Raw genomic sequence first — 53216 nt, 5'->3', positions numbered from 1 at the left:
CGGCAGGCCAGACCGGAGTCCGGCATCGGCGAGCCTTCCTCCAACAGGCGGCGGCGTTTTAACAACGCGTCCCGCCTTGCACAACCGGCCAGTGGGCCTGCCGGCAAATTTTCCCGGATCGCGGCGCGCTCAGCGGCGCAGCCAGGCGGCGAGTTCGGCCACCGAACGGCGGGCAGCCCGGTTGAGCGCGGTGTCGTCGACGCCGGACCAGGGATCGCCGGACGAGCCCGGCGCCGATTCCTGGCCGAGGATCCGGTGCAGCCTGTTGCCGCCGGCGTCGACGATGTCGAACACATAGAATAGCGTCGTCTGGGACTGGTCGCCGGACGCGGAGAGATAGCCGTTGATGCGATAGGTCGCCGGAGCTCCGACCCGGCGCACCAGGCGCAGGTTCTGCTCGCGCGCCTCGGTGCCGATCTGCCGCGACAGGGCATCGGCGATGTTGCCGGGAGCGCCGGTGAAGGGTTCGAAGGCGAATGTCGCCTGATCGGCCGGAACGCTGGGCACCGGCCGGCTCGCCGCAGGAGCGCTCGCGCCGGAGATGGAGGCCGATGGCGTCGGATCGCCGGCGCAGGCGGCCAGCAGCAGCGCAAGCGCCGGAACGACGGCTCGCAGAGCGGATTTTCTGGTGAGGTGAAACGCGCTCATCTGGCCTTGCTGGTCCCCGTGTCGGTCGTCGGTACTTGCCCGGTGGCCATGGACGGCAGCCGCCTGCCGCCGATCATGGCTTCCGTTCGGTTTCTTCGTTTAGCCCGCCTTGACCGGCAGGTCGAGGGGGAGCTTGGAAAGACACTCCGCCGGCCCGTCCCCGGTCAGGTAGGTCTGGCCGAGCGACATGGCCGCGCCGCTGTCCGAATCCATCAGAATCATATGGGTGAAGACGACCATGCCCGGCGCGATGCGGGCTGGATTGCCGCGATAGGCCATCGGCCAGTCCATCCAGCTCGGCGCGAAGCGGGCGCCCAGCGAATAGCCGCAGGCATTGAGCCGGTGGGCACCTTCCCCGCGCGCGTCGATCTCGCGGGCATGGGCCTCGAAGACCTCGCCGAAGGTGCGGCCCGGCACGAGGCATTCCTCGACCGCGGCAAGCGCGGCGCGGGCGGCTTCATAGAGGGCGACATGGCGGCCGGTCGGCTCGCCGACGATCACCGTGCGCATGGCGGCGACATGGTAGCGGCGGAAGACGCCGGCCCATTCCAGCGTCAACTGGTCATTGCGATCCAGCACCCGGCGGCCGCTCTGGTAGCGGCACAGCAGGGCTTCGGGACCGGAGCCGATGATGAACTCGTTGCCCGGATAGTCGCCGTCGCCAGCAAAGACCGCGCCCTGCATGGCGGCGAGGATCTCGCCCTCGCGCGCGCCTTCCCGGATCAGCGGCAGGGCGGCCTCGTAGGCCGCATCCGTCAGTCTGGCGGCGCGGCGGACATAGGCGATCTCGGCCGGCGACTTGACCGCGCGCAGGTGTTGGACGGTCATCGATGCGTCTTCGAGGCGCGCGACATCGGACATCAGCGTCGCGATGTCGATGGCGATGCGCCCGGTCATGCCGTGGGTGTCGTATTCGACGCCGATGCGGGCGCCGCCGAGGCCGAGTTCGGCGATGAGGTCGCGCAGTTGCAGCACGGGCGAGGCGCCGTCGCGGTCCTCCCACACGCGGATGTCGTCGACGATCGAGGTGAGCTGCGCCTGGCGAAGGTCGGCGGAGCGGGTCAGCAGGACGATCCGCCCGTCACAGGTCACCACCATCGACTGGAAGAAGCAGAAGCCGAACGTGTCGTAGCCGGTGAGCCAGTACATGCTCTCCTGGGCGAAGAGCAGCAGGGCGTCGTGGCCGGTCTCGGCCATGCGGGCGCGAAGGGCATCGAGGCGGGAGGCATATTCCTCCCGCGTGAAGGCGAGCGACATGATCAGCTTTCCGAAAGGGTGATTGCGGAGACGAGGCGGCCGTAGTCGGGCTCGCCGCGATGGGTGGCGCGGCGGTAGGAGAAGAACAGATCCTCCTCCGCATAGGTGCAGCGGTCGAGACTGGCGGCGGTGGCAACGCCGGCGGCCTCGAGCCGGGCAAGAATGTAGGCCGGCAGGTCGAACAGCGCATGGCCGGCCTTGTCGGAGGGCGAGAAGAAGCGCTCGTTCGCCCCGTCGGCATCGAGGAAGCGGGCGCGGAACTCCTCGCCGACCTCGTAATTCGCGCCGGAGATGGTCGGGCCGAGCACGGCGATCACCCTTTCGTTGCGGGCGCCGAGCCGCTGCATGGCGGCAAGCGTCGCCTCCAGCACGCCGGTGAGGGCGCCGCGCCAGCCGGCATGGGCCGCGCCGACGACGCGGGCCTGCGGATCGGCGAAAAGCACCGGGCCGCAATCGGCGGTGGAGATAGCGAGCGCAAGGCCCGGGCGGTCGGTCACCAGCGCGTCGCCGCGCGGCTGGGCGCCCGGCTCCCAGGGAGCGTCGACCACGATCGCATCCGGCGAATGGTGCTGGTAGGGCGACAGCAGCGCGCCGGGGGCAACCCCGAGCAGGCTGGCGACGCGGGCGCGGTTTTCCGTGACGGCGGCGCGTTCATCCTTCGAGCCGAGGCCGATGTTGAGCGAGGCATAGAGGCCGCCGGAGACGCCGCCCTGCCGGGTGAAGAAACCGTGCGAGAGACCGGGAAGGGCGGAAAGATCCGGGGAGGTGAGCATGGGCCTGTCGGACTGTTGCGTGGCGGGCGGGATGTTCGCCGGGATGGTGGTTTGAAGCGGGGCGGCTGTCAAACGCCATCGAAAAGCGGCAGGACGACGTCCGGCCCGGCGACGGCCAGCACCTTGAAGAGCTCGCCCATTTCCTGCGGCGCGGCGAGCCGCTCGACCTCGCCGCGGATCCGCTCCTGCTCCTGCGGCGAACGGCCGGCGCCGACCTGGCCGGCGCGCTCCAGCAGGCCGAGGCCGAGCAGGAAGTCGCCTTGCGTCGTCAGGGCGCGCGGGCGCAGTCCGCCTGCGCGGGCAGCGCGGGCCAGCGCCTCGAAGTTGACATGGGCGGTGAGATCGGCGCGGCCGGGTTCGGCGAGCACCTCGACAGGGCGATGGGCGCGCAGGGCCTGCAGCGTGTCGCCGGGCGCGGTGCGGGCGTAGCCGTAGTCGATGGCGAGCAGGACGCCGCCCTGCCGGGCGATGCGGGCGCCAAGCTCCTCCATCAGCGCATTGGCAAGCGGCTGGGTTTCCAGGATCGTGCCCTCGGCGGCGCCCGCAAGGCCGGCCGGCAGCTCTGCCGCATCGAGGCTGCCGGTGCCGGCGACAAAGCGCAGCGCGCCCTGTTCGTCGAGCCCGACGGCCCGCTCGCGCCAGCCTTGCGCGGTCTTGACGTATTGCCGGATCGGCAGGGCGTCGAAGAACTCGTTGGCGACAACGACCAGCGGCGCGTCTTCCGGAAGATCGGCGATGCGGTCGTGCCACAGCGCGGTCGCCGAGGCATCGCCCAGGGTGGCGCGCTGGATCTCGCGCAGCCGCCGGCTGGTCTCCACGAGATGCAGCGAGGCCGCCTCGCGGAACGCGGGGCGCAGGGCAGCGACGCGCAGCATGTCGGCCATCAAGGTGCCGCGGCCGGGGCCGAGCTCGACCAGATGAAAGGGGCGTGGGCTGCCGAGCGCCGCATGCGCCGCGACGACCCAGGCGCCGACCAGTTCGCCGAAGAACTGGCTGACTTCCGGCGCGGTGATGAAGTCGCCATCCGCCCCGAAGGGCTCGGCCCGCATGTAATAGCCGTGCTCGGGGTCGGCGAGGCACAGGCCCATGAAGTCGAAGACCGACAGGGGGCCACCCGTCTCGATCAGAGCGCGAATGCGCGCGCCGAGCGGCCCCGTGCCGGAAGGGGAGGCACTGCTCCGGCTCACGCCGCGCGATCCGCCGGCGGGTTGCGCAGGGCGCGGGCGATCGCCCACAGGCCGGCGGCGATCATCGGCAGCGACAGCAGGATGCCCATGGTCAGGCCCGGCCCGAGATAGCCGATATGCGCGTCCGGCACGCGGAAGAACTCGACGAAGGAGCGGGACAGGCCATAGCCGAGCGCAAAGACGCCGGCGACAAGGCCCGGCCGCCGGAAGCCGCCGCGCAGCAGCACGATGCGCGCGACGACGAGCAGCAGCAGCCCTTCGAGCGCTGCCTCATAGAGCTGGCTCGGGTGGCGGGGCTCCGGCCCGCCATCGGGAAAGACGAAGGCCCAGGGCACATCCGTCACCCGGCCCCACAGCTCGCTGTTGATGAAGTTGGCGATGCGCCCGAAGAACAGGCCGATGGGCGCGACAGCGCCGGCAAGGTCGAACAGGGTCCACAGCGGAATGCCGCGCCGCCAGGCGAAGAGAACCATGGCGAGAACGACGCCAAGGAAGCCGCCATGGAAGGACATGCCGCCCGACCACACCTGCAGGATGTCCAGCGGGTTCTGCAGGTAATAGGCCGGTGCGTAGAACAGCACATAGCCGAGCCGCCCGCCGAGGATCGTGCCGATGGTCGCATAGACGACGAAATCGTCGATGTCGGTCAGGGAGGGGCGCGGCGTGCGGCCCCACAGGTCGTCGCGGGCGACCAGTGCGCGCATGTAGCGCCAGCCGAGCAGCAGGCCGGCGATATAGGCGAGCGCGTACCAGCGGATCGCGAAAGGACCGATCTCGATCAGCACGGGATCGATGGCGGGAAAGGGCAGGGCAAGGATCGGCATGGGGGCTCCGGCTCGCCGGCGGACCGGCAGGACATGCGGCGCGACGTTGCCGGTCCCGGCCGCCTGCGTCAAGGCTGCGGCGATTTCTCCTCACCAGTGTGGCGAATGTGAAATGCGCTCCGGGTTGCTGCCGGAACAGACGCATCTCAGATTCGAAAACCACACTGGAAACATACGCTTGCCGGTCATCTGCTTTGAACCTGACGTTCCTTCGGTGCCTGCTGCAAGATGTGGCGAACTTCAGGTTCGAATGACTGGGGTGTTTCGCCGCGCATAAAAGCGCACTACCTAGGAGAAAGTGATATGCGGCCCGGTGGGCCGGCAGCAGGGAAGGACTGGCCATGACACAGGGACCGAACCGGGTTCTCGACGATTTCGCCAAGCTGATGACGGATATGGCCGGTGTCGCCCAGGGCGCGCGCCGCGAGGTGGAGACGGCATTCCGCGCCCAGGCGGAACGGTTTCTCGCCGACATGGACCTGGTCAAGCGCGAGGACCACGACGTCGTCAAGGACATGGCGGCGCGGGCGCTCGACCGGCTCGACGAGCTGGAGGCTCGTATCGCCGCGCTGGAGACGTCGGCGGCAAAGCCGCGCTCGGCCAAGGCCAAGGCGGCGGACGACTGACATTTCGCGAATCAGGTCACACTGTCACCCTGCGTCCGTTGCGGGGCGAGCCGGCGGCCGGGCGAGCGGTCGCCGTCCACAGCTTCAAAAGCGTAAAGGAAAAGTGAACATATCCTTGAATTAAGTTCTCCCTATATACTGAAGTCAGGCGGAGATTCGCGGGGCGGCGATGCAGAGGGGCATGAAACGCCATCGCGGCTGGCGGACTTTCGCTTGCGGCAGGGCAAGCATCCTGCGGACCGACATGGTGGCCAGGCGCCGCGGCAGCGCCGCGCATGGCCCGCAAGCCGAGAGGAACCCCCATGAGCCTCATCGACATCGACTTCGAACGGCCCGCCAACCCCGTCGACACGATCGAGCACATCGCCGCCATCAACGACTGGTCCTTCGAGCGCTCCTGCGACGAGGAGATCACGATTTCGGTCGCCGGCCACTGGTGCGACTATCACGTCTCCTTCTCCTGGATGGAGGATCTGGAGGCTCTGCATCTGGCCTGCGCCTTCGATCTCAAGGTGCCGGAACCGCGCCGCACCGAGGTCGTGCGCCTGCTCGCGCTGGTCAATGAACAGTTGTGGATGGGGCATTTCGACCTGTGGAACCGCGAGGGCGTGGTGATCTTCCGCCAGTCGCTGCTGCTGGCCGGCGGCGCGGAAGCGACCTCGAAGCAGATCGAGGGACTGCTCACCAACGCGCTCGACTCCTGCGAGCGCTACTACCAGGCCTTCCAGTTCGTGGTCTGGGCCGGTAAAAGCGCGTCCGAGGCGATCGACACCGCCTTGTTCGAAACCGCGGGGGAGGCATGAGTTTTTCCAAGGAGCGCCCGCTCGTCCTTGTCGGTGCCGGCAAGATGGGCGGAGCGATGCTGGCCGGCTGGCTTGCCGCCGGGACCGATGCCGGAAGCATTCTGGTGATCGATCCGAAGCCGTCGGCGGAGCTTCTCGAGATGGTCTCCGCCTCCGGCATCCGCCATGCGGAGGCCGTCACCGACGGGCTGAAGGCCGGCGTGCTGCTGGTGGCGCTGAAGCCGCAGGTGATGGCCGATGTGCTGCCCGGTCTGGCGCCGGCGGTGGATGCGCACACGCTGGTGATCTCGGTCGCCGCCGGCACGCCGGTCGCGGCCTTCCGCAAGGCCTTCGGCGACGTCGCTATCGTGCGGGTGATGCCGAACACGCCGTCCCAGGTCGGCCGCGGCATGAGCGTCGCCTATGCCAATGACAGGGCGGACAGAGCGCAGCGGGCGACTGTCGACCGGCTGCTGACGGCGATTGGTGTCTCCGACTGGATCGAGCACGAAGAGCAGATCGACGCGGTGACCGCCGTCAGCGGCTCGGGCCCCGCCTATGTCTTCTATCTTGTGGAGGCGTTGGCGGCGGCCGGCGTCAAGGCCGGGCTGCCTGAGGATCTGGCCATGCGCATCGCGCGCCAGACCGTGTGCGGTGCCGGCGAATTGCTCTATCGCTCCGATCTGCCGGCGGCGGAGCTGCGACAGAACGTCACATCTCCGAACGGAACGACCGCGGCCGCGCTTGCCGTGCTGATGGAGCCGGACAGCGGCCTGCAGCCGGTGATGGACAAGGCGGTGGCGGCGGCGCGCAAGCGGTCGCAGGAGCTTGCCGGCTGACGGGGCGACGGGCGCGATGCGGCACTGCCGCGCATTGCCTGCATTGATGCTCGAAAATCCGGTGCCGGGTCCCTACATCCGTTGGATGTGTTCGCGATCGGCCATCGCAGGGGTGGCGCAGCGCGGTCCCGCGTGATCCGGAGGAGCCCATGGCTACGGCAAAGACCAGGCAGAAGATCGTTTCCAGCTTCCTGTCCCTGCTGGGAGAGAGGGGGTGGCACGGCTTCGAGATGGCGGATGTCGCGCGCGAGGCGGGCGTCAAGCTGTCGGTGCTGCGCGCGGAGTTTCCCGGCAAGACGGCCTGCCTGAGGGCATTCCTGTCCGACATCGACCAGACGGTTCTCGATTCCATCGATCCGGACATGGCGGGCGAGCCGGCGCGCGAGCGCCTGTTCGACGTGCTGATGACCCGCCTCGATGCGCTGTCTCCGCACAGGGATGCGATCCGCGCCCTGCGCAAGGCGGTGCGATGCGATCCGCAGTTCGCGCTGAAGCTGAACAGGGAGGCGGTGACCTCGCAGCGCTGGATGCTGACGGCGGCCGGCATCCCGGCCTCCGGTCCGCGGGCGGCGGTGATGTCGCAGGCGCTGGTCGTCGCCTTCGGCCGCGTCGTCGACGTGTGGCTGGACGACGAGGATCCAGGTCTTGCACGCACCATGTCGGCGCTCGCCCGCCAGCTCGACGAGGGCGAGGTGTGGATGGGCCGGCTCGACCGGGTCGGCAGGTTCCTGAAGCCGCTGCTGTCGCGGGCGCACACGCGGGGTTCGCGGCAGGACACGCCGCCGCCGGGCGCCGACGGGCCGCAAGACGCGGCGGCTCCTTCGGGGGCTTCCCCGAGCGCTGCCTGACGACTAGAGTGGCGGGAGCGCCGCACCGCCGCGCCGGCCGAAAGGCTCGCGCGGGTTTTCACACTCCCGCCTTTTGTCGTTCAGGACATCACCCATCATGACGCAAGACCACGCGGCCGCTTCGCCGGTCCTTTCCTTTGACGATTTCCTCAAGGTCGATATCCGCGTCGGCCGCATTGTCGAGGCAGCGCCGTTTCCGCAGGCGCGCAAGCCGGCGATCAAGCTGGTGATCGATTTCGGAGCCGAGATCGGGCTCAAGAAGTCCAGCGCCCAGATCACCCGCCATTACACGCCGGAAGGCCTGATCGGCCGGCAGGTGCTGGCGGTGGTGAATTTCCCGCCGCGCCAGATCGGCCCGATGATGTCGGAAGTCCTGACGCTCGGGGTGCCCGATGCCGATGGCGAGGTCGTTCTGCTGGCGCCCGAGCAGGAGGTGCCGCTCGGCGGCCGGCTGTTCTAGGGTCAGGACCCATTAATATGGCCGCAATGGTCGTCCTGACGTGCGCGGATACGCGAAGCAGGGCCGCAGGAAGACATAAAGTCTTTCAAGGCCTTGCGACAAAGTAGCCCGTGCAGGTCGGGACGATCCGCAGGACGTCCGATAGACCGGCGACCTGCCGCGTCGAAGCCCTTGACCGGGGGGCGACCCCGCTTCTGCGGGCTTCTCCTTGCAGGTCTTGGTCTATCGAACGCCATTGTCGTCATATGAATGGGTCCTGACCCTAGGTCGGCTCCAGACACCTCGTGGTCCAGGCGTCCGCCGCCGGCTCCATGTCGAGGATGCGGGCGGGAACCCTCGCCCGGCGGAACACATAGACGGTTGCCGGCGGCAGGTTGGCCCAGATCCTGCGCGTGCGCGTGAAGGTGAGCTGGAGCTTCCCGCATATCCCGCGACGGACGGGAGAGGCAGGGCCGTAGGTGAACTGGATGAAGGTGCCGTCCGGCGCCAGCCGCGCGAACGCAGCATCCAGGATTGCCTCCTGCTCGCCAGCGGTCATCGACAGCAGCGGCAGGCCGGAGACGACCGCGTCGAAGGGACCTCCGGCAACCCCTGCCAGTTCCTGGGCCGGCAGACGGTGCAGCACGGCTCGCGGAAAGCGGTGGGCAAGCAGGTCCGCGAAACGGGGATTGATCTCGAACAGCGTCAGGTCCTGCTCGGCGATGCCGTGGTCGACCAGGCATCGCGTGAAGACACCCGTTCCCGGGCCGAGCTCGGCAATCCGTTTCGCCCGGTGCGGCACCTGCTCGACCATCGCTTTCGCAAGGGCGCGGGAGGATGGGGCAAGGGCGGCGACCTGCCGCGGTTTGCGCAGAAACTGAAGCAAGAAGCCGTCTCGACTCATCTGGTGCTCCCGCAGAATGGGGGTGTCCGGCGCGGTATCGGCCGGTCCGTCAGCGGTTCCGAAGGAGCCGATAGGCGAAGGCGGGAGAGATCCGGTGAACGATCCTCAGCAGCCGGGCCTTCTCGATCCAGATCTCCTCCCGACCTGCCTCCACTCCACGCAGCAGGTCGGCGGCCGCGCGTGCGGGCGGGTATTTTCGGGCGGCGGAGGCACGTGACAGGCCGGTATCGACCAGCGTCATCACGACATCGCTGACGAGGATCCGGCGGTTTGCTGCATGGCACTGGTCCCGCAAGGCACGCGTGAAGCTGCGCAGACCGGCCTTGGTGGCACAATAGACCGGGGCGTCTTTCTTGGGCGCAACGGCAAGGCCCGAGGTGACGTTGACGATGGCCGCAGACGGGTGGCGTGCCAGCAGGGGCAGGAGGGCGGTCGCCAGTTGAGCGGGAGCCACAAGGTTGACCGCGGTTTCGCGGGCGATCTCGTCGAGATAGGCGGGCGGAGCGGCGGCAAGCTGCTGATGCAGCATGATCGCGGCATTGTTGATCAGGACGCTGCAATCGGGATGGCGGGTGGCCACCCAATCGGCGAGGGCGCGAACGCCCTCGGTGCGGCCGAGGTCGGCGGCGAAGGCGTCGAGCCTGCCGGGATGCGCCTGGGCCAGATCGTCGAGCGGTGTGATGTCGCGCGCGGTTGCAAGGACGCAGGCACCTCGGGCGAGCAACTGGCGCACCAGCTCCAGTCCGATGCCGCGGGAGCCGCCGGTCACGAGAACGGTGCGGGAGGCAAGGTTGAAGGGGTTTCTCATCTGCGTGGTCCGGGTGAGGGGAAATCGCTTCGCGTGTCGCCCCAATTATGCGAATAATTGCTCACATTCACACTCGCATTGGGCGCCATGACCGAGCCGGAACTCAGACCGCGCAAAACTCCGCTTCAGACGCGCAGCAAAGCGACATGCGCGGCCGTTCTTGAGGCCGCTGCTCGCATTCTGGAGGCCGAGGGAAGCCACGCCCTGACCACCAACCGGGTTGCGGAGCGGGCGGGCGTCTCGGTGGGCTCGCTCTACCAGTATTTCCCCGGCAAGGAGGCGATCCTCGCCGAACTGATCCGCGGCCTGCGACGCGATATGGTTCTGACCATGCGCCGGGCGGCGGATCTCGGACGTGAGGAAAGTCTGGCTTCGACGGTGGAACTCATGGTGGCGGCCGCTCTCGAGCACCATCTCACCCGCCCTGAACTTGCCCGGGCACTGGAACGTGTCGAGGCGGAGCTTCCGGTCGATGCAGAAACCCGAGAGCTCAAGGGAGAGTTGCGGAACATTGTAGCGGATGTGCTGGCCGGGCACGGGATCGCCGATGCGGAATCCGTGGCCTTCGACCTCGTCGCGCTGTGCCACGGATTGTCGAGCGCGGCAATCGAGGCGGGGGAGAAGGACATCAACGGGCTGACACTGCGTCTGAAGCGCGCGGTGCTGGGATATCTGGTAGCGGAGCCCGCCGGGACGGGCCGCTGAGCTAAACCGGGATCCGGACGCGGGCGCGCAGGCCGCCCAGGGTCTCGCTTTCGCCCAGCACGATGTCGCCGCCATGGGCGCGGACGATGTCGCGGGCGATGGCGAGGCCAAGGCCGCTGCCGCCGCTGTCGCGATTGCGTGCGTGGTCGAGCTGGTAGAACGGACGGAAGACGTTCTCCCGTTCCTCGACCGGCACGCCGGGGCCGTCGTCCTCGATGGTGATCGTCAGCCAGCCATCGGCGTTGCGGCCGTCGATGTTCAGCCTGTCGCCGTGCCTGGCGGCATTGGTCACAAGGTTGGTGAGCGCCCGCTTGAAGGCGTTGGGCCGCAGCGTCACCTCGGGCGGACCTTGCAGATGCGAGGACACCGCCGCGCCGAGGATCTCCGCCTCCGCCTCCAGTTCCTCGAACATCAGGCCGATATCGGTGGGCTGCGCCTGTTCGTCGCCCTCGCCGCGGGCGAAGGCGAGATAGTCCTCCAGCATCGTTTTCATCTCGTCGACATCACGCTGCAGGGCGCGCACTTCCTCGCTGGCGGGGAACAGCGCGAGCTGCAGGCGAAAGCGCGTCAGCACCGTGCGCAGGTCGTGGCTGACACCGGCGAGCATCGTGGTGCGCTGCTCGATCTGGCGCTCGATGCGCCGCCGCATCTCGATGAAGGCCTGGGCGGCGCGGCGCACCTCGCGTGCGCCGCTGGGTCGGAAATCCTCGATCGGGCGCCCCTTGCCGAAGCTCTCCGCGGCGGTGGCGAGGCGCTCGACCGGGCGGGTCTGGTTGCGCAGGAACAGCAGCGCGATGACAACGAGGACGAGCGAGGTCGAGACCATCCAGACGATGAAGAAATGCGAGTTGGAGGCATAAGTCTGGCTGCGGCGGGCGATCACGCGCAGCACGCCGTTCTCCAGCTTGATGCGCAGTTCCACGAAGCTGGAGCGGCCGACCGTGTCGATCCAGAAGGGTTTGCCGATCCGCGCGGCGACCTGCTGCGACAGGTAGCGGTCGACGATGTCGAAGAAGGGCTTGGGGCGGGGCGGCGGCAGCGGCTCCGGCGGCAGCAGGGTGATGGCAAGGCCAAGGTCGCTCCGCGCCATCTGGGCGAGGCGCTGGAACTCTTCCTCGCCGGTGCTGCTCTCCGTCAGGCGGACGATCAGCGAGATGTCGCGGACGACGGCGTCCGACAGGCGCTGGGTGACGAGGTTGTAGTGCCGTTCCAGGAACACGAAGGCGAGCACCGCCTGCATCACCACCAGCGGGATGACGATGATCAGCAGGGTGCGGGTGAACAGCCCCTTCGGCATGCGCCGGTAGAGCGCGCGCGCCAGCGCCTGATACGGCGTTGCCACAAGCGCGCCGGCCCGGCGCAGCACGCCGGGAACGGGAAGCTTCGGGAGGCGGGCGAGGGCGCCGCGAAACGCCTGTTTCAATCGCATACGAGCCGGTAGCCGATGCCGCGCACGGTCTGCAGATAGAGCGGGTTGCCGGGATCCGTCTCGATCTTGCGGCGCAACCGGTTGATCTGCACGTCGACCGTGCGCTCGCCAAGGCCGCTGTCGTCGCCGACGATCTCGGTGCGCGGCACGGTCTCGTTGGGCTTTTCGGTGAAGAGGACGAGGATCTCCTTCTCCCGGTCGGTCAGGCGGATGATCTCGTCGCCGCGCCGCAACTCGCGGCGGGCCGGGTCGAAGACATAGGGGCCGAAGCGGATGTCGGTCGGCACGGCGACATCGGTGGCGGAGCGGCGGCGCAGGATCGCGCGGATGCGCAGCAACAGTTCGCGCGGCTCGAACGGCTTCACAAGGTAATCATCGGCACCCGCCTCCAGCCCGGCGATCCGGTCGGCGGCGTCGGACCGGGCGGTCAGCATCAGGATCGGCACGTCGGAGCGGGCATGCAGGTCGGCGGCCAGTTCCAGTCCGCTTTCGCCCGGCATCATCACGTCGACCACGAGGAGGTCGAAGGCCAGCCCGTTCATCCGCCGGCGCGCCTCGGCGGCGGAGGCGGCGACGGTGATGCGGAAGCCGTGCTCGGCAAGGAAGCGCTTGAGCAGGGTGCGGATGCGGGTGTCGTCGTCGACCAGGAGCAGGTGCGGCGCGTCATCCTGCACACCCGCCACCGGCGGCGTGCCGTCTGCCTGGGTCTCGGTGCTGTCCAGCGTCACGGGCCTACCTCGTTGGGATCTGGCTGTCGATCAGCCGGGCGACATCGCCGCGCTGATCCGGATCGATCATATGATACAGGAACTGCCGGGCAATATCGTGGCTCTCCGGCGGCATTGCGGCGAGCGCGCGGCGGATGCGGCGGGCCTGCAGGTCGGTGAGGCGCGCGGCCAGTTCCTCGCCCTTGGCCGTGGCGAAGAGCAGGCGCTCGCGCCGGTCCTGCGGTCCCGGCTCCTGTAGGATATAGCCTTCCTCGACCAACTGTTTCAGCACCCGGGCAAGGCTCTGCTTGGTGATCTTGAGGATCGCCAGCAGGTCGGTGACCCGCAGGCCCGGATTGCGGTTGACGAAATGCAGCACGCGGTGATGGGCCCGGCCGAACCCGAATTCGGCCAGCGCCGCGTCCGGGTCCGCCGTGAAGTCGCGATAGGCGAAGAACAGCAGCTCGATGAGGTCGATCGGGATCGCCATCGCAGGGGCCGGCTGCCCCTCGTCCGAGTCCTGCGAGAAATTTACGTCAGCCATATTGACTTATTTCCGACTGATTGTTACACGTATCCAGTCTGCTGCGAAACGATCGTACGTCATCGCCGTTCAAGCATGGTAGATGTTGTCCATCGGCGCTGCAGACCGTGGCTTTCCGGGCCAGGCGTGCGACTCCGGTGTCGCGCGTGGTCAGGCGCCGAGGGGCCCGTCACCATACAAACAGTTGGCGGGCCGCGCAAAGCCGCGAGGCGGAAGCATATTGCAGTCGTGACGGTGCCGGCGGACCGGCATCTCATTCAAACACAACGCAAACGCAAACGGGACCGAGCCCGTTGCCTGTTTCGGGAGTAGTTCATATGGCGCAGTTGCCCTTTGACCAACGCGAAGGCCACATCTGGTATGATGGCGTGTTCGTGCCCTGGGCCGAAGCCAAGCTCCACGTACTGAGCCACGGCCTGCATTATGCCAGCAGCGTTTTCGAGGGCGAGCGCGCCTATGGCGGCGAGGTGTTCAAGCTGGGCGAGCACACCGAGCGCCTGCACGAGTCGGCCCGGATCCTCGGCTTCGAGATCCCCTACAGCGCCGAGACCATCAACCAGGCGACGCGGGAGCTGCTGGCAAAGGGCAATCTGGTCGATGCCTATGTTCGCCCGGTGGCCTGGCGCGGCAGCGAGATGATGGGCGTGTCGGCCCAGTCCAACACCATCCACCTGGCGATCGCCGCCTGGGAATGGCCGAGCTACTTCAAGCCGGAAGAGCGGCTGAAGGGCATTCGTCTCGACATGGCGGCCTATCGCCGTCCGGACCCGATGACCGCGCCCTCGCGCTCCAAGGCGGCCGGCCTCTACATGATCTGCACGATCTCCAAGCACGAGGCCGAGCGCAAAGGCTATGCCGACGCCCTGATGCTGGACTGGCGCGGCCAGGTGGCCGAGGCGACCGGCGCCAATGTCTTCTTCGTGAAGGACGGCAAGATCCACACGCCCAAGCCGGACTGCTTCCTCGACGGCATCACCCGCCGCACGGTCATCGACCTGGCCAAGCGGCGCGGCTTCGAGGTGATCGAGCGGGCGATCTTGCCGGAGGAGATGGCGGGCTTCGAGGCCTGCTTCCTCACCGGCACGGCGGCGGAAGTGACCCCGGTGTCCGAGGTCGGGCCGTATACGTTCACGGTCCATCCGATCACCAAGACCCTGATGGAAGACTATCACCTCGAAGTGCAGCCAAAGGCGGCGGTGAAGGTCGCAGCCGCCGGCTGAGACCGTCAGGTACTCCTCAGCGAGCGACACTGCGAAGGGCGGCCGGCGGGTCGCCCTTTTGCCTTTGAAGGGGGGCTAGACGGCGAACATCCGCCCGCGTTCGGTCCAGGCGACGACGGCAAGGCCCGACAGCGCGAAGCAGGCGAAGCCGAGGGTCAACGGCAGCACCGAGCCGTCGAAGCGGCTGGAGACGAGAAAGCCGAGTGCGGCGCCGCCGCTGGTGGTGACGAAGCCGAGCAGGGCCGAGGCGGCGCCGGCGATGTGGCCGACCGGTTCCATGGCGATGGCGTTGAAGCTCGGGCCGATCAGTCCGAAGGAGAAGATGCCGAGCACCAGCAGAGAGGTGAAGACGAAGACGTTGGAGCCGAGGGTCAGCGCGGCGATCACCTGAATGATGTTGAGCAGGGCATAGGCGACCAGGGCCCAATGCGAGAGCGGGCGCAGGCCGATGCGCTCGACCAGGGAGGCGCTGAGGAAGGACGCGGCGGCGAGCGCCAGACCCATCAGGGCGAAGACCAGCGGAAAGGCCGGGCCGAGGCCGAACAGGTCGACGAAGACCTGCTGAGCCGAGGCGATGAACGAGAACAGCGCCCCGAAAATCAGCGTCGTCGCCAGCATGTAGCCGAAGGTCACCCGCGTGGCGAGCGTGGCGCGATAGGCGCCGAGAACGGTGGAGACCGAAAGCGGCCGGCGCTCCTCCACGGGAAGCGTCTCGCGCAGCCGCAGCGCGCACCAGCCGAGCATGGCGAAGCCGCCGAAAGTCAGCATCAGGAAGATCGCCCGCCAGGGCGCGACAAGGAGGATCACCTGGCCGATGGACGGGGCGATGATCGGCACGCTCATGAACACCATCATGACGAGCGACATGACCCTGCCCATGCGCGCGCCGGAATAGCAGTCGCGCACCGCCGACACCGCCACCACGCGCGGGGCGGCGCAGCCGATGCCCTGCAGCAGGCGGGCGAGCAGCATCTGGTCCATTGAGGCGGCGACGACGCTGAACAGGCCGGCGGCGGCATAGAGCGCCAGTCCGCCAAGCAGGACGGGACGGCGGCCGAAGCGGTCGGACAGCGGGCCGCAGACCAGTTGCGCGCAGCCGAAGCCGATCAGATAGACGATGACGATCTTCTGGCGTTCGTTGGGATCGGTGATGGCAAAGGCCCGGCCGATGTCGCCGAGCGCGGGCAGCATCACGTCGATGGCGAGGGCATTCAGCGCCATCAGCGCCGCGACGATGGCGACGAATTCCTTGAAGCCGAGGCCATGGCGCGGGCCGTCGAGCGTCGCGACGGGCGTTGCTGTGGAGGTCATGAGCGGTCCGGTCGCAGGCCCCGGATCAATGCGGGGCGCGCCTGTTGGGGAGGGGGGCATGTCTGCCACGAATAGGCAAGACATCCTCCCTTATCGGCGGCAGGTCAAGCCTTCCAGCGGTCGGCGTCGCGCGTGTCGCTGTCGCGGGCATCGACCCAGGTGCCGCTGCTGCCGTCCTTCAGGTGCTCCTTCTTCCAGAACGGAGCACGGGTCTTGAGATAGTCCATCAGGAACTCGGCCGCCTCGAAGGCGGCGCGGCGATGGCGGGAGGCGGCGACGACGAGCACGATGTTGCCGCCGGGCTCGATGCGGCCGTGGCGGTGGATCGCCGTCAGCCCGTCGAGCGGCCAGCGGGCGCAGGCCTCACGGGCGATGCGGGTGATCTCCGCCTCGGCCATGCCGGGATAGTGCTCGAGTTCCAGCGCGGCGAGGCGCCCGCCCTCGTCGCGGCACAGGCCGGTGAAGGTGACGACGGCGCCGATGTTCGGATGGCTCTGCCGCAGCCGTTCGATCTCGGCGGCTACGTCGAAATCGCCGCTCTGGATGCGGACGTCCACCGGCGGCGGGGGGGCCTGGAGCGGCTTCGGTGTGCCAGTCATGGCTGCCTCAGCCGCCGGTCATCGGCGGGAAGAAAGCCGCCTCGCACACGCCGGCAAGCGGCGCGTCGTGCTCGGCATGCTCCTGGTCGAGGGCGACGCGGATGATCTCCCGCTCGGCAAAGGCGCTGGCATAGCCCTCGTCGCGGGAGGCGAGCCAGTCGAGCAGATCGGCGACGGTGGCGACGTCGCCCGGCAGATCCACGGTCTCGGCATCGAGACCGATGCGCTCGCGGACCCAGGCGAAATAGCGCAGTTGCATGGCGTGCTCCGTCCTCGCGCCGGCTTGCGGTTCAGTCCCGCACCAGATGGCCGATGCCGGCCCGGAAATAGTCGTAGCCCGTATATAGCGTCAGCAGGGCGGCGATCCACAGGGCGATCAGCCCGAGCAACTGGGTGCCGGGAAGCACGGCCTCGCCGGCCGGGCCGGCCAACAGGAAGGCCATGGCGACAAGCTGGACCGTCGTCTTCCACTTGGCGAGCCTGGTCACCGGCACGCTGACCCGCAGTTCCGCCAGAAATTCGCGCAGGCCCGACACCAGGATCTCCCGGCACAGGATGATCGCGGCAGCGATCATCGACCAGCCGGCGATGTCGCCCCGACCGGCCAGCAGCAGCAGGCACACGGCGACCAGCAGCTTGTCGGCGATGGGGTCGAGCATCTGGCCGAGGCGCGACTGCTGCTGCCAGGCGCGGGCCAGGTAGCCGTCGAAGAAATCCGTGATCGCGGCGACGATGAAGATGCCGAGGGCGATCCAGCGCGGGCCATGGCCGGGAAAATAGAAGCAGATCATGACCGCGGGCACCGCAAGGATGCGGCCGTAGGTCAGGATGTTGGGAAGGCTCCAGACATGGGATTGAGACATGTCGCTTCAGGGTCTCGCACTGCATGAGTGGCAGGGATTGCTCTGGTCCTTGAAGCATGCGGACCCCATCGCGTCAATCGGCCCTCGGTGCCGCAGGGCCTTGCAAGCCTCTCACCGGTGCCGTGAAACTGCGTGCGGGCGGTGCTCGCACGGGTGTGCGGGCGCGGTATATCTGGGTGCGGTCCAGACAGGTGGCGGGGCGTTGGAATGATCGAGCGGCGGAACGAATTCGGGCAGGCGATCGGGCCGGAGGTTGCGGGCTGGACGGCGCGTCCAAGGCCGCCGCGCGCGGCGATGGGAGGCAGGGCCTGCCGTCTTGAGCCTTTTGAGCCGCGCCATGCGCCCGGTCTTTTTCAGGCCTATCGGGAGGATCGGGAGGGGCGCAACTGGACCTATCTCGGCTACCGCCCCAGCGAGACCGAGGACGAGTTCCAGCGCTTTGCCGAGGCGACTTATTCCGGGGAGGATCCGCTGTTCCATGTGGTGGTGGACGCGGCGACCGGCCGCGAACTGGGGGTCGCCAGCTATCTGCGGATCGACCCGGCCAACGGCGTCATCGAGGTCGGGCACATCAACTTCTCGCCCTTGATGCAGGGCAGCGTGCAGTCCACCGAGGCGATGTATCTGATGATGCGGCGGGTGTTCGACGAGCTCGGCTATCGCCGCTACGAGTGGAAATGCGACGCGCTCAACGCGCCGTCGCGGCGCGCCGCCGGGCGTCTCGGCTTCTCCTACGAGGGCACGTTCCGCCAGGCGATGATCTACAAGGGCCGCAACCGCGACACCGCCTGGTTCTCGATCCTCGACAGCGAATGGCCGCGCCTGCGCGCCGCGTTCGAGGCCTGGCTTTCGCCGGAGAATTTCGACCTGAACGGCCGGCAGATCCAGCGGCTGGAAGACTTCCGCTCGCAGGGCCGATAGGCGCTGCGGCCCGGCGAGACGCGTTCAGCCAAACAGGCGGTCGCCCTGCTCGTCGATGATCTGGCGGGCCTTGCGCGCGGCGAACTCCGCCGCCTGTTCCTCGCTCGGCATCAGATCGGCGCGGATGAAGTCGTGAGTCTTGGTCTCGCCGTCCTCGAAGGTGCGGCAGATCGAGCCCGCGACCTGCCACTGGCCGTCACGCGCGGTCGGCGCCGGGGTGATGAGGTGGCCCTTGTATTCCTGCGTCTGGTGGCGCGAGGCCGCCGGGGCCTTGTCGCCACCGCCGAAAAGTCCGCCGAAGAGTTTCCCGAAAACCATTGTCCGTCCTTCCCTCACCGTGCCGCGCATGCGGTGTCATGGCCGTGTCCTGTGCCGCCGTCAGGCGCCGTCCGCCCCCTCGTTCGTCGCGGCGCCGTGGCCGCCTTCATGCGACAGTTGCCGCCGCGACCAGTGCCGCCGGCACAGGGAGACATAGCGGTCCTCGCCGCCGATGACCACCTGCTCGCCCTGTTCGACGATCCGGCCCGAGCCATCCAGCCGCGCGACCATGGTGGCCTTGCGGCCGCACCAGCAGATCGTCTTGACCTCGCGCAGGGTGTCGGCCAGCGCCAGCAGGGCGGCGCTGCCGGGGAACAGGCGCCCCTGGAAGTCGGTGCGAAGGCCGTAGCACATCACCGGGATGCCCATGTCGTCGGCGACGGAGGCGAGCTGCCACACCTGCGCCTCGGTCAGGAACTGCGCCTCGTCGACGAAGACGCAGTCGAGCGGCCCCTCGCTGCGGCGGGGGCGGATATGGGCGGCAAGGTCGGTGGTCGCCTCGAACAGATCCGCCTCGGCCGCAAGCCCGATGCGCGAGGCGATGCGTCCGCGCCCCGCCCGGTCGTCGAGCGCCGCCGTCAGCAACAGGGCGGCCATGCCGCGTTCGCGATAATTGTAGGCCGCCTGCAGCAGGATCGTCGACTTGCCGGCATTCATCGAGGAGTAGCTGAAATAGAGCTTCGCCATGGGTCCGAACAAGGCTGGTGGTGACAGGGAATCGCCCGCTGGGCTTTTCGCATCATGGCGGCTTGCCGCCACCTGCCAGACCGGCAGGAGCGGTTTTGCACAGATTTGGGCGGCGCGGGCGCTATTCGTGGAAGTGGTCGTAGATCGCGCGCGCGACCGATTCCGACACGCCATCCACCGCCATCAGATCGTCGATCCCGGCCTTGGAGACGGCCTTGGCGGTGCCGAAGTGGCGCAGCAGGGCGCGCTTGCGGGCAGGACCGATGCCGGCGATCTCGTCGAGCGGGTTGCGGGTAATGTCCTTCTTGCGCCGCGCCCGGTGCGTGCCGATGGCGAAGCGATGCGCCTCGTCGCGCAGGCGCTGGACGAAATAGAGCACCGGATCGCGCTCCGGCAGCATGAAGGACGGCTTGCCGGGAATGAAGAACTTCTCCCGCCCCGCATCCCGGTCCGGCCCCTTGGCGATGCCGACCAGCGGCACGTCCTCGATGCCGAGCGCGCTCAGCGTCTCGCGTGCCGCGTTGAGCTGTCCCAGGCCGCCGTCGATGAAGACGAGGTCCGGCCAGGCCGGCAGCGCGCCGCTGTCCTCGACCGTCTCCTCGTCCGTCGCCGCCGCCTCGGGAGCGGGCGTTGCCGCCTTGCGCTCGTCGGCATGCTCCTTGAGCAGCCGCGAGAAGCGCCGCGTCAGCACCTCGCGCATCATGCCGTAGTCGTCGCCCGGAACGAGATCCTGCGAGCGGATGTTGAACTTGCGGTACTGGCCCTTGGCGAAGCCCTCGGGGCCGGCGACGATCATGCCGCCGACGGCGTTGGTGCCCATGATGTGGGAGTTGTCATAGACCTCGATGCGGCGCGGCGTTGCGGTGAGGCCGAAGGCCTCGCCGACGCCCTTGAGCAGGCGGGCATGGCTGCTGGTCTCGGCCAGCCGGCGGCCAAGCGCCTCGCGGGCGTTCTTCAGCGCGTGCTCGACCAGTTCCCGTTTCTCGCCGCGCTGCGGCACCGCCACCTCGATCTTGTGGCCGGCGCTCTCCGACAGGGCGGCGGCGAGCAGCGCGCGTTCCTCGATCTCGTGCGACAGCAGCACCAGCCGCGGCACCGGCTTGTCGTCGTAGAACTGGGCGAGGAAGCTCTCCAGCACCTCGGCAACGCCGAGCGATCGGTCGGCGCGCGGGAACAGGGCATGGTTGCCCCAGTTCTGGCCGGTGCGGAAGAAGAACACCTGAATACAGTATTGCCCGCCGTCCTCGTGGATGGCGAAGACGTCCGCCTCCTCCACGTTCTGCGGGTTGATACCCTGGTGCGACTGGATGTGCGAGAGGGCGGAAAGGCGGTCGCGATAGACGGCCGCGCGCTCGAAATCGAGCGTTTCCGCCGCCGCTTCCATCTGCCGGGCGAGATCCTTCTTCACCATCTGGCTGCGGCCGGACAGGAAGGACTTCGCCTCCGCGACCAGGCCCGCATAATCCTCCGGCTCGATCTCGCCGGTGCAGGGGCCGGCGCAGCGCTTGATCTGGTAGAGCAGGCAGGGGCGGCTGCGATTGGCGTAATAGCTGTCGGAGCAGTTGCGGATCAGGAACGCCTTCTGCAGCGCGTTGATCGTCCGGTTGACCGCGCCGGCCGAGGCGAAGGGGCCGAAATAGCTGCCCTTGCGGCGGCGGGCGCCGCGATGCTTGACGAGGGCAGGGGCCTCGTGGTCGCCAGTGACGAGGATGTAGGGGAAGGATTTGTCGTCGCGCAGCAGCACGTTGAAGCGCGGCCGCAGGCGCTTGATCAGGTTGGCCTCGAGCAGCAGCGCCTCGGTTTCCGTGCGCGTCGTCACGAACTCCATCGAGGCGGTCGCCATGATCATCCGCAGGATGCGGTTGGACTGGCCCTGCAGGCGGGGGTAGCTGGTCACCCGCTTCTTCAGCGAGCGCGCCTTGCCGACATAGAGGACCGTGCCCTCCTCGTCGAGCATCCGGTAGACGCCCGGTCCCAGCGGCAGCCGTCGCACGGCATGCGAGATGACGTCGACGCCGCGCGCCTCGGGTCCGAGCGGGGAGGGTTCCGCCTCGAACACGGGCAGGGGCGCGCGCCCGCCGGCGGTCGCGCCAGTGTCTTCCCCAGTGTCTTCCCCAGTGCCTTCGCCCGCGCCGTCACCGTCCTCGGTATCGTCGAGGTCGAACGCCTCTGGCAGGTCGTCGTCCTCGGGTGGGGTGTCGTTCTTGCGTCCGGTCATTCCTCCATGCCTACGACGTCCGGGGTTTCCCAGGCAAGATGTTGACCGCCGTCGAGCGCGATCATCTGGCCGGTGATCGAGGGCGTGTCCCAGAGATAGCGGATCGTTCGGCCGAACTCGTCGAGGCCGGGGCCGCGTCGCAGCAGCACGGCCTCGGCCTGGCGGGCAAAGTCGGACGGCTGCTGGCGGGTGTTGGCGAGCGTCGGGCCGGGGCCGATGCCGTTGACGCGGATGCGCGGGGCGAGCCCTTGCGCCAGCGTCTGCGTCGCTGTCCACAGCGCCGCCTTGGACAGGGTGTAGGAGAAGAACTGCGGCGTCAGCTTCCAGACCCGCTGGTCGATGATGTTGACGACGAGGCCGTTCATGCCGTCCGGCAGGGCGTTGGCCATCTCCTGGGTCAGGAAGATCGGCGCGCGGGTGTGGATCGCCATGTGCTTTTCATAGCGGTCTATCTCCAGGCCGCCGATCTCGTCCTTCTCGAAGATCGAGGCGCTGTTGACCAGCAGGCGGACGGGGCCAAGCTGTGCGCGGGCGGCCGCCATGATCCGCTGCGGCGTTTCCGGCCGGGTCAGGTCGCCGGAGACGATGCAGGCGCTGCCGCCGCGTTCGGCGATGTTCCTCGCCAGCGCTTCTGCCTCCGACAGCGAGCGGTGGGCATGGATCGCCAGGCGGAAGCCGTTGGCCGAAAGGTCCTCGGCGATGGCCCGACCGATTCGCAAGGCCGCGCCCGTCACCAGGGCGACGGGCTGCGCGGGATCTGCCGGTGTCCCTGAGGGGAGCTCTGAGGGTGTCTCTGGGGGTGTCTCTGCGGGGCTCTGGGAGACGGGCATGGCGACTCGCTGGATATCGAACGGAACGAACGTCAGCGCAGCTTACGCGATTTCGGCAAGGTCCGATCAGGCGATCTTGCCGGTCTGGAACACGATGAAAATATAGAGGACATAAAGGGCGCTGAGGAGCAGGCCGGCGGGCCAGCGGATCGTGATCCTGAACGCGGCGAAGGCCAGCACGAGAAGGGCGCAGGCAAACATCACCCACAGGTCGAAGCGCAGCACTTCCTCCGGCACCTGCAGCGGCACGACGATGGAGGTGATGCCGATGATCGCGACCAGATTGAAAACGTTCGAGCCGATCACATTGCCGAGCGCCACCGCAGCGTGGCCGCGAATCGCGGCCATCAGCGAGGTCATCAGTTCCGGCAGCGATGTGCCGAGCGCGACGACGGTGAGGCCGATCACCGCGTCGGACACGCCCCAGCTCCGGGCCAGCGACGAGGCGCCCTCGATGGTGAAATGGGCGCCGAGCGGCAGGCCGATCAGGCCGAGAAGGATGAAGAGAACCGCGAGACCGATATTGTCGGGGACACCTTCCACCTCGTCGAAGGGCAGCTCGCCGTCGGCATCGGCAACCGCTGCGGCGCCGACATTCTGGGCCCGGTGCTTGCGGGTGGCGCGGACGGACTCCCAGAGGAAAAGAGCCAGCAGCAGCAACAGGATCCCGCCGTCGATCCGCGAGATCGGGCTGTAGAAGCACATGCCGATGAAGATGGCGCTGACCGCGACCATGAAGACCGAGTTGCGCACCGCGCCATTCTCGTCGCAGGAGGTCGCGGCGAACAGCGCCGGCAGGCCGAGAACGGCCAGCACATTGGCAACGTTCGAACCGACGACATTGCCGATGGCAATGCCGGACAGACCGTCCAGGGCGGCGCTGAGCGAGATGACGAGTTCCGGCGCGCTGGTGCCGAAGGCGACGATGGTCAGTCCGATCACCAGGGTGGGAATGCCCAACCGTTCCGCAACGCTCACCGACCCCCGAACCAGAACGTCGCCGGCGACGATCAGAACGACGAGACCCCCGACGAGGCTGACATAGTCGATGAGCATGAAGCTGTGACACCCGGTTGAGAGGTGAACTGACGTGCGAGCGTGCTTGGTCGGCAGGGCAGTGCGGCGCCTTGCGGAGCCCGGCTCGACTGCCAACCTGCTGCCTGCCTGAAGCCTGCCCTATATATGTATTCGGCTGCAGATGAAAAGCCCGGCATGCGGGATGCTGCCCTGCGTCCGGGGATAGCCACCCGCCAGCAAACGGTTGCTTCCGGCGGACGTTTCGGGTCTGATACGGGGGCACCGCGTGGGCGGCGGAGACCGTCCGTCATGTCCGCTCCCCTGGTGAAATCTATCGATCCCCCAAGGTAACCAATTGGTTACCACGTCGCCAAAAAATCGACCGCTGCCACGGGATCTCCTCATTTCGTTACGGGCATCGCCACATTTCGCCTCCATAACTTGTTCGTTGGGGGGCCGGACATGTGCTGCGTGCGCGCCTGCATGTCTGATTGATCAACGCGTAACTGGAGTATTCACATGAAGCGTCTAGCTGCTGCCGGTTTTGCTGCGGCCGCCGCCCTTGCGGCGAGTGGCCCGGCATTCGCGGCCGACCTTCCGCAGCCCGTTCAGAGCTACACCTATGCGGACCCGGCTCCGGCCGGACGGTTCGATTGGTCGGGGTTCTACTTCGGTGGGCATCTCGGATGGAACTGGTCCGATTTCCGCACCACCAATGCGGTGACCGGTCGTTTCAACACCCGCGACAACGGTGTGACCGGCGGTGTGCACGCCGGCTACAACTATATGGTTTCGCCGAACTTCCTGGTCGGTGCCGAAGCTGACTTCAGCCTCAGCGCCATCGACAAGTCGCGCACGGTTGCCGGCGTCAACTACAAGACCAGCAGCGACTGGAACAGCACGGTGCGCGCGCGCGCCGGCTGGGCCTTCGACCGCTTCCTGGTCTTCGGTACCGGTGGTCTTGCCATTGCCGATGTGGATGTCCGGGCAAACGGCGCCTCCAAGAGCGTGGCGCGTATCGGCTGGACGCTGGGTGCCGGTGTCGAAGGTGCCGTCACCGAGAACATCACGGCGCGCCTGGAATACCAGTACCAGGACTACGGTACCACGAAGTTCGGGCTCGGCGGCCAGACCTACAGGACCCGTCTGGACAACAACCAGGTCCGGTTCGGCGTCAGCTACAAGTTCTGAGCCGCTTGCGGCACGGACTGCACGACGGGGAGCCACATCGGCTCCCCGTTGTCGTTTCTGCAGGATCCCGCGCCGTTTTACAGTGTTGCGGGCGGGTTGCCTCTCCCCGGCTTGCTTCCTAAGGTCCCGTCGTCACCTCTCCGACTGTTCCCAGCAGACAGGCACCGCGTGTCCTCTTCCTCCGTCAAACCCGCAGGCTTCGCTTTCCTGCCGATGTATGACTGGCCGGAGGTGCGGAGCGAGACCGACCGCTTCTGGTCCCTCCTGCGCGAGGCGCTTCGCGATCACGGCCTCGCCGCCCCGGCGCGGCTGGAGCGTGGGCGCGAGCTCCTACCGGCCTGGCGCGATCCCGCCCTGTTGATCGGCCAGACCTGCGGGCTGCCGCTGGTGCGCCATCTGGCGGAGGCGGTTTGCGTGCTGGGCTCACCCGACTATGGCCTCGACGGCTGTCCGCCCGGCCACTACCGCTCGGTGGTGGTCGTGCCACAGGGCAGCGCGGCGGCAACGCTCGCCGATCTGAAGGGTGCGCGGCTCGCCTACAATCATTCGGGCTCGCAATCGGGAGAGGGCGCGCTGCGCCATCTTCTGGCACCGCTTGCCAAGGGGCGGGCGCTCTTCTCCGGCGTGATCGAGACCGGCTCCCACCGCGCCGCCCTGCAGGCGGTGGCCGGCGGGCAGGCCGACGCCGCCACGCTCGATGCCGTGAGCTTCCGTCTGGCGCAGGCGCATGAGCCGGCGGCGCGCAAGGTGCGGGTGCTGCTGGAGACGCCGCCGACGCCGGGCCTGCCGCTGATCACGGCACGGGCGAATCACGCGTGGGTTCCGGTCCTGCGGCGGGCGGTGGTCGCGGCGATCGAGGCGGCAACCAGCGATCTGCGCGCAGCGCTGTCGCTGCGGGGCTTCGTCGCTTTCGATGTCCAGGACTATGCGGTCATCGCCGAGCGCGACCGGCAGGCGGCCGCGCTCGGATATCCCGTACTGGCGTGAGGGGAGGCCTCACGCGGCGATGCGGGTCTCGGCAAAGGCCGGCACGGCCGCCTCGAAGGCGTCGAGCCAGGCGACCAGCTTCGGGTGATCGGCCCGCCAGGCGCCGCCGAAGCGCAGGTCGAGATAGCCGAGCGCGCAGGCAACGCCGATCTGACCGACATCGGGCGTGGCACCGGCCGCAAGCGCCGCCGGCGGGTTCGCCTCAAGAACGGCGAGTGCGCGGGTCACCTTCTCGCCCTGATAGGCGAGCCAGTCGGCATGGCGGCGTTCTTCGGGGCGGAAACGCGCCTCGTAGACCTGCAGCAGGGCGGCATCCATCAGCCCGTCGGCAAGAGCTGCAAGACACAGCACGTCGAAGCGGGCCTCGCCGGTCGGGATGATGCGGCCGCCACCGGCCAGGTGGTCGAGATAGTCCAGGATCACCCGGCTGTCGAACAGCACCTTGCCATCCTCCCGCACCAAGGCGGGGATCTTGCCGAGCGGGTTCTGGCCGCGAATCGAATCCTGCGGATCGAGCGTGTCGGTCATCTCGACCGTGATGCGGTCCTTGAGGCCGAGGACGGCGGCCGCGATCTTGACCTTGCGGCCGAAGGGCGAGGGCGGGGAGGAGCGGAGCACGAGCACGGGAAACCTCCGGTGTTGCTGTGGCGCGGATCGGATGGTGTGGGACTGAAGCCGCAGGGCGCGCCTTGCGGGGGACGGGGAAGGAGTGCCAGCTTTTTTCAGGATGGCATCTCTCTGGTTAACGCGGTTTTGCGTTGTTTGTCCACGGCTTGAAAAACAACAAGGGTTTCAGCACGTTGTTGAGGCGAATTGTCGGGAGCACGGTAAGGTCTCGTTAAAGGGCCGTTTCTAGCGTGGGGATCACTTGGGGATCACGGAGGCCGCAAGCGGCCTCTCGGCCTTCTCCCTCACGCGCAAGGGGCCCGACATGCGGCTGTCGCTTCACTCTCCGCTCGGAGCGTTTTGCAAGGCGCTGTTTCTGTCGGCCGCGGTCTACGCGGTGTCCGGCCCCTCGCTTGCGCCCTACCGTCCGGACATCCTCGACGTGCCGCTGAGCCGCTATCATCAGGCGGTGAACGAGGTGATCTCGGACAAGACGCCGGCCCTGGCGATGGTCGCGGACCCCTTGCGCGCCTCGCCGCAGCAGGTCAGGCAGAAGCTGGACGAGATGCTGCGCCGATAGTCCGGTTGAGTGGTCGGCCTCAGCGGGGATGATGACGCTGCCAGCGCCCCGGATTTCCAGCGTCGCGGCAGTCTCCGGGTCCCTCGAAACTTTCCAGGCGGAAGGCATGGTCCTGCCACGACCAGGCGGCGCGATAGCCGCAGGTCCGGTCCGACGGGCCGGCATAGTCGGCCCGCAAGGTTCTCGACACATCGTCGAAGCCGACATTGGCCAGCAGGTCCGTGCCGATCCAGCCGAAGCGCGGGTCGTGCAGGGCGAAGAACAGGGTTTCGAGGCCGCCGATCTCGCCGGTGTCGCGCAGGTAGAGGCGATAGGTCACCGTCCGGCCGGACACCGTGCAGGGAAGGGCGTAGAGCACTGCCGTCTGCCCGAGTGCGGCGATGGGGATGTCGACGTTGCGGAAGGCGCTGCTGTCGGTGCTCTCGCAGTCGCTGGTGCGGGCGTGGCGTTCCAGCACCGCATAGGGAATGCCGAGAGCGGCAACCGCTTCGCTGCGCGAGGGAGCGGCGACTTCCGCGAGCGCCGGCGCGGCGACCGGCGGCGATGCGGCAAGCTCCGCCTTGCCGGCCAGCGCCTCCAGTCCTGCCGTCAGCCCGTCCAGCGAGAACACCGCGTCATGCGCCTCGGCCACCGCGTCGAGATAGGAGATGCGCAGGCGCATACCCTTGCGCATGGCCGCCAGGAGCTTGCGCCCGGCCGCGCCATCGGTGACGAAGAGGCGGCGGACATCGTCATGCAGCGCGAACTCGCCGGGGCGCAGCACATGCAGCAACTGGCCGTCGACCTCCCATTGCATGGCGCGGCCGTCATCCGGGCGCGGCCCGCGGGAGGCGAATTCCAGCGCCAGAGCCTGGCCGCTGGCGGCGAGCGCCAGGGTGAAGCGCGGTTCGCCGGTCACCTCCTCGCGGCCCTCGACGAACAGGCGGCAGGCCTCGCGCGTCGCGCAGTCGAGCCGCCAGTCGCCGAAGGCCTCGGCCAATGCGGCGGCGGGCGGCATCCCGGTGGCTAGGCCAAGGGCGAGGACGGCCGCGCGCGCGGCCCGGCCTGGGTGAGGGTGGCAACGGTCAGCGAGCGGGGGGAGGGACATTGATTTGCCTCTGGGTGCAGCCGCGCCGGTCGACCCAGCGACAGGAGCGGAACTGGAGATCACGCGTCAGGCAGACCCGCACCTCGCTCAGCCGTCCTCCTTCGCAGGTGATGGCGATGGCATTGTCGCGCAGGCCCGGATTGGCGAGGCGGAAGGCGGTCTCCACCGCATCGGGCGACACCTGCCCGCCGGCCGTCGTGGCGGTGAAGGCAGCGGGGATCTTCACCCTGGCGAAGGCCTGGCGGGACAGATCGAAATAGGCCTCGGGCTCCAGCCCGCTGCAACTGCCGTGCTTGCGCCACTGGTGACGGACCAGCCCCCGGCTCGGCATGATGTCGAGCATGTGCTCGATGGTCTCGCGCGACAGGTCGCTGCCCTGCGGCAGCCGGCAGAATTCCGGATAGCCGCGCTCATATTGCGGCCACAGCCCATGCAGCACGAAGCGGAAGGGCCGCGCCGCCCGGCATTGCATCGGATCGGCGGAGCGACCGGCGCGGGCGCAGTAGGAGGGCGACCAGGACAGGGCGAGGACATAGTAGTCGAAGCGGCCGGCGTCCCGCGCCTCGACCTGCGCCGCGCCCGTCAGCAGGCAGGCAAGCGCCAGCAGCAGCACCGTGAAAGCCGTGCCCCGGAGGTGGACACGCGCCCGTCGGAGCGGCGCAGGGCCGGGCTGTCGCATCGCGCCTATCCCGCCTTGTCGGGGCCTGCTCAGTTGGGACGAACCGTCCGGCAGCGGGCGTCATAGACCCGCCAGGGATCGAGACCGGCGACGCAGGCCTGCAGGTTCCACGAGACGCCGACGAAGCCGCTATGCTCCATGATCGCGTAGTAGACGCGCCGCTCGTGGCCATCGCTCATCCGCGCCCGGGCCTCGCAGTAGCGGCGGGCATAGGGGCTCGGCTGGTTGACCCTGTAGCCGGTCTCGACGATCCGGTGCATGTCGCGGATCTTGAGGCCGCGGCCATAGTCCGGATCGGCGCGGGCAATGTGGCCCATGACGGCGCCCTGCACCGACATCGCCTCGCATTCGGGCACGCGCGGGTCGCTGTTCCAGGAAAAATAGGGCCGCTCGCCGGCGGTTGCCGGCAGGGCCAGCAGGGCGGCCAGCGCGGCGCCAGACAGGCTGCGCAGAAGCGGGCGGATGATGGCGGTCATGCGGCGGTCTCCTCGGGGCACGTCTGAGCTTGTGGACGATGCGTCAGCGGGCAGCCCCGGTCAAGCGCCCGTCGCACTCGCGGGCCACCGCCATGTCCGGCTATTCGCCGGTCAGGTCGAAGACCTTCCACTCGGCACCGCGCCCCTGTTGCAGGGTTTCGGTCAGCCAGGGCAGCAGGATTTCCAGCTCGCCCTTCAGCACCCACGGCGCGTTGATCATGATCAGCCCGCTGCCGGCCATCGGCTTGTCCGGCGCGGGACGTCCGGCGAGATGCTCGGCGACCGAGATCCGGGTGATGCCGGAGACCGACATCGCGTCGTAGAAGCGCTTGATCAGCTTGCGGTCCTTGATCGGATACCAGGCCATGTAGACACCGGTGCCGAAGCGCCGCCAGGCCTTGTAGAGGCCCGAGGCGAGGCGCTCGAACTCGTCAGGCTCCTCGAAGGCGGGATCGACGACGATCAGCCCGCGCTTCTCCTTCGGCGGCACGAAGCTCTTGATCGCATGCCAGCCGTCGAGCTCGATCACCTTGGTGTGGTGATCGCCGTCAAAGAGCTCGGCAAGCTTGGCGGCATCGAGCGGATGCAGTTCCGTCGCCGTCAGCCGGTCCTGGTCGCGCATCAGCTTGCGGGCGAGCAGCGGCGAGCCAGGATAGAGCGTCAGTCTGCCGCTTCCCCCCTCCGGCCAGCCGTTGACCTCACGCACCACATCGAGCCAGGGCGCGAGCAGATCCGCGACCTTCGGCGGCTGCGGGGTTTCCAGGACCCGGGCGATGCCCTGTTTCCATTCGCCGGTGCGCTGGGCGTCGCCCTTGGTCAGGTCGTAGAGCCCGAGGCCGGCATGGGTGTCGATGACCCGGAACGGTGCATCCTTGGTCTTCAGATAGGTGAGGATGCGGGCGAGCGTCGCGTGCTTGAGCACATCGCCGATATTGCCCGCATGGAAGGCGTGCCGATAGTTCACGCTGAAGCTCCTTCCTGTTCCGCGAGCGTCACCGCCCGGGCCAGATAGACGACCGCCTTGTCGCCATGATCGCTCGCGCCGATCTCGGCGAAGCCGAGCCGCTGGTGGAAGCGCAGCGAGCCGGGATTGGCCGGCCGCGTGTTGACCTCGCAGGCGAGCGGCAGTCCGGCCCGCTCGGGATCGGCCGCCAGTCGCTGGAGCAATGCGCGATAGAGCCGCTCGCCGGTGCCCGAGCCGCGCGCGGCAGGTGCCAGCGCGATCCGGTCGACATAGGAGAACCGTCCGAGGTTCTGCTTCAGCCAGGCGAAGTTGCGGCTGTCATAGTCGGCGGTCTCGTCGAGGCAGACCATCAGGCCGACGAGGCCGTCGGGCCCAGTGGCCACCAGGGTGTGGCGGCTCTGTGCTGCCAGGGCGCGCAACTCGTCCGGGGTCAGGCTGTTGACGGCCGGCAGGCTCGCCTCGTTGGCGGCGAGCGCGGCGTCGGTGTCCGCAGGTGTGAAGGGGCGAATGTCGATCATGTCCGGTCTATGGCTGCTTGCCGCACGGCTTGCAAGTCTTCCCGTTGCGCGAACCTCGGCCGCGAAGTCGGCTGCAGGCACGGCCGGTTCCGGTGACCCTCGGAGGCAGCCGGCGGGGCTATGAGGCTTCGGGGGCGGGAGAAACGAAAGACGGCGGCCATCGCTGGCCGCCGCCATGTCGGTTCGCATGGGTGCCGCAGGCCCGAGCGCGCGGCAGTTCCTTGCGAAGGTTGGCACGTCGGAAGGTCGCTCAGACCTCCTCGCCGCCGCCTTCCTCGATCTTCAGTTCGACAGCCTTGGGCCCCTTGCCGTGCCGGTCCGGCTCGGTCTCGAAGGAGACGCGCTGGCCGCTGTCCAGGCTGGTGAGGCCGGAGCGCTCGACCGCCGAGATGTGCACGAAGACGTCCGCATCGCCATTGTCCGGCATGATGAAGCCGAAGCCCTTGTCGGACTTGAAGAACTTCACGACACCGGTCTGGCGCGGGCCACGCTCGGCCGGAGGGCCGCGCCGGGGACCGCGATCGCCGCCTTCGCGGGGGCCGCCGAAGCCGCCGCCGCGCGGGCCGCGATCGCCACCGCCGCCAAACCGGTCAGCCGGCGCATAAGGCTCTTCCGGCGCAAGGCCCGGCTCCGGGGCAGTCCAACCGGCTTCTCCGAAACTGTCACGCCGTCCGCCGCGTTCGGGCTTGTTGCGTTTGCCATGGTCGAAACCAGCGTCGAACTCGTCCCCGTCCCCACCATAGTCCTTCGAACCGCCGCGCCGCTTTCCCTGCCGACGATTGTCCGAACGCCAGTCTTCCATGTTCACATCACCTTGTAACGGCCTGCCACAGCAGCAGGCTCGCAGATCACCATCTTCCGGCGCAGGGCTGCCTTCTCAGTCCTTGCCACGCCAGGGTCCACATGCGGCTGCCCGCCACATCGCCGCGCCCGATTTCCCCAAGGGAAAACCGTCGCGAGCGTGCAGCGTGACCAATTTCGATGACTTGTGTCTTGCCGAACCGCCCGAACTCATGCTTTCGGCACCCGCGCACCGCTCCAGCCTTACCAACCGCGTGAATATCATACGGTCTCAGGCGCCTTTCGGGCAAGGAAAACCCTTGCAATCCGCGTGTGTGACGGTTTTTTCCGAAGGAGAGAGGCTGCAGCGCGGCATTTGCCCTGCCGGAAATGACAGGACAGGCGGCGCGGGCCGGGCATTTCCGTCGCCGGCGGTTGCCAGACCGGCAGCCGACGGGTTACCTGAGCGCGTGTCAGCGGCCCCGTCAGGGCGAGTGTGCCGCGCCAGCGTAACCCCCAACACGGGAGCCGTCATGTCGGAACCGCAGGGCCAGGAGCCCCCCATCCAGATCATCGTCATCCCGGTTACGGCCTTCCAGCAGAACTGTTCGGTGATCTTCGACCGGGAGACGAAGGCCGGGGCGGTGATCGACCCGGGCGGCGATGTCGAGCGGATCCTCGGCGCGCTGGCCGAGCACGGGGTCAAGGTGGAGAAGATCGTGCTCACCCACGGCCATATCGACCATGTCGGCGGCGCGGCGGACCTTGCCGAGCGGCTGGCGGTGCCGGTGCTGGGGCCGCATGAGGCGGACCGGCCGCTGCTGGAGCGGGTCGAGCAGCAGGCGCGCGAGTTCGGCGTCGGCGAGGCCCGCTCGGTCGAGCCGGACACCTTTCTGTCGGAAGGCGACGACCTGACCATGGCCGGCCGCAGCTTCCAGGTGCTGCATTGTCCGGGCCACGCGCCGGGCCATCTGGTCTATTTCGACCCGGAGCTGCGCTTTGCGATTTCCGGCGACGTGCTGTTTGCCGGCTCCGTCGGGCGCACCGACCTGCCGGGCGGCAATCACGAGACGCTGATCGCCTCGATCCGGGACAAGCTGCTGCCGCTCGGCGACGACGTGACCTTCCTGCCCGGCCACGGTCCGGCGTCGACCATCGGCCACGAGCGGCGCACCAATCCGTATCTGAGGTGAGGCGGTTCCGCGCCCGGTGCTCGGCGGCGGCTAGAGAAGCCCGCGCAGGACCTCGATCCTGTCGTTTACCAGCCAGCCATAGTAGTTCTCGACCGGCCAGGGCTGGGTGCCGGCGGCGCGCCGGCGCCGGTATTCCGCGGCGCGCGACCAGGGGTCGCCGAGATTGTAGAGCGTCGACGTGATGCCCGGGTTCTTCGAGATGTCGACATTGGCGACCGACTTGTAGGCGTCGATGGCATCGCGCAGGATCGCCGCCATATAGTGGAGCGAGCGGCCCGGATCCATCGCCGCGCGGTAGATTTCCTGCTCGTCGCGCGGCGACAGTTTGGCAAGGCCGCTGGTGCTCGCCACCTTGTCGCTCATCATCAGCACGGTCAGGGGCGAGAGCTGCCCGAGCCCGAAGCTCTGGCCGGCGAAGAGCGGCTGGAAGAACGCCTCGTTGAAGGTCTTGTCCGGATAGCGGATGCCGTCCACGCGGTTGCCGCGGAAGGTGGCGTTCCAGACCCGCTGGTAGCAGTTCCACAGGGTGTTGGTGTCCTTGCGCCCGGCATTGCAGCGCTCGAACTGCGGCCGTTCGACGAAATCCTGCACATGCTCGCCGCCGAGCGAGAACTCCATGCGGATCCCGGCATAGCTGAGCGCCTTGACGTAGTAGGATTGGGCGCTGTCCAGGCTGTCGTAATTGTAGGTATGCTCGCCGACGATGGCGCCGAGCATGTGCACCGGATCGATGCCGTAGAGATCGGCGACGCGCTTGATGTCGCGGATCAGCCGGGTGTCGCGGCGCAGCACCCCGATGATCCGGTCGAACTTGGCCTCATAGCCCGATCCGCCGGCGGCGGTGCGCCGGGCGGAGGCGAAGGGGATGCGCGGCTGCGCGGCGGAGCGGTTGCCGGGCGGCACGGTGGTCGCGGCCTGCGCCTGACCCGTCATCGACGGCAGGCCGCGCGGCCCTTCGGGAGCCGGCACGAAGGCCAGCAGCATGGTGGCGAGCGCCGCGTTGACAGCCGCTTTCCGGCTTCGGGCAAGAAGTCTGCTCATGGTCGGCACGGCGGTCCGGCGCTGGGGATTTTGGAAGCCCTGTCCATATACCGGGGGCTTGCTTCGTGGGAAGGCTTGTCTCGCATTTGTCGTCCGGCCGGAGAGAACATTTCGCAAGGTGTTGCCTTCGTCCCACGAAGGGGTGGCTGTGGAGGGCGGAAACGGGGTCATGCAGGGTGCGATGTCCGGTCTGGAGCGGCGGGGGCGGGGTCGGCGAGCGGCGGCGGATCGGGCGGATCCATCGCCGTTGCCGCCGGCCCCATCAGCAGGTGCACAGAGCCGGGCACGCCGAATTCGCGCAAGTACCCCTCGTGGCGATGCAGGCCGCACGTCTCGCGCTGGATCAGCACGTTCCACAGTGCCTCGCCGGCCTCGGCATGGCGGCGGCGCCAGTGCCGGCGCGCCTCGTCGCGGGCTTCGCGCCCGGCTTCGCGGAACCGGCGGGCGGCGCTCTCCAGCCGCTCCAGCGCGCTCGCCAGCGCCCGGTTGAGCCGCACCAGCGAGGCGACACGCTCGGCCGCCGCTTCCTCGCGGAAGGGATCCTGGAGCAGGTCGTCCGCGCGGCGCGGCCGCAGGCTCTGTGGCGGTCGCAGGGTCATCGGGCACCGGCCTGCAGGTATGCCGGCGCTGCGTGGACGACGCCGCCGCCGAGGGCACGGGCGACGCCGGTGGTGGTCGGAAAGCTGATCGGCAGGGCCCGCAGGGTGCGGGCGGCGAGCAGGGCGAAGCACTCGGCCTCCACGGCATCGCCGCGCCAGCCGAGATCCTCCGACATCAGCACCTCGACACGTGCGCGCTCGGCGATCTCGCGGCGCATGACCGGGTTGTGGCGGCCGCCGCCGCACAGCACCAGCCGCTGCGGGCGCTGCGGCAGGCGGGCGAGCGCCCTGTCGACCGCGCCGGCGGTGAAGGCGGTCAGCGTCGCCGCGCCGTCCGCGTCCGACAGGCCGTCGGCCATGGCCGAAGTGAAGTCGTTGCGGTCGAGCGACTTGGGATAGGGGGCGGCGAGATAGGGATGTTCGAGCAGGCGGGCGAGCCGCGCCTCGTCGACCCTGCCGGTGGCGGCGATCCGTCCGTCGCGATCCATGCCGCCGAGGCCCTTGCGGCCGATCCAGTCGTTGAGCGGCGCGTTGGCCGGGCCGGTGTCGAAGGCGTGCGGCACGCCGTCCGCATCGACCCAGGTGATGTTGGCGACGCCGCCGAGATTGAGCACCGCGGTCTCGGGGCCGGCATCCGCGCGCTTCAGCAGGGCGGCGTGGTAGATCGCGGCCAGCGGCGCGCCCTGGCCGCCAGCGGCCATGTCGGCGCTGCGGAAATCGTTGACGACCGTGATGCCGAGCCGGCGGGCCATGTCGGCGCCGTCGCCGAGCTGGCGGGTGCGGCCCTTGCGATCCGGCATCGGCGCGCGGTGCAGCACGGTCTGGCCGTGGAAGCCGATGGCGGCGACCTCCGCCCGCGGCAGGCCGACCTCATCGAGAAACCTGGCGACCGCCTCGCTCTGGGCTTCGGTGACACGGGCCTCGGCCTCGGCGAAGATCGCCGGCTCGTCGCCGGAAAACCCCCAGTCGGCCGCCTGTGCCAGGGTCTCGACCAGCAGGGGCCTGAGGCCGTCCGGATAGGGCGCCAGCGTCCAGGGGCCGAATTCGGCGATGCTCTCGCCGTCGCTGCGCAGCAGCGCCACGTCGATATTGCCGTCCAGCACCGTGCCGGTCATCAGCCCGACGGTCCATTCCTGCCGGATCATCCTGTGGCTCCCGTGGGACAGGGCTGCGGCGGCCGGTCGGTGGCATCCCGCCGGTCGGATCGTGCCTGTGCCGTCATGTCTGTGGTGGTCCCTGCTCGCCTCGTGACTGTAGCATGAGAATGCGTTCGCACGGCGGGTCGCGAAGTGACCTGTGTCACGTTCCGGTGAGGGCCGCTACTGCGCCTGGTCGCGGCACAGGCGGTAGCGTTCGGCCAGCCGGTCGTTGAGCGCGGGATCATCGGGGCGGGCGAGCAGCGCCGCCCAGGTGCCGTCGGCCTGCAGCGCCTCGACGGTGCAGGTGCAGGTGCTGCGGCAGGCGGCTTCCTCGCCGGTGAGGGTGCAGCTCTGGACGCATTGCTCGACAAAGGTCGCGGCGGCGCGGTCGGGCGTCAGTCCGAGACTGGCCGCTGTCCACACCAGGCCGAAAAGGATCGGCTGGTGCAAGAGATAGACGAGCAGCGAGTGACGGCCGGCAAGCGCGGCGAGACGGGCGGGCGCCCCCCGCGCGGTCCAGTGCGACAACCGTGCGAAGACACCGGTGGCAAGCCCCACGCGCGCCGCGACGATGCCTGCGAAGATCGGCGCGATCCACGGCAGCAGCGGCACATAGTCGACCGACAGAGGCGGGGCGGCGACAAGGCCGCTCCACATCAACCAGGCATCGCCGGGAAAGCTCACGCTGACCAGGTGCGGCAGCGCCAGCGCCGCAAGGGCGAGGCCGGTCACCAGCCACAGCGGTGCGCGCAGGGCCGGCAGCGCCAGCAGCGATCCGGCGGCGATCGCGTGCAGGATGCCGAAGCGCACATACTGGTCGCCGAGCGCCGCATAGGTGGCCAGGCTGATGGCGGCGGCGGCCAGCGCGATCCGCCCCGCCCGCCAAAGGGCATGGCGGGGGCGCAGGCCCTCGCGATAGGCCAGCGCCAGGCCGACGCCGACCAGGAACAGGAAGCTTGCGGCGATGGCCATGGCGAAGGCCCGCCAGCCGATGGCCGAATCGACCGGCCAGTCGACGACGCCGAACCATTTCAGGTCCCAGGAGAAGTGATAGACGGCCATCGTCGCGAGCGCGAGCCCGCGCGCCGCGTCCAGGGCGTCGATCCGTCCGGGGGAGCGGCCTGCGGGGGGCGGGACGATGTCGGTCACGGCAGTTCGTCTCCTGTGCGACGGTCGGGCCGTTTCCTCAGGCGGAGGTCGCCGGCTCCGGTTTGGCGGCAGCGGTCGGCGCGAGGGTGGGTGCGGCAGGCGCTGCCCGCCGCGGGCGGGCAAGCATCGGTACCAACTGGACGGCGAGGATCGCGGCGAAGATCAGCGCACAGCCTGCAAGCCCCGTCGGTCCCAGCCGCTCGCCCAGCAGCAGCGCGCCGAACAGGGCGGCGAACAGCGCCTCGGAAGACAGCAGGATCGCGGCATCGGCCGCCCGTGTCCAGCGCTGGCCGATGGCCTGCAGGGTGAAGGCGAGGCCGCCGGAGACGAGGCCCGTGTAGAGCAGCTCTGGCCAGGCCGCGAGCACGGCCGCAAGGCTCACCGGCTCCAGCAGCAGGCCGGGGATAATCGCTGCCGTTCCCACCACGGCGAACTGCCAGACCGACAGCAGCACGGGCCGGGCGCAGTGGCGCACGACGCTGCCGATCAGCCCGACATGCAGGGCGCAGAAGACCGCGCAGACCAGCATCAGCAGATCGCCGGTGGTGAGCGCGGAAAGCGCGCCGCCGCCGAGCAGGTAGATGCCGGCGAGCGTCACCAGCGAGGCCGGCCAGACAATCGGATGCGGCATTTCGCGGAAGGCTGCCAGCGCCACCAGCGGCGTCAGCACCACATAGATGCCGGTGAGAAAGCCGGCATTGGTGACGGTGGTGGTGAGCAGACCCACCTGCTGCAGGGTGATCGCCGCGAAGAACACCAGTCCGAGCCCGGTGAAGGACGCGGCGCTGCGCAGGTCCAGCGGCCGGTCGCGGCGCAGGCGCGCCTCGGCCAGGGCGAAGGGCAGGACGGCGAGCGCGGCCATCAGGAAGCGGAGGCCGGTAAAGGTCAGGGGGCCGAGATGCTTCATCGCCGTCGCCTGCCCGACGAAGGCGGAGCCCCAGATCAGGGCGGTCAGAAGCAGGAGGGAATTGGCAAGGGTGCGGCTCATCAGCTTGCGCTATCGGAAAGCGGAGCCCGCTGCAAGCGGGTTGATCCGACGCGCGAAATCAGCCGTTGGGGAAGGCGTAGCAGATGATCAGGGTCAGCAGCAGGGCGGCGCTGGTCACGCGCAGGGCGATGGGCCAGGGGGAGGGCTTGGCGCTCGTCAGCATGTCGGCATAGGCACCGGCTTTTTCGTCGTTCTGGCTGCGATCCGTGAAGCTCATGCGGTGTCTCCGACCTGTTTTCGCGCCATCGGAGAGTTAACCGTCATGGTTAACAATCTGTAAACCCCCCGGTGGCGCGGCAGGCACGGATATCCAGAGAAAAGGCTGGCGCCTGTGGAGCGGGTCGACCCTAGAGGTCGAGAGCGTCCAACCCCGCCTCCAGGTGATCGGCAAGAAGTGGCATTCCGATCAGATACTTGGCGGTTGATCCAAGGGCACGTTCGCGCGCATCCTCGACAGCCTGGTCGAAGTCGTCCGCCTCGTAGTCGCCGCGGCCGATCCAGACGGTGGCGACGAGTTCGGCGGCCTCATCGACGTTAAGATCTTCGATGAGTTCCCTCAGTTCCTCGGCCGACAGGTCCTCGGTTTCTTCTTCGGCGAGGCCGTCATGGGCATGGGTGTCCTGCAGGGTGTCGACGTCGAACTCGATCTCCCGGTCGCGGCCGTCGTCATAGCCGCCGTCCAGCGCCGATGCGGATGCGGCGCGGGCCTTCTGCACCAGCATGCGCATGGTTGCCGGGGAAAGTGTCAGGTTGACCGCCATGGCTCGAACTCCGCTCCCGTCGCAAGGGGAACCGGACCCCGCCCGCACGGGCCGCGTGCGATGCACACCAGCTCGTGGCCCCGTGGGGCGCCTGTCGGCCTGCCTCCGGAATCCGTCCCTGTCAGGACCATTGCCGTTCCCCGCCGCCGGATCCTTGATCCATCGCAAGATCCGGGGCGTGGGGGGATACGGCCCGTCCCTGCAAGAGCCTACGCGCTGGCAGGGCGCTTTGCCAATGGTGGAAAGAACGAGGCCGAAAGGACGGCCGCATGCATGTTCAGCGGGAGGGGTCGGCAGGGGCGGCGGCCGAGGCCAGATCCTTGAGGGCCAGATCCTTGAGGGCCAGATCCTTGAGGGCCAGATCCTTGAGGGAGTGGGTCAGCGGCTCGCCGAACACGGTCAGCGTGCCGGCGAAGAGCAGGCCGATGCCGATGGCCGCGGCGAGCAGGAGGGCGCCATGACCCTCGTCGCGGCGGTTCTGCGCGGGCATGCGGTCGGCAAGGCTGGGCGACGGGCTGCGCATCAGCGCTCTCCCCGGGCGTCGGAGCGCAGGCGGCTGCCGCTCGCCAGACCCTGCGACAGGCGCTTGCCCAGCATGGTCACCAGCACGAGCATGCTGCCGAAGGCGAGAAGCAGGACCCCCATGGTCCAGTCCTCGACGAAGGAGCTGCCGGAGGCACGGGCGCTGGAGGCGATCAGCAGGGCGGGGAGGGCGCCGAGCACGGCAACCGCGAGGGCATTGAATGTCCTGCCGAAGCGGGAGCGGGATGACCGGGTACTGGAACGCATGACTTATCTCCGACCAAACGGACGTGCCTGATGCTGGCAAGGTGATCGGCGAGTTGGACTTCCCCAAGCCGCCTTTCAGGCGCTTCCGGTGTCATTTCGCGGCAGAACCAAGGCAGGGCCGATCTTCGGGTTCCGGTCAATTTCGAGCTTCGGCTTTACCGAATCTCAGGAGCTCCCGGTCAGGATGGAAACCAGACAGTTAGAGGTCCTGTGCGCGCCGGCCCCGGCTCGCCCGCAAGTAACCGGAAAAGCCAAATGGATGCAATGGAGAAGAGCGCCCGCCCGCCTGAGGTTGGAGACCCGGACGGCGAGGCTGTCGTGCGGCCGGTGCCCGGCGCAAGCGGGGCGCCGGCAATGTCGATCGCTGGCCTGTCGTTCTTCATGGTCGATATCCAGGCCAAGCGGGTCGTCTGGCTGGAGCCGCGCTCGCTCGATTTCGAACACCGCTCGGGACTGAACGAGGCGTCGCTGTCGACGGCCATGCGCCACATGGCCCAGAACGACCAGAAACAGATCCTCGGGCTGATCCAGCAGGCGGTGAAAGGCGGATCCGCCGGGCCGATCGAACTCGGCGGCGACGATCTCGGCGCCGGCCTGTCGCTGGTCGCGATGCGCTATCAGGCGGAGGGCGGGCGCACGTTCGTCATCGCGGTCTCCGGCTCGGAGGTCGAGGACGAGGCCAACGGGACGGCGGTGCGCGGTGTCGCGCCGCTGATCCGGCATCTGGTGGAGGACAGCGAGAAGTCGGTGCTCGTCGTCGACAGCTTCGGCTACCTGCGCTACGCCAACGATGCCTTCAACAAGCTGTTCGAGATCCCCGACGCCTCGCTGTGCATCGGTCGCAACATTGCGCATATCCCCAACCGGGTCGGCAAGACGCTGGCCTCGGTGGTGCTGACGGCGCTGGCGCGGCGCGCGCCGATGGACGGCAGCAAGCGGTTCTTCCTGGCGAGCGGCGATTCCTTCACGCTGAACTATGACGTGATCCCGTTCCGCGTCTCGGCCGGGCTCGGCGGCATCGTCTTCTCGGCCACCAAGGTCAAGGAGCGCGGGGTCGACTTCCAGCAGATCTTCAATTGCGTCTATGCGCCGATGCTCGTCGTCGATGTCCGCACCCGGATGCTGGTCTCGGCAAATAACGCGGCGCGCAAGACCTTTGCCGTGACCGAGCAACTGATGGAATCCGCGCCGATCACCGAGACGATGCTGCATCCCAAGACCTTCGTCACGCTGGTCGATCACGCCCGCAAGGGCGGCAACACGCCGCTGCAGGCGACCGTGAGCGGCTTCGACGGAGTGACGCGCAGCAAGCGCATGCGCGTGATGCTGATCGAGAGCGGGCCGACGCATTACCTGCTGATCGAGACCAAGCACTAGCTTACGCCGGGCCGCGTGGCCCGGCTGCGTTCGCAACGGCCGACGGGATAGATGACAAAGCGATCCTCGGGGCGCGCCGGGTCGCCGTCTTGCGCGCAAAACCTTGGCGGTGCGCACCATCTTCCCTTGCGTGGCCGGGGTGCGGGAAGTAGTCTCCCGCGCGCTTTCAATCCCTGCCTTATCGGGCAATTGCCTCATCGGGAGAGCATCATGGGCTTCATTGCCGACGCACTTTCGCGCGTCAAACCGTCCGCTACCATCGCCGTGACCAACAAGGCTCGCGAACTCAAGGCCGCCGGGCGCGACGTCATTGGCCTCGGCGCGGGCGAGCCCGATTTCGACACGCCGGAGAACATCAAGGCGGCGGCGATTGCCGCGATCACCGAGGGCAAGACGAAATACACGGCCGTCGACGGTATCCCCGAGCTGAAGGCGGCGATCTGCGCCAAGTTCAGCCGTGAGAACGGCCTCACCTACGAGCCGTCGCAGATCACCGTCGGCACGGGCGGCAAGCAGGTGCTGTACAACGCGCTGATCGCCACCATCAATCCGGGCGACGAGGTCATCGTGCCGACCCCTTACTGGGTTAGCTACCCGGACATGGTGCTGCTGGCCGGCGGCGAGCCGGTGATCGTCGAGGCCGACAAGTCGACCTTCAAGATCACCGCCGAGGCGCTGGAGGCGGCGATAACGCCGAAGACCAAGTGGTTCATCTTCAACTCGCCGTCGAACCCGTCGGGCGCCGCCTATACCCGTGACGAGCTCAAGGCGCTGACCGACGTGCTGCTGCGGCACCCGCATGTCTGGGTGATGTCGGACGACATGTACGAGCATCTCGTCTATGACGGCTTCGAATTCACCTCGCCGGCCCAGGTCGAGCCCAAGCTCTACGACCGCACCCTGACGGTGAACGGCGTTTCCAAGGCCTATGCCATGACCGGCTGGCGCATCGGCTATGCCGGCGGCCCGGTCGAACTGATCAAGGCGATGGCCAAGGTGCAGTCCCAGTCGACCTCCAACCCGAGCTCCATCGCCCAGTGGGCGGCGGTCGAGGCGCTGAACGGTCCGCAGGACTTCATTGCGGCCAACAACGAGGTGTTCAAGGCCCGCCGCGATCTCGTCGTGTCGATGCTGAACCAGGCCAAGGGCTTGACCTGCCCGATGCCGGAAGGGGCGTTCTACGTCTTCCCGTCCTGCGCCGGCACGATCGGCAAGACCGCGCCGTCCGGCAAGGTGATCGAGACCGACGAGGACTTCGTCACCGAACTGCTGGAGGCCGAGGGCGTCGCCGTCGTCCAGGGCTCGGCCTTCGGCCTCGGCCCCAACTTCCGCATTTCCTACGCGACCTCCACCGAGGCGCTGGAGGAGGCCTGCACCCGCATCCAGCGCTTCTGCGGCAATCTCGCGTAAACGCCGCGACGGATTGTCCCGCGTCCTGCGGCCGGCGGCAGCGATGTCGCCGGCCGCTGCCGTTTCCGGGACCCCGGCCTGCCGCAGCTTGCCGCAGTGCGGTACAGGTTTCCCTTGCGTTCACCGCGATTTCGGCGCGACGATGAGTGTCCGCCCGCTGTCGGCGGGCGGCGGTGCCGGTGCGCGGTGCCGCTAGTCACCCGAATCTGAAGTTCGTCACATTTCTCGGCATGCTCTGAACGAACTTCAGATTCAAAAGGGTGACTAACAAGTCTATGTTTCTAGTGTGGTTTTCGAATTTGAAATACGCTCACCGGCACGCTGCAAAAATGAGGCGTATTTCAAATTCACCACACTAGGTCAGCCGCGCCCGGCTCCTCCTGACAACACGCGGCCCTGCGGGGCCGACGGGAGAAGGAGACGCGACATGGGCGCAGACAGGGTGAATGGCGGTGCAGCCGGCGGCAGAGAAACCGGGCCCCGGTGCATCGGGATCTTCGGGCCGTTCGGCAGCGGCAAGACGACGTTGCTGGAAGCAGTGCTCGCCCGCACGGGGGCCATAGCCAGGCAGGGATCGGTCGGAGCCGGCAATACGGTCGGGGACGGCGCGCCGGAAGCGCGCGGCCATGCCATGAGCGTCGAGGTCAACGCGGCCGAGGCGGAGTATCTCGGCGACCGCTTCACCTTTCTCGACTGCCCCGGCGCGATCGACTTTCTCGGCGACATGACCGGCGTGCTGCCGGGGATCGACCTTGCGGTCGTCGTGGCGGAGGCCGACGAGAAGAAGGTCGCGGCCTTGCAGGTTATCCTCAAGCATCTGGAGGATCGCGGCATTCCGCGCCTGCTCTTCCTCAACAAGATCGACAAGACCGGCTCGCGGCTGCGCGACGTGCTGGCGATGTTGCAGCCGGCTTCGGCCGTGCCCTTGGTGCTGCGCCAGATCCCGATCTGGAACGAGGGCATCGCCACCGGCTTCATCGATCTGGCGCTCGAGCGCGCCTATGTCTACCGCGAACACGCCGAAAGCCAGGTCATCGACATTCCCAACGAGGCGATGGCGCGGGAGGTGGAAGCGCGCTTCTCCATGCTGGAGACGCTCGCCGACCATGATGACGTCTTGATGGAATCGCTGCTGGAGGACATCGCGCCGGAGCGCGAGCGGATCTTCGCCGACATCAGCACCGAGATGCGGGATGGGCTGATCTGCCCGGTGCTGTTCGGCTCGGCCGAACATGGCAACGGCGTCGGCCGGCTGCTCAAGACGCTGCGCCACGACGCGCCGGGCGTTGCCGCCACCCGCGCCCGCCTCGGCCTGGAGGAGACCGACGGCCCGGTGGTGCAGATCCTCAAGACGGTACACACGCTGCATGCGGGCAAGCTCTCCATCGCCCGGCTGCTGTCGGGCCGGCTCGCCGATGCCGACACACTGACCCGGCCCGACGGCGAGCAGGTGCGCATCTCCGGCTTCTACCGGGTGATGGGTCAGCAGGCGGTCAAGCGGCCACCGGCGGAGGCCGGCGACACGGTCGGGCTCGGCAAGCTCGACGGCGTCAGGACCGGCGACACGCTGGGGGGAGCAGCCCCGGCGCCGCAACTCGCCCCGCTGAGCGTGTCGCCGCCGGTTCTGGGCCTTGCCATCTCTCCGCGCGAGCGGCGCGACGAGGTCAAGCTGTCGGCGGCGCTCACCAAGCTGTGCGAGGAGGATCCGGCACTCGTCGTCACCCAGGCGCAGGACACCAGTGAAACCCGTCTCGACGGCCAGGGCGAGATGCATCTGCGGGTGGCGCTGGAGCGGCTGACCGGCAAATACGGGCTGACGGTGGAGACGGGGGAGGCGGCGATCCCCTATCGCGAGACGATCCGCGCCGGCGCGTCCGTGCGCGCCCGTCACAAGAAGCAGTCGGGCGGCCACGGCCAGTTCGGCGATGTCGCCATCGAGATCCGCCCGCTTGCGCGCGGCGAGGGCTTCGTCTTCACCGATACGATCACCGGCGGCGTGGTCCCCAAGCAGTACATCCCTTCGGTGCGGGCGGGGGTCGAGGAAGCCTTGAAGACCGGCACGCTCGGTTTTCCGACGGTCGATATCGCCGTGACGCTGACCGACGGGTCCTATCACAGCGTCGATTCCTCGGACCAGGCATTCCGCATGGCGGCGATCCAGGCGATGCGCGAGGGGCTGCCGGAGTGCCGGCCGGTGCTGCTGGAGCCGATCCACCAGGTGACCATCGCCTGCCCCAGCGAGGCGACGGCGCGGATCAACGCCATCGTCTCGGCGCGGCGCGGCCAGTTGCTCGGCTTCGATGCAAGGCCGGGCTGGAGCGGCTGGGACGAGGTCCGCGCCCTGATGCCCGAAAGCGAGCTCTCCGGCCTCATCGTCGAGCTGCGCTCGGCGACGGCGGGGGTTGCCACCTATTCGAGCTGCTTCGACCATCTGGCGGAACTGACCGGCAAGGCCGCCGATCAGGTTATGGCCCGGCACGGCCGCCAGGCGGCGTGACGGGGCCGTCCGGGACCGCAGGGGACGGCGCGGCATCCGCCGCGCCGCGCCCGCCCGGCGCTTGCAGATGCCCGCTTGGCGTTTGCCATTCTCCCTGTGCACCCTAGCTAACCCCCTGGGGGCCATTGCTAGGGGGCCATTGCTAGGGGAGGATTCCTTGCGCTCAGCACTCACCGTCCTGGCAGGCAGCGCGGTTCTTGTCGCCGCCTGCGCCAGCGTTTCCGCCCAATCGGTGCACACGGCCGGCGATGTCAGCTTCTCCGTGACCCGCATCGTTGCCGGCCTGTCCCATCCCTGGGGGTTCGACTTCCTTCCCGACGGCTCCGTGCTGGTCAACGAGGTGGGCGGGCGCATGCTGCTCGTCTCGCCCGACGGGGAGAGGCGGGTCGAGGTCGCCGGCGTGCCGCAGGTGCGCGCCTCGGGGCAGGGCGGGTTGCTCGACCTCGTCGTGGCGCCCGATTTCCCCGAGAGCGGCACGGTCTATCTCACCTATTCCGAACCGGGAGAGGGCGGGGCGGGAACGGCCGCCGCCCGGGCCCGTCTGGTCGTCGAGGGGGAGGCGGCACGGCTGGAAGACGTCACGGTTCTGGCGAGCATGAACCGCAAGACCTCCGGCGGACGGCATTTCGGCGCGCGCATCGTGCCGGCGCCCGACGGCACGCTCTTCGTCACCCTCGGCGATCGCGGCGAGGACGAGCGGGCACAGGATCCGCGCGACCATGCCGGCTCCGTGCTGCGGGTCGCCGCGGACGGATCGATCCCGGCCGACAATCCGTTTGCCGGCGGCGGTCGGGCGCTGCCCGAGATCTGGTCCACCGGCCATCGCAACATCCAGGGCGCGGCCATCGAGCCCGGCACCGGCGTTCTGTGGACCGTCGAGCATGGCGCGCGCGGCGGCGACGAGATCAACATTCCGCAAGCCGGCAAGAATTACGGCTGGCCGGTGATTTCCTATGGCCGCCACTATTCCGGCGCGCGGATCGGCGTCGGGACCCATGCGGAGGGCTATGAGCAGCCGGTGCATTACTGGGACCCGTCGATCGCCCCTTCCGGCATGGCCTTCTACACCGGCGATGCGGTGCCGCAATGGCGCGGCGACCTGTTCGTCGGGGCGCTGAAGGACCAGTTGATCGCCCGGCTGACGGTCGAGAACGGTCAGGTGACCGCGGAGGAACGGCTCATCGTCGGCGCCTATGGCCGGATTCGCACCCTGCGCAACGGCCCGGACGGCGCCCTGTGGTTCTCCACCGACGAGGGCGAGGGCGGGGTCTATCGGATTTCCGGCGCGCCCTGATCGACTGCGCAAGACGGGACCGGGCAGCGTCGGCGGCGCTGCCCGGTGCTGCGGCTTTTGCCGTTTCGCCATTTGCAGCCCTCCGCTTTCGGGCTATTGAGAGGGGCGGCCTTCCCTCCCGCGCCGCACCTGCCCCCGGACATCATGAATACCGTCCCGCTCATCATCGCCTTTGCGTTCTTCATGGAGATGATGGATTCCACCGTCATCGCCACGTCGCTGCCGGTGATCGCCGCGGATCTGGGCACCAGCCCGATCGCGCTGAAACTGGCGCTGACCTCCTATCTGGTGGCGCTCGGCATCTTCATCCCGGTCAGCGGCTGGATGGCCGACACGCTCGGCGCCAAGCGCGTCTTCCGCTGGGCGATCGTCGTCTTCGTCATCGGGTCGCTCGCCTGCGCCTTCTCCGACTCGCTGCTGACCTTCGTGCTGTCGCGCTTCCTGCAGGGCATGGGCGGCTCGATGATGGTGCCGGTCGGCCGCCTCATCCTGGTCAGGACCTTCCAGAAGAAGGACCTGCTGCATGCGATGACCCTGATGACGATCCCCGGGCTGATCGGCCCGATGGCCGGGCCGCCGATCGGCGGGTTTCTCACCACCTATCTGTCCTGGCACTGGATCTTCATCATCAACGTGCCGATCGGGCTGGCCGGCATCTGGCTCTGCGGGATCTACCTGCCGGAGATCCCGCGGCGCGAGACCTCGCGGCTCGACTGGACCGGCTTCCTGCTGACGGGCACGGCGGCGGCCGGCATCGTCTTCGGCCTGTCGGTGATCAGCCTGCCGGCGCTGCCGCCGGCCGTCGGCCTTGTGACCACCGTCGTCGGCCTTGCCGCCCTTGCCGCCTATCTCGCCCATGCCCGCAGGCGGGACAACCCGATCCTCGATCCCGCGCTGCTGCGCAACCGCGCCTTCGGCCTGACCCTGATCGGCACCAACATCTTCCGCATCTCGTCGGGCTCGATGCCCTTCCTGATGCCGCTGATGCTGCAGACGGGCTTTGGCTACAATGCCTTCCAGTCCGGCCTCATCACCTTCACCGGGGCCTTTGGCGCCATCTCGATGAAGTTCATCGTCAAGCGGGCGCTCGCCGCGCTCGGCTTCCGCACGGCGATGGTGATCGCCTCGCTCGGCGGCGCGCTGCTGTCCTTCGCCATGGCCGGCTTCGCGCCGGGAACCCCGGTGTGGATCTTCGTGCTGGTGCTCTATGGCGCCGGCCTGACCCGCTCGTTCCTGTTCACCGCCTCCAACGGGCTGATGTTCACCAGCGTCGACGACGGCGAGGCGAGCCAGGCGACGGCGCTCAGTTCGGTGTTCCAGCAGGTCTCGCTGGCGCTGGGCGTGGCGCTGGCCGGCTTCGTGCTGGAGGCGACGGGCTGGGTCACCGGCGATGCACTGGGCCTCGTCAACTTCCACATCGCCTTCGCGGTGGCGGGAGCGCTGGCGCTGGTCTCCCTGCCGATCTTCGCCGTTCTGCCGGCGACCGCCGGGCAGGAGGCCTCCGGCCACCGGCTGCGCGAGCTGCCCTGAGGAGCGGCCGGCGGCGCGCTTTCACGCGCCCGGCACATGGTGTTCAATCGCTGTTGATTTGCCGGGATGGAGCGGGCGCGCTAGGTCAATTGGAGGCCGGACGGACAATACGGGCTGGGCGAAACGGGCTGGGCGATACGGGCTGGAAGAGGACGGATCACGATGAACATCATCCGCAGACGGAGCTGGGAGTTGCCGGAGCGCGAGGCGACGCCGGAGGCCGTGTTTTTCAACCGCCGCTCGGTGCTGGCCGGGCTTGGCATTGCCGGAGCTTCGATGGCCGGGGCGGGCCTGCCGAGACCGGCCTTCGCGGAGGAGGACCCCACTGCCGGGCTCTATCCGGCGCCGCGCAACGAGGCCTACACGCTCGACCGCGAGATCACCCCGGAAAAGGTCACCTCGATCTACAACAATTTCTACGAATTCGGCTCGCACAAGCAGATCGCCTCCGCCGCGCAGGCGCTGAAGATCCGCCCCTGGGAGGTGAAGATCGACGGGCTTTGCGACAATCCGCAGGTGCTGGATTTCGACGAGCTGATGCAGAAGGTCTCGCTGGAGGAGCGGCTCTATCGCTTCCGCTGCGTCGAAGCCTGGGCCATGGCAGTGCCGTGGACCGGCTTTCCGCTTGCCGAACTGGTGCGTCTCGCCGCGCCGAAGGCGGAGGCGAAATACCTGCGCATGGAGACCTTCCTCGATCCCGCCACCGCCGGCGGCCAGCGGGCCTCCTGGTATCCCTGGCCCTATGTGGAGGGGGTGACCCTGGCCGAGGCGACCAACGAGCTCGCCTTCCTGGTCACCGGTGTCTACGGCAAGCCGCTCGCCAAGCAGTATGGCGCGCCGCTGCGCCTTGCCCTGCCGTGGAAATACGGCTTCAAGTCGATCAAGTCGATCGTCCGCTTCTCCTTCGTCGAGGAGCGGCCGGTGAGCTTCTGGGAGGAGGTGCAGGCGAGCGAGTACGGCTTCTGGGCCAACGTCAACCCGGAGGTCTCGCATCCGCGCTGGAGCCAGGCGCGCGAGCAGTTGCTGCCGACCGGCGAGCAGGTGCCGACCCAGCTCTTCAACGGCTATGGCGAGCAGGTCGCCCATCTCTACAAGGATCTGGAGGGCGAGAAGCTCTACATGTGAGGGGTGCGCTTCCGGCTTCCCCCGCCCAAACGCCCGAGAGGCCCGGTGCGCTGCGCCGGGCCTTTTTGCGTGCCGGCCATCGGGGCAAAAAAAATGCCGGGTCCGAAGACCCGGCAGTTATTTGATTTTGCCACATCGTGGCGAAATCACCTTCCAGAGGGGAACAGCTGGTCGCATCACACGTCGCTGGGAGGAGGTAGCGACGAAGCAGACCAACAGCCTGTTGCTTATATGCAGTGCACAACGCGCCTATGCAAGGAGCACGCGTGCAGATCTGCTATGCAAATTCGTCATGGCTCAGCCATCTGCCTGCGAAATTCGGAGAAATCGGCGGATTTCCTGCCTGCGCCGGAGGCGTTATGCCCGCCCTCTCGGCACTGTGCTAGTCTGCCGCAGTGCGACAGGGGCAAATACGGATGAGGCCACGGCTGCCGACTGCCTTTCGGTCAGGCAGCGCCGTGCCCGCATCCCATGCAGGCAGCAAGGGGCGCGTGATGAGAACCGGCTTGCGATACCGGCGGCGGCGCGCCCGCCTCTCCCCGATGGGCGGCGGGGCGGGCGGCGGGGTGGCCTCAATAGGTCCAGCGTTCGGCCTTGGCCAGCAGGAAGTCGCGGAACACGGCGATGCGCGCGGTGTTCTTCAGCTCGGACGGGTAGACGAAATAGGTGTCGAAGCTCGGCACTTCCGCCTCGGGCAGAAGCTGCACGAGGCCCGAACTGTCCTCGTTGATATAGTCCGGCAGCATGGCGATGCCGATGCCGCGCTGGACGGCGCGCTTGATCGCCACCACGTTGTTGACCCGCAGCACGCAGCGGCGGGACTCGCCCGGCGGCAGACCGGCGGTTTCCAGCCAGTTCATGTCGCGCAGATAGGGCGGAGCGTGCTCGCCGAAGGTGACGATCCGGTGGCCGTCGAGGGCGGCGACGGACTTCGGCGCACCGAAGCGCTGGATATAGCTCGGCGCCGCATAGACGTGGAAATGCACGGTGAACAGCTTGCGCTGGATCAGGTCCGGCTGGGTCGGCTGGCGCAGGCGGATCGCCACGTCCGCCTCGCGCATCCCGAGGTCGAGTTCGTCGTCGTCGAAGATCAGCCTCAGGTCCATCTCCGGATAGAGGTCGATGAACTCGTTCAGCCGCTGGGTCAGCCAGGTCGAGCCGAGGCCGACGGTGGTGGTGATCCTCAGCGCGCCGCTCGGCTTCTCGCGGCTGTCGGTCAGCCGCGCCTGCGCCGCCTCCAGCTTCATGAACACCTCGCGGGCGGTGCGGTAGAGCACCTCGCCCTGCTCGGTCAGCAGCAGACCGCGCGCGTGCCGGTGGAACAGCGGCACCTTCAGGTCGTGCTCCAGCGCGCTGACCTGCCGGCTGACCGCCGACTGGCTCATGTTCAGCATATCGCCGGCATGTGTGAAGCTACCGGCCTGCGCCGCCGCATGGAAAATCCTCAGCTTGTCCCAGTCAAGCGGCACGACACCCTCTGTCTGTTCTCGTCAGTTCCTGCGATTTCGGCCGAAGCCTCCCGGCAGACAGCCTATTCGGCGGCCTGCACTTCCGCAATCTCATGTTCGGCCAGAAACCGCTCGCATTCGAGCGCCGCCATGCAGCCCATGCCGGCCGCGGTCACCGCCTGGCGGTAGATCTCGTCGGTGACGTCGCCGGCGGCGAAGACGCCGGGGATCGAGGTCGCCGTGCTGTCCGGCGCGGTCCAGATATAGCCCGACGGCTTCATCTTCACCTGATCCTTGAACAGCTCCGCCGCCGGCGCGTGGCCGATGGCGACGAAGAAGCCGTCGGCGAAAATGTCGCGGGTCTCGCCGGTATGGATGTTGCGGATGCGGGCGCCGGTCACCGCCTTCGGCATGCCGCCGCCGAGCACTTCCTCGACGACGCTGTCCCAGATCACCTCGATCTTGTCGTTGCGGGCCAGCCGCTCCTGCAGGATCTTCTCGGCGCGGAAGGAATCGCGCCGGTGCACCACGGTCACCTTGGAGGCGAGATTGGCGAGATACAGCGCCTCCTCCACGGCGGTGTTGCCGCCGCCGACCACGATCACCTCCTTGCCGCGATAGAAGAATCCGTCGCAGGTGGCGCAGGCCGAGACGCCGGCGCCCATGAACTCCTGCTCGGTCGCAATGCCCAGCCACTTGGCCTGCGCGCCGGTGGCGATCACCAGGGCGTCGCAGGTGTAGGTGATGCCGCTGTCGCCGGTCAGGCGGAACGGGCGCACCGAAAGGTCGGCCGACAGGATCGTGTCGTAAACGATTGTCGTACCGACGTTTTCCGCCTGCTTGCGCATCTCTTCCATCAGCCAGGGACCCTGGATCGGGTCGGCGAATCCGGGGTAGTTCTCCACCTCGGTGGTGATGGTGAGCTGGCCGCCCGGCTGGATGCCGGTGATCAGCACCGGCTCCAGCATGGCGCGGGCCGCATAGACGGCGGCGGTGTAGCCGGCCGGACCGGAGCCGATGATCAGGAGTCTGTGGTGCTGTTCGGCCATCGCTTCGTCGTCCTTGCCTGTCATGTCCGTTCGCCGGTCGCCTCTTGCGCGAAAGCGGCGCGATGCACCGCGAATCGCCGTCGGATCGCCTCGGCGATCACCGGGGTTGAATCGATCGGCTCACAGGTAGTCACTTTAAGCGGTCCGGGAAAGGGGTGCACGGCGTTCCTTGCCGAAACCGCCCCCAGAAACGCATCGAATTTGCGGTGTCCCCCGCTCGGGTGGAAAACATGCACTGCCCGCCCGCTCGCCAGCGCCTCGCCGACCATGTTGGCGCTGTCCGCCGTCACCACCACGGCGTCGGCATTGGCGAGATAATCGAGCATCGGGTTGTCTCCGCGCCCGTCCCACATCAGGTGCGGGCCGTTTTGTGCCAGTCCGGCAAGCGCTTGCGCCAGGGCCGGCGGCGTGCGGCGGGAAGCGGTGATCATCAGCCCGGCGCCGTCGCCTGCGAGCTGTGCCAGCCCGGCGACGAGGCGGGCGATGTCTTCCTCCGTGAAACGGTGGTTGCGGCTGTCGCCGCCGATCAGCACGGCAACGCGCGGGCGCGGCAGGGCGGCAATCTCCGGCCGGGGCGCGGCGCGTGCGGCATCAAGCCGCGCCTGCGAGAACCGGTGCGGGCCGCTTGCCGTCACGATCACGTTGTCGCCACGCAAACTGTCGTGCTCGGGCACCCAGATCAGGTCCGCGGCCTTCGCGCCGGTGCGCGGGTCCTTCAGGAGCACGGTGAAGGTGCGCCCAAAGCTGTCGCGCTTGACGCGGGCGAGATAGGAGACCGCGCGCCGGCCGGAGGCGATGACGAGGTCGGGAAAGGGCGGGGCGATCGGGCTGCCGGGGCGAAGCGGAGCCTCACGCGGGTCGATCAGGCCGAGGCGCGGCATGATCCACGACCACGGCGCGCGCGGCGCCACCCGGCGGCGCTCGGCCTCGATCCCCAGCGCCTCGGCCACCGCCAGGCACTGGGTCTCGTCGCCGGCCTTGCCGTCGGTCAGCACCCAGGCGGTTGCCGGTTCCTGTGCGGTTTTGCTTTCCGGATATTTCTTCGTCATGACCTGTGTTGATATAGTATTGCAGGTTTCGGCAAAGAATCATAAGTGCCCGGATGACCAGGAGGCGCGATCTGTCGGCCCCGATATGCGTCGCGCGACGCGCCCCTTGCCCGTCCGGCCGGCCCTCCCGCCTGCCGACGGCGGGGTGGCGGCTTGCGCGGCCGCCGCACTCGGCGAAGGGGCGACGACATGTCTGTGCCAGCGATTTGTGAAGGAGACCAGCGTGAAAATTCGCCTCGACGCGATTGATTGGCACATTCTGAAAGAGCTGCAGGCGGATGGCCGCATCACCAATGTGGAGCTGGCGCGCCGCGTCGGCATTTCCGCCCCGCCGTGCCTGCGCCGCGTGCGGGCGCTGGAACAGGCCGGGCTGATCACCGGTTACCGCACCTTGCTGGACGAGAAGCAACTCGGCTACGAGGTCACCGCCTTCGCCATGGTCGGCCTGCATTCGCAGACCGAAAGCGATCTCAACGCCTTCGAGGCGAAGGTAAAAAGCTGGCCCGAGGTGCGCGAGAGCTACATGCTGTCCGGCGAGGTCGACTTCCTGCTGAAATGCGTGGTGCCGGACCTGCAGGCGTTCCAGAACTTCATCATCCGCGAACTCACCGCCACGCCCAATGTCGACAGCGTGCGCACGGCGCTCACCATCCGCCAGACCAAGAACGAGCCGGTGGTGCCGGTGAAGGAGTGAGGGAGGGTCAGCTTGGAACTTGTTCGTTGATCTGGGCCACAAGTCCCTCGACCAGCCTGATCAGCGTTTGATTTCCTGGTTGGCTGGTATCCAGCTTACTGCAGAACTCGACACAGGTACTTCGTAAGTCCGTCCAGGTGATTGACGTCAGGTCCATGCGGTCCAGAACCGAGACTAAAGCTTCCCGATTGTTCATGACCAGATCTCTGATCCTCTTGGGTAGTTGTGTGGCGTCAACAGTCTCCAGAAGGTTTGAGCTGATTTGAGAACCGTCCAGGCCGCACTGACGCCAGTGTGTCGAGTCGGCAGGGTTCTGGAGGATATAGAGCAAGCCCAACTGCTCGCGAACTCCCGTTCGCATTTCTTCCCAGGCAAACAGAGAGGCATATTTTAGTATCTGAGAAGAACTACTTCTGGATCGGAGCTTGATTTCGACCCCAAATATAGATCGATCTGAAATAAAAAGGCCATCGTGTAGGGTAACGTTCTCAGATTTTGTCCAGCCGTAGCGCTGACGCACTTCCCGCCCCAAGGATCGATACGGTCCTTGATCTGCCATTCCGAATGGCTGTGAAAAGCAGGCCTCGATAAGCGCATCTGGCGCTATTGCGAATGTAATATCAAAGACGTGGTTGAGAATTTCCTCCTGCTGAACCATCCACCTTCGGTGGTTCTCTTCGTTGTTTCCACGCGCATACAACGGACCGGTCCTGTTCACAAATTCTTTTGGGATGCACACCATTCCTTCGTCGGAAATTCTCCAGGTACTCTGTGGAATTGATCTAAGAGGCCGTTTGGAAAATCGCGGACAGGGGTTTTTCGTTGAGGCGCTTTGTGATTCAAGCTCTGAATGTGGACAGAGCAGAGTCGTGGCCGGATGGCCAAGATCGCCAAGAAGACCAAGCGCTACCC

Annotated in this window: 58 protein-coding genes; 19 read left to right on the top strand and 39 right to left on the bottom strand. The window is 67.9% G+C overall.

The features are described 5' to 3' along the window. Positions 1–129: 129 nt before the first annotated feature. The 5 genes from TSB10GB4_RS02995 to lgt all read right to left on the bottom strand — a co-directional run bounded on the left by TSB10GB4_RS02995 (position 130) and on the right by lgt (position 4689). Positions 130–648 carry a hypothetical protein gene (locus tag TSB10GB4_RS02995; RefSeq protein WP_186387221.1) on the bottom strand — a complete coding sequence of 173 codons (519 nt, stop codon included), beginning with the start codon at positions 646–648 and terminating at the stop codon, positions 130–132. A gap of 99 nt (positions 649–747) precedes the next feature. Further along, a complete protein-coding gene (locus TSB10GB4_RS02990; RefSeq protein ID WP_186394491.1) occupies positions 748–1905 on the bottom strand; it encodes a Xaa-Pro peptidase family protein in 1158 nt (385 codons plus the stop codon). 2 nt (positions 1906–1907) lie between these two features. Next, positions 1908–2678: a peptidoglycan editing factor PgeF gene (gene pgeF / locus TSB10GB4_RS02985; protein WP_186394490.1), complete on the bottom strand. Its 771-nt coding sequence runs from the start codon at positions 2676–2678 to the stop codon at positions 1908–1910. Between the two features lie 68 nt (positions 2679–2746). After that, positions 2747–3865, bottom strand: a complete 1119-nt coding sequence (locus TSB10GB4_RS02980; protein WP_244296439.1) for a class I SAM-dependent methyltransferase — start codon at positions 3863–3865, stop codon at positions 2747–2749. Next, complete coding sequence (lgt, locus tag TSB10GB4_RS02975; protein ID WP_186394489.1) at positions 3862–4689, bottom strand: prolipoprotein diacylglyceryl transferase; 828 nt, start codon at positions 4687–4689, stop codon at positions 3862–3864. Before lgt ends, TSB10GB4_RS02980 begins: the two co-directional genes overlap by 4 nt. Before the next feature lie 341 nt (positions 4690–5030). On the opposite strand from lgt, the gene TSB10GB4_RS02970 reads away from it, so the two are divergent. The 5 genes from TSB10GB4_RS02970 (at position 5031) to TSB10GB4_RS02950 (ending at position 8244) form a co-directional block, all read left to right on the top strand. Next, positions 5031–5315 carry an accessory factor UbiK family protein gene (locus TSB10GB4_RS02970; RefSeq protein WP_186387225.1) on the top strand — a complete coding sequence of 95 codons (285 nt, stop codon included), beginning with the start codon at positions 5031–5033 and terminating at the stop codon, positions 5313–5315. A 302-nt stretch (positions 5316–5617) separates the two neighbouring features. Further along, positions 5618–6118, top strand: coding sequence for a YbjN domain-containing protein (locus tag TSB10GB4_RS02965; protein ID WP_186387226.1), 501 nt, complete (start codon positions 5618–5620; stop codon positions 6116–6118). Next, positions 6115–6936, top strand: a complete 822-nt coding sequence (gene proC, locus TSB10GB4_RS02960) for a pyrroline-5-carboxylate reductase (protein ID WP_186394488.1) — start codon at positions 6115–6117, stop codon at positions 6934–6936. Before TSB10GB4_RS02965 ends, proC begins: the two co-directional genes overlap by 4 nt. Before the next feature lie 149 nt (positions 6937–7085). Continuing rightward, positions 7086–7784: a TetR/AcrR family transcriptional regulator gene (locus tag TSB10GB4_RS02955; RefSeq protein ID WP_186394487.1), complete on the top strand. Its 699-nt coding sequence runs from the start codon at positions 7086–7088 to the stop codon at positions 7782–7784. Between the two features lie 97 nt (positions 7785–7881). After that, entirely contained in the window at positions 7882–8244 is a 363-nt protein-coding gene (locus tag TSB10GB4_RS02950; protein WP_186394486.1) for a tRNA-binding protein, read from the top strand. Between the two features lie 262 nt (positions 8245–8506). Here TSB10GB4_RS02950 and TSB10GB4_RS02945 read toward each other — a convergent pair whose 3' ends face one another. After that, positions 8507–9109 carry a class I SAM-dependent methyltransferase gene (locus tag TSB10GB4_RS02945; RefSeq protein WP_186394485.1) on the bottom strand — a complete coding sequence of 201 codons (603 nt, stop codon included), beginning with the start codon at positions 9107–9109 and terminating at the stop codon, positions 8507–8509. A 67-nt stretch (positions 9110–9176) separates the two neighbouring features. Continuing rightward, complete coding sequence (locus TSB10GB4_RS02940) at positions 9177–9935, bottom strand: SDR family oxidoreductase (RefSeq protein WP_186394484.1); 759 nt, start codon at positions 9933–9935, stop codon at positions 9177–9179. A gap of 87 nt (positions 9936–10022) precedes the next feature. Here TSB10GB4_RS02940 and TSB10GB4_RS02935 point away from each other — a divergent pair, with 87 nt between their 5' ends. Further along, on the top strand, positions 10023–10640 hold the full coding sequence (locus TSB10GB4_RS02935; RefSeq protein WP_186394483.1) for a TetR/AcrR family transcriptional regulator: 618 nt from the start codon (positions 10023–10025) through the stop codon (positions 10638–10640). A gap of 1 nt (position 10641) precedes the next feature. Here TSB10GB4_RS02935 and TSB10GB4_RS02930 read toward each other — a convergent pair whose 3' ends face one another. The 3 genes from TSB10GB4_RS02930 to TSB10GB4_RS02920 are packed head-to-tail and all read right to left on the bottom strand — an operon-like array spanning position 10642 to position 13320. After that, entirely contained in the window at positions 10642–12069 is a 1428-nt protein-coding gene (locus TSB10GB4_RS02930) for an ATP-binding protein (RefSeq protein ID WP_186394482.1), read from the bottom strand. After that, positions 12060–12791 carry a response regulator gene (locus tag TSB10GB4_RS02925; RefSeq protein ID WP_371328848.1) on the bottom strand — a complete coding sequence of 244 codons (732 nt, stop codon included), beginning with the start codon at positions 12789–12791 and terminating at the stop codon, positions 12060–12062. The genes TSB10GB4_RS02930 and TSB10GB4_RS02925 overlap by 10 nt, the downstream gene beginning before the upstream one ends. A 10-nt stretch (positions 12792–12801) precedes the next feature. Beyond that, positions 12802–13320 carry a MarR family transcriptional regulator gene (locus tag TSB10GB4_RS02920; protein WP_186394481.1) on the bottom strand — a complete coding sequence of 173 codons (519 nt, stop codon included), beginning with the start codon at positions 13318–13320 and terminating at the stop codon, positions 12802–12804. A 317-nt stretch (positions 13321–13637) separates the two neighbouring features. Here TSB10GB4_RS02920 and TSB10GB4_RS02915 point away from each other — a divergent pair, with 317 nt between their 5' ends. Continuing rightward, positions 13638–14540, top strand: coding sequence for a branched-chain amino acid aminotransferase (locus TSB10GB4_RS02915; protein WP_186387235.1), 903 nt, complete (start codon positions 13638–13640; stop codon positions 14538–14540). Between the two features lie 75 nt (positions 14541–14615). Here TSB10GB4_RS02915 and TSB10GB4_RS02910 read toward each other — a convergent pair whose 3' ends face one another. The 4 genes from TSB10GB4_RS02910 to pgsA form a co-directional block, all read right to left on the bottom strand. After that, a complete protein-coding gene (locus tag TSB10GB4_RS02910; protein ID WP_186394480.1) occupies positions 14616–15851 on the bottom strand; it encodes a multidrug effflux MFS transporter in 1236 nt (411 codons plus the stop codon). 104 nt (positions 15852–15955) lie between these two features. Next, entirely contained in the window at positions 15956–16450 is a 495-nt protein-coding gene (locus TSB10GB4_RS02905) for a molybdenum cofactor biosynthesis protein MoaE (protein ID WP_186394479.1), read from the bottom strand. Positions 16451–16457: 7 nt separating this feature from the next. After that, positions 16458–16709 carry a molybdopterin converting factor subunit 1 gene (moaD, locus tag TSB10GB4_RS02900; RefSeq protein ID WP_186394478.1) on the bottom strand — a complete coding sequence of 84 codons (252 nt, stop codon included), beginning with the start codon at positions 16707–16709 and terminating at the stop codon, positions 16458–16460. 31 nt (positions 16710–16740) lie between these two features. Beyond that, positions 16741–17313, bottom strand: coding sequence for a CDP-diacylglycerol--glycerol-3-phosphate 3-phosphatidyltransferase (gene pgsA, locus TSB10GB4_RS02895; protein WP_186387239.1), 573 nt, complete (start codon positions 17311–17313; stop codon positions 16741–16743). A gap of 207 nt (positions 17314–17520) precedes the next feature. Here pgsA and TSB10GB4_RS02890 point away from each other — a divergent pair, with 207 nt between their 5' ends. Continuing rightward, entirely contained in the window at positions 17521–18234 is a 714-nt protein-coding gene (locus tag TSB10GB4_RS02890; RefSeq protein WP_186394477.1) for a GNAT family N-acetyltransferase, read from the top strand. 24 nt (positions 18235–18258) lie between these two features. Here TSB10GB4_RS02890 and TSB10GB4_RS02885 read toward each other — a convergent pair whose 3' ends face one another. From TSB10GB4_RS02885 to TSB10GB4_RS02865, 5 genes are all read right to left on the bottom strand, one after another. Then, entirely contained in the window at positions 18259–18552 is a 294-nt protein-coding gene (locus TSB10GB4_RS02885) for an HlyU family transcriptional regulator (protein WP_186387241.1), read from the bottom strand. A gap of 60 nt (positions 18553–18612) precedes the next feature. Further along, on the bottom strand, positions 18613–19239 hold the full coding sequence (locus tag TSB10GB4_RS02880; protein ID WP_186394476.1) for a thymidine kinase: 627 nt from the start codon (positions 19237–19239) through the stop codon (positions 18613–18615). A 121-nt stretch (positions 19240–19360) separates the two neighbouring features. Continuing rightward, complete coding sequence (uvrC, locus tag TSB10GB4_RS02875; RefSeq protein ID WP_208984387.1) at positions 19361–21457, bottom strand: excinuclease ABC subunit UvrC; 2097 nt, start codon at positions 21455–21457, stop codon at positions 19361–19363. Further along, on the bottom strand, positions 21454–22287 hold the full coding sequence (locus TSB10GB4_RS02870; RefSeq protein WP_186394475.1) for an SDR family oxidoreductase: 834 nt from the start codon (positions 22285–22287) through the stop codon (positions 21454–21456). Before TSB10GB4_RS02870 ends, uvrC begins: the two co-directional genes overlap by 4 nt. A 66-nt stretch (positions 22288–22353) precedes the next feature. Next, positions 22354–23343, bottom strand: coding sequence for a calcium/sodium antiporter (locus TSB10GB4_RS02865; RefSeq protein WP_186387244.1), 990 nt, complete (start codon positions 23341–23343; stop codon positions 22354–22356). A gap of 480 nt (positions 23344–23823) precedes the next feature. Here TSB10GB4_RS02865 and TSB10GB4_RS02860 point away from each other — a divergent pair, with 480 nt between their 5' ends. Together TSB10GB4_RS02860 and TSB10GB4_RS02855 are read left to right on the top strand one after the other, a co-directional pair. Then, positions 23824–24495 carry an outer membrane protein gene (locus TSB10GB4_RS02860; RefSeq protein ID WP_186387245.1) on the top strand — a complete coding sequence of 224 codons (672 nt, stop codon included), beginning with the start codon at positions 23824–23826 and terminating at the stop codon, positions 24493–24495. 168 nt (positions 24496–24663) lie between these two features. Next, positions 24664–25482, top strand: coding sequence for a phosphate/phosphite/phosphonate ABC transporter substrate-binding protein (locus TSB10GB4_RS02855; RefSeq protein WP_186394474.1), 819 nt, complete (start codon positions 24664–24666; stop codon positions 25480–25482). 9 nt (positions 25483–25491) lie between these two features. Here the strand turns inward: TSB10GB4_RS02855 and TSB10GB4_RS02850 are convergent, their stop codons facing one another. Continuing rightward, positions 25492–26106 carry a glutathione S-transferase family protein gene (locus TSB10GB4_RS02850; RefSeq protein ID WP_186387247.1) on the bottom strand — a complete coding sequence of 205 codons (615 nt, stop codon included), beginning with the start codon at positions 26104–26106 and terminating at the stop codon, positions 25492–25494. A 307-nt stretch (positions 26107–26413) separates the two neighbouring features. Between TSB10GB4_RS02850 and TSB10GB4_RS02845 the strand changes: the two genes are divergently transcribed. Next, a complete protein-coding gene (locus TSB10GB4_RS02845) occupies positions 26414–26668 on the top strand; it encodes a hypothetical protein (protein WP_186387248.1) in 255 nt (84 codons plus the stop codon). Positions 26669–26687: 19 nt separating this feature from the next. Here TSB10GB4_RS02845 and TSB10GB4_RS02840 read toward each other — a convergent pair whose 3' ends face one another. The 6 genes from TSB10GB4_RS02840 to TSB10GB4_RS23985 all read right to left on the bottom strand — a co-directional run bounded on the left by TSB10GB4_RS02840 (position 26688) and on the right by TSB10GB4_RS23985 (position 31194). Next, complete coding sequence (locus TSB10GB4_RS02840) at positions 26688–27665, bottom strand: DUF1176 domain-containing protein (RefSeq protein WP_186394473.1); 978 nt, start codon at positions 27663–27665, stop codon at positions 26688–26690. Between the two features lie 67 nt (positions 27666–27732). Next, on the bottom strand, positions 27733–28434 hold the full coding sequence (locus tag TSB10GB4_RS02835) for a ribonuclease T2 (RefSeq protein ID WP_186394472.1): 702 nt from the start codon (positions 28432–28434) through the stop codon (positions 27733–27735). A gap of 29 nt (positions 28435–28463) precedes the next feature. Further along, positions 28464–28910, bottom strand: a complete 447-nt coding sequence (locus TSB10GB4_RS02830) for a hypothetical protein (protein WP_208984385.1) — start codon at positions 28908–28910, stop codon at positions 28464–28466. A 100-nt stretch (positions 28911–29010) separates the two neighbouring features. Continuing rightward, positions 29011–29874 (bottom strand): 23S rRNA (adenine(2030)-N(6))-methyltransferase RlmJ, encoded by an 864-nt coding sequence (locus tag TSB10GB4_RS02825; protein WP_186394471.1) that lies wholly within the window; start codon positions 29872–29874, stop codon positions 29011–29013. After that, a complete protein-coding gene (locus TSB10GB4_RS02820; RefSeq protein WP_186387252.1) occupies positions 29871–30392 on the bottom strand; it encodes a GNAT family N-acetyltransferase in 522 nt (173 codons plus the stop codon). The genes TSB10GB4_RS02825 and TSB10GB4_RS02820 overlap by 4 nt, the downstream gene beginning before the upstream one ends. A gap of 250 nt (positions 30393–30642) precedes the next feature. Then, entirely contained in the window at positions 30643–31194 is a 552-nt protein-coding gene (locus tag TSB10GB4_RS23985) for a cold-shock protein (RefSeq protein ID WP_208984383.1), read from the bottom strand. Positions 31195–31705: 511 nt separating this feature from the next. Between TSB10GB4_RS23985 and TSB10GB4_RS02810 the strand changes: the two genes are divergently transcribed. Beyond that, positions 31706–32365, top strand: a complete 660-nt coding sequence (locus TSB10GB4_RS02810) for an MBL fold metallo-hydrolase (RefSeq protein ID WP_305849836.1) — start codon at positions 31706–31708, stop codon at positions 32363–32365. 30 nt (positions 32366–32395) lie between these two features. Here TSB10GB4_RS02810 and TSB10GB4_RS02805 read toward each other — a convergent pair whose 3' ends face one another. The 9 genes from TSB10GB4_RS02805 to TSB10GB4_RS02765 all read right to left on the bottom strand — a co-directional run bounded on the left by TSB10GB4_RS02805 (position 32396) and on the right by TSB10GB4_RS02765 (position 38831). Beyond that, positions 32396–33406 carry a DUF1402 family protein gene (locus TSB10GB4_RS02805; RefSeq protein WP_208984381.1) on the bottom strand — a complete coding sequence of 337 codons (1011 nt, stop codon included), beginning with the start codon at positions 33404–33406 and terminating at the stop codon, positions 32396–32398. Between the two features lie 167 nt (positions 33407–33573). Beyond that, entirely contained in the window at positions 33574–34005 is a 432-nt protein-coding gene (locus TSB10GB4_RS02800) for a hypothetical protein (protein WP_186394470.1), read from the bottom strand. Further along, a complete protein-coding gene (locus TSB10GB4_RS02795; protein WP_371328847.1) occupies positions 34002–35150 on the bottom strand; it encodes an anhydro-N-acetylmuramic acid kinase in 1149 nt (382 codons plus the stop codon). Before TSB10GB4_RS02795 ends, TSB10GB4_RS02800 begins: the two co-directional genes overlap by 4 nt. Positions 35151–35324: 174 nt before the next feature. Continuing rightward, positions 35325–36293: a heparan-alpha-glucosaminide N-acetyltransferase gene (locus TSB10GB4_RS02790; RefSeq protein ID WP_208984380.1), complete on the bottom strand. Its 969-nt coding sequence runs from the start codon at positions 36291–36293 to the stop codon at positions 35325–35327. Between the two features lie 37 nt (positions 36294–36330). Beyond that, positions 36331–37281, bottom strand: a complete 951-nt coding sequence (locus tag TSB10GB4_RS02785) for a DMT family transporter (protein WP_186394469.1) — start codon at positions 37279–37281, stop codon at positions 36331–36333. Positions 37282–37339: 58 nt separating this feature from the next. Continuing rightward, a complete protein-coding gene (locus tag TSB10GB4_RS02780) occupies positions 37340–37498 on the bottom strand; it encodes a hypothetical protein (RefSeq protein WP_186387255.1) in 159 nt (52 codons plus the stop codon). Positions 37499–37628: 130 nt separating this feature from the next. Further along, entirely contained in the window at positions 37629–38042 is a 414-nt protein-coding gene (locus TSB10GB4_RS02775) for a DUF3775 domain-containing protein (RefSeq protein ID WP_186394468.1), read from the bottom strand. 277 nt (positions 38043–38319) lie between these two features. Next, entirely contained in the window at positions 38320–38565 is a 246-nt protein-coding gene (locus TSB10GB4_RS02770) for a hypothetical protein (RefSeq protein WP_186394467.1), read from the bottom strand. Next, positions 38565–38831, bottom strand: coding sequence for a hypothetical protein (locus tag TSB10GB4_RS02765; protein ID WP_186387258.1), 267 nt, complete (start codon positions 38829–38831; stop codon positions 38565–38567). Before TSB10GB4_RS02765 ends, TSB10GB4_RS02770 begins: the two co-directional genes overlap by 1 nt. A 354-nt stretch (positions 38832–39185) precedes the next feature. On the opposite strand from TSB10GB4_RS02765, the gene TSB10GB4_RS02760 reads away from it, so the two are divergent. The 6 genes from TSB10GB4_RS02760 to msrP all read left to right on the top strand — a co-directional run bounded on the left by TSB10GB4_RS02760 (position 39186) and on the right by msrP (position 48064). Further along, positions 39186–40208 carry a PAS domain-containing protein gene (locus TSB10GB4_RS02760; protein ID WP_186387259.1) on the top strand — a complete coding sequence of 341 codons (1023 nt, stop codon included), beginning with the start codon at positions 39186–39188 and terminating at the stop codon, positions 40206–40208. Between the two features lie 210 nt (positions 40209–40418). Further along, positions 40419–41618, top strand: a complete 1200-nt coding sequence (locus TSB10GB4_RS02755) for a pyridoxal phosphate-dependent aminotransferase (protein ID WP_186394466.1) — start codon at positions 40419–40421, stop codon at positions 41616–41618. Positions 41619–42045: 427 nt separating this feature from the next. Continuing rightward, a complete protein-coding gene (locus tag TSB10GB4_RS02750) occupies positions 42046–44115 on the top strand; it encodes an elongation factor G (protein WP_186394465.1) in 2070 nt (689 codons plus the stop codon). 157 nt (positions 44116–44272) lie between these two features. Next, positions 44273–45409: a PQQ-dependent sugar dehydrogenase gene (locus TSB10GB4_RS02745; RefSeq protein ID WP_244296433.1), complete on the top strand. Its 1137-nt coding sequence runs from the start codon at positions 44273–44275 to the stop codon at positions 45407–45409. A gap of 144 nt (positions 45410–45553) precedes the next feature. Then, positions 45554–46939: a DHA2 family efflux MFS transporter permease subunit gene (locus tag TSB10GB4_RS02740; RefSeq protein ID WP_186394463.1), complete on the top strand. Its 1386-nt coding sequence runs from the start codon at positions 45554–45556 to the stop codon at positions 46937–46939. Positions 46940–47101: 162 nt separating this feature from the next. Beyond that, the gene (gene msrP, locus TSB10GB4_RS02735) at positions 47102–48064 is read left to right on the top strand and encodes a protein-methionine-sulfoxide reductase catalytic subunit MsrP (RefSeq protein ID WP_186394462.1); all 963 of its coding nucleotides are present in this window, start codon (positions 47102–47104) and stop codon (positions 48062–48064) included. Between the two features lie 572 nt (positions 48065–48636). Here the strand turns inward: msrP and TSB10GB4_RS02730 are convergent. From TSB10GB4_RS02730 to TSB10GB4_RS02720, 3 genes are all read right to left on the bottom strand, one after another. Continuing rightward, positions 48637–49533, bottom strand: coding sequence for a LysR family transcriptional regulator (locus tag TSB10GB4_RS02730; RefSeq protein ID WP_186387265.1), 897 nt, complete (start codon positions 49531–49533; stop codon positions 48637–48639). A gap of 62 nt (positions 49534–49595) precedes the next feature. Then, positions 49596–50561 carry a thioredoxin-disulfide reductase gene (gene trxB / locus TSB10GB4_RS02725; protein ID WP_186394558.1) on the bottom strand — a complete coding sequence of 322 codons (966 nt, stop codon included), beginning with the start codon at positions 50559–50561 and terminating at the stop codon, positions 49596–49598. Positions 50562–50581: 20 nt separating this feature from the next. Further along, positions 50582–51610 carry a mitochondrial fission ELM1 family protein gene (locus tag TSB10GB4_RS02720; RefSeq protein ID WP_186394461.1) on the bottom strand — a complete coding sequence of 343 codons (1029 nt, stop codon included), beginning with the start codon at positions 51608–51610 and terminating at the stop codon, positions 50582–50584. A gap of 223 nt (positions 51611–51833) precedes the next feature. Between TSB10GB4_RS02720 and TSB10GB4_RS02715 the strand changes: the two genes are divergently transcribed. Next, positions 51834–52304 carry an Lrp/AsnC family transcriptional regulator gene (locus TSB10GB4_RS02715; RefSeq protein WP_186394460.1) on the top strand — a complete coding sequence of 157 codons (471 nt, stop codon included), beginning with the start codon at positions 51834–51836 and terminating at the stop codon, positions 52302–52304. A gap of 7 nt (positions 52305–52311) precedes the next feature. Here TSB10GB4_RS02715 and TSB10GB4_RS02710 read toward each other — a convergent pair. Further along, a partial coding sequence (locus tag TSB10GB4_RS02710; RefSeq protein WP_208984379.1) for a hypothetical protein occupies positions 52312–53216 on the bottom strand: 905 nt, incomplete at its 5' end.

Source organism: Stappia sp. TSB10GB4 (genome assembly GCF_900185745.1).
GTDB lineage: Bacteria > Pseudomonadota > Alphaproteobacteria > Rhizobiales > Stappiaceae > Stappia.
The sequence above is the reverse complement of the archived record's forward strand: the minus strand, read 5'-3'. Positions and strand labels throughout refer to the sequence as shown.

Excerpts from the sequence above, each read along its gene's own strand:
- TSB10GB4_RS02755 (WP_186394466.1), top strand. The coding sequence starts at position 40,419 with ATGGGCTTCATTGCCGACGCACTTTCGCGCGTCAAACCGTCCGCTACC.
- TSB10GB4_RS02950 (WP_186394486.1), top strand. The coding sequence starts at position 7,882 with ATGACGCAAGACCACGCGGCCGCTTCGCCGGTCCTTTCCTTTGACGAT.
- TSB10GB4_RS02905 (WP_186394479.1), bottom strand. The coding sequence starts at position 16,450 with ATGACTGGCACACCGAAGCCGCTCCAGGCCCCCCCGCCGCCGGTGGAC.
- TSB10GB4_RS02865 (WP_186387244.1), bottom strand. The coding sequence starts at position 23,343 with ATGCTCATCGACTATGTCAGCCTCGTCGGGGGTCTCGTCGTTCTGATC.
- msrP (WP_186394462.1), top strand. The coding sequence starts at position 47,102 with ATGAACATCATCCGCAGACGGAGCTGGGAGTTGCCGGAGCGCGAGGCG.
- lgt (WP_186394489.1), bottom strand. The coding sequence starts at position 4,689 with ATGCCGATCCTTGCCCTGCCCTTTCCCGCCATCGATCCCGTGCTGATC.
- TSB10GB4_RS02760 (WP_186387259.1), top strand. The coding sequence starts at position 39,186 with ATGTCGATCGCTGGCCTGTCGTTCTTCATGGTCGATATCCAGGCCAAG.
- TSB10GB4_RS02965 (WP_186387226.1), top strand. The coding sequence starts at position 5,618 with ATGAGCCTCATCGACATCGACTTCGAACGGCCCGCCAACCCCGTCGAC.
- TSB10GB4_RS02870 (WP_186394475.1), bottom strand. The coding sequence starts at position 22,287 with ATGCCCGTCTCCCAGAGCCCCGCAGAGACACCCCCAGAGACACCCTCA.
- TSB10GB4_RS02940 (WP_186394484.1), bottom strand. The coding sequence starts at position 9,935 with ATGAGAAACCCCTTCAACCTTGCCTCCCGCACCGTTCTCGTGACCGGC.
- TSB10GB4_RS02845 (WP_186387248.1), top strand. The coding sequence starts at position 26,414 with ATGCGGCTGTCGCTTCACTCTCCGCTCGGAGCGTTTTGCAAGGCGCTG.
- TSB10GB4_RS02820 (WP_186387252.1), bottom strand. The coding sequence starts at position 30,392 with ATGATCGACATTCGCCCCTTCACACCTGCGGACACCGACGCCGCGCTC.
- TSB10GB4_RS02795 (WP_371328847.1), bottom strand. The coding sequence starts at position 35,150 with ATGATCCGGCAGGAATGGACCGTCGGGCTGATGACCGGCACGGTGCTG.
- TSB10GB4_RS02775 (WP_186394468.1), bottom strand. The coding sequence starts at position 38,042 with ATGGCGGTCAACCTGACACTTTCCCCGGCAACCATGCGCATGCTGGTG.
- TSB10GB4_RS02740 (WP_186394463.1), top strand. The coding sequence starts at position 45,554 with ATGAATACCGTCCCGCTCATCATCGCCTTTGCGTTCTTCATGGAGATG.
- TSB10GB4_RS02920 (WP_186394481.1), bottom strand. The coding sequence starts at position 13,320 with ATGGCTGACGTAAATTTCTCGCAGGACTCGGACGAGGGGCAGCCGGCC.
- TSB10GB4_RS02970 (WP_186387225.1), top strand. The coding sequence starts at position 5,031 with ATGACACAGGGACCGAACCGGGTTCTCGACGATTTCGCCAAGCTGATG.
- TSB10GB4_RS02885 (WP_186387241.1), bottom strand. The coding sequence starts at position 18,552 with ATGGTTTTCGGGAAACTCTTCGGCGGACTTTTCGGCGGTGGCGACAAG.
- TSB10GB4_RS02770 (WP_186394467.1), bottom strand. The coding sequence starts at position 38,565 with ATGCGCAGCCCGTCGCCCAGCCTTGCCGACCGCATGCCCGCGCAGAAC.
- TSB10GB4_RS02720 (WP_186394461.1), bottom strand. The coding sequence starts at position 51,610 with ATGACGAAGAAATATCCGGAAAGCAAAACCGCACAGGAACCGGCAACC.
- trxB (WP_186394558.1), bottom strand. The coding sequence starts at position 50,561 with ATGGCCGAACAGCACCACAGACTCCTGATCATCGGCTCCGGTCCGGCC.
- TSB10GB4_RS02910 (WP_186394480.1), bottom strand. The coding sequence starts at position 15,851 with ATGACCTCCACAGCAACGCCCGTCGCGACGCTCGACGGCCCGCGCCAT.
- pgeF (WP_186394490.1), bottom strand. The coding sequence starts at position 2,678 with ATGCTCACCTCCCCGGATCTTTCCGCCCTTCCCGGTCTCTCGCACGGT.
- TSB10GB4_RS02780 (WP_186387255.1), bottom strand. The coding sequence starts at position 37,498 with ATGAGCTTCACGGATCGCAGCCAGAACGACGAAAAAGCCGGTGCCTAT.
- TSB10GB4_RS02835 (WP_186394472.1), bottom strand. The coding sequence starts at position 28,434 with ATGCGACAGCCCGGCCCTGCGCCGCTCCGACGGGCGCGTGTCCACCTC.
- TSB10GB4_RS02800 (WP_186394470.1), bottom strand. The coding sequence starts at position 34,005 with ATGACCCTGCGACCGCCACAGAGCCTGCGGCCGCGCCGCGCGGACGAC.
- TSB10GB4_RS02750 (WP_186394465.1), top strand. The coding sequence starts at position 42,046 with ATGGGCGCAGACAGGGTGAATGGCGGTGCAGCCGGCGGCAGAGAAACC.
- proC (WP_186394488.1), top strand. The coding sequence starts at position 6,115 with ATGAGTTTTTCCAAGGAGCGCCCGCTCGTCCTTGTCGGTGCCGGCAAG.
- uvrC (WP_208984387.1), bottom strand. The coding sequence starts at position 21,457 with ATGACCGGACGCAAGAACGACACCCCACCCGAGGACGACGACCTGCCA.
- TSB10GB4_RS02785 (WP_186394469.1), bottom strand. The coding sequence starts at position 37,281 with ATGAGCCGCACCCTTGCCAATTCCCTCCTGCTTCTGACCGCCCTGATC.
- TSB10GB4_RS02955 (WP_186394487.1), top strand. The coding sequence starts at position 7,086 with ATGGCTACGGCAAAGACCAGGCAGAAGATCGTTTCCAGCTTCCTGTCC.
- TSB10GB4_RS02915 (WP_186387235.1), top strand. The coding sequence starts at position 13,638 with ATGGCGCAGTTGCCCTTTGACCAACGCGAAGGCCACATCTGGTATGAT.
- pgsA (WP_186387239.1), bottom strand. The coding sequence starts at position 17,313 with ATGTCTCAATCCCATGTCTGGAGCCTTCCCAACATCCTGACCTACGGC.
- TSB10GB4_RS02880 (WP_186394476.1), bottom strand. The coding sequence starts at position 19,239 with ATGGCGAAGCTCTATTTCAGCTACTCCTCGATGAATGCCGGCAAGTCG.
- TSB10GB4_RS02830 (WP_208984385.1), bottom strand. The coding sequence starts at position 28,910 with ATGACCGCCATCATCCGCCCGCTTCTGCGCAGCCTGTCTGGCGCCGCG.
- TSB10GB4_RS02805 (WP_208984381.1), bottom strand. The coding sequence starts at position 33,406 with ATGAGCAGACTTCTTGCCCGAAGCCGGAAAGCGGCTGTCAACGCGGCG.
- TSB10GB4_RS02860 (WP_186387245.1), top strand. The coding sequence starts at position 23,824 with ATGAAGCGTCTAGCTGCTGCCGGTTTTGCTGCGGCCGCCGCCCTTGCG.
- TSB10GB4_RS02810 (WP_305849836.1), top strand. The coding sequence starts at position 31,706 with ATGTCGGAACCGCAGGGCCAGGAGCCCCCCATCCAGATCATCGTCATC.
- TSB10GB4_RS02995 (WP_186387221.1), bottom strand. The coding sequence starts at position 648 with ATGAGCGCGTTTCACCTCACCAGAAAATCCGCTCTGCGAGCCGTCGTT.
- TSB10GB4_RS02840 (WP_186394473.1), bottom strand. The coding sequence starts at position 27,665 with ATGCCGCCCGCCGCCGCATTGGCCGAGGCCTTCGGCGACTGGCGGCTC.
- TSB10GB4_RS02930 (WP_186394482.1), bottom strand. The coding sequence starts at position 12,069 with ATGCGATTGAAACAGGCGTTTCGCGGCGCCCTCGCCCGCCTCCCGAAG.
- TSB10GB4_RS02935 (WP_186394483.1), top strand. The coding sequence starts at position 10,023 with ATGACCGAGCCGGAACTCAGACCGCGCAAAACTCCGCTTCAGACGCGC.
- TSB10GB4_RS02765 (WP_186387258.1), bottom strand. The coding sequence starts at position 38,831 with ATGCGTTCCAGTACCCGGTCATCCCGCTCCCGCTTCGGCAGGACATTC.
- TSB10GB4_RS02990 (WP_186394491.1), bottom strand. The coding sequence starts at position 1,905 with ATGTCGCTCGCCTTCACGCGGGAGGAATATGCCTCCCGCCTCGATGCC.
- moaD (WP_186394478.1), bottom strand. The coding sequence starts at position 16,709 with ATGCAACTGCGCTATTTCGCCTGGGTCCGCGAGCGCATCGGTCTCGAT.
- TSB10GB4_RS23985 (WP_208984383.1), bottom strand. The coding sequence starts at position 31,194 with ATGGAAGACTGGCGTTCGGACAATCGTCGGCAGGGAAAGCGGCGCGGC.
- TSB10GB4_RS02890 (WP_186394477.1), top strand. The coding sequence starts at position 17,521 with ATGATCGAGCGGCGGAACGAATTCGGGCAGGCGATCGGGCCGGAGGTT.